General features: G+C 71.3%; 48 protein-coding genes (1 of these 48 cut by a window edge). 25 read left to right on the top strand and 23 right to left on the bottom strand.

All coding sequences use genetic code 11. The features are described 5' to 3' along the window. From AB0N16_RS27180 to AB0N16_RS27160, 5 genes are all read right to left on the bottom strand, one after another. A protein-coding gene (locus tag AB0N16_RS27180; protein ID WP_365801013.1) for a glycosyltransferase family 39 protein crosses the window boundary here: on the bottom strand, positions 1-373 show its start. Its footprint begins 1961 nt before the window's first position; 373 of the gene's 2334 nt are visible here — the first part of the coding sequence; the start codon lies at positions 371-373; the stop codon falls past the left edge of the window. Between the two features lie 122 nt (positions 374-495). Beyond that, positions 496-1533 carry an esterase-like activity of phytase family protein gene (locus AB0N16_RS27175; protein WP_365801011.1) on the bottom strand — a complete coding sequence of 346 codons (1038 nt, stop codon included), beginning with the start codon at positions 1531-1533 and terminating at the stop codon, positions 496-498. 155 nt (positions 1534-1688) lie between these two features. Further along, entirely contained in the window at positions 1689-2534 is an 846-nt protein-coding gene (locus AB0N16_RS27170; RefSeq protein ID WP_365801009.1) for a serine hydrolase, read from the bottom strand. Between the two features lie 125 nt (positions 2535-2659). Continuing rightward, positions 2660-4375: an MOSC and FAD-binding oxidoreductase domain-containing protein gene (locus tag AB0N16_RS27165; protein WP_365801007.1), complete on the bottom strand. Its 1716-nt coding sequence runs from the start codon at positions 4373-4375 to the stop codon at positions 2660-2662. An 89-nt stretch (positions 4376-4464) separates the two neighbouring features. Beyond that, entirely contained in the window at positions 4465-4923 is a 459-nt protein-coding gene (locus AB0N16_RS27160) for a MarR family winged helix-turn-helix transcriptional regulator (RefSeq protein ID WP_365801005.1), read from the bottom strand. Positions 4924-5140: 217 nt separating this feature from the next. Here AB0N16_RS27160 and AB0N16_RS27155 point away from each other — a divergent pair, with 217 nt between their 5' ends. Next, complete coding sequence (locus tag AB0N16_RS27155; protein ID WP_365801003.1) at positions 5141-8878, top strand: ABC transporter ATP-binding protein; 3738 nt, start codon at positions 5141-5143, stop codon at positions 8876-8878. Positions 8879-9024: 146 nt separating this feature from the next. Next, positions 9025-9417, top strand: coding sequence for a hypothetical protein (locus tag AB0N16_RS27150; RefSeq protein WP_365801001.1), 393 nt, complete (start codon positions 9025-9027; stop codon positions 9415-9417). A gap of 213 nt (positions 9418-9630) precedes the next feature. On the opposite strand, the gene AB0N16_RS27145 is transcribed toward AB0N16_RS27150, so the two are convergent. From AB0N16_RS27145 to AB0N16_RS27130, 4 genes are all read right to left on the bottom strand, one after another. After that, positions 9631-10248 carry a hypothetical protein gene (locus tag AB0N16_RS27145; protein ID WP_365800999.1) on the bottom strand — a complete coding sequence of 206 codons (618 nt, stop codon included), beginning with the start codon at positions 10246-10248 and terminating at the stop codon, positions 9631-9633. A gap of 101 nt (positions 10249-10349) precedes the next feature. Continuing rightward, positions 10350-12173 carry a glycoside hydrolase family 3 protein gene (locus AB0N16_RS27140; protein WP_365800997.1) on the bottom strand — a complete coding sequence of 608 codons (1824 nt, stop codon included), beginning with the start codon at positions 12171-12173 and terminating at the stop codon, positions 10350-10352. 728 nt (positions 12174-12901) lie between these two features. After that, on the bottom strand, positions 12902-13702 hold the full coding sequence (locus AB0N16_RS27135) for a sugar phosphate isomerase/epimerase family protein (protein ID WP_365800995.1): 801 nt from the start codon (positions 13700-13702) through the stop codon (positions 12902-12904). A 17-nt stretch (positions 13703-13719) separates the two neighbouring features. After that, positions 13720-14655, bottom strand: a complete 936-nt coding sequence (locus AB0N16_RS27130; protein WP_365800993.1) for a bifunctional helix-turn-helix transcriptional regulator/GNAT family N-acetyltransferase — start codon at positions 14653-14655, stop codon at positions 13720-13722. 360 nt (positions 14656-15015) lie between these two features. On the opposite strand from AB0N16_RS27130, the gene AB0N16_RS27125 reads away from it, so the two are divergent. Together AB0N16_RS27125 and AB0N16_RS27120 are read left to right on the top strand one after the other, a co-directional pair. Then, on the top strand, positions 15016-15384 hold the full coding sequence (locus tag AB0N16_RS27125; protein WP_365800992.1) for a hypothetical protein: 369 nt from the start codon (positions 15016-15018) through the stop codon (positions 15382-15384). A 132-nt stretch (positions 15385-15516) separates the two neighbouring features. Continuing rightward, positions 15517-16761: an FAD-dependent monooxygenase gene (locus AB0N16_RS27120; protein WP_365800990.1), complete on the top strand. Its 1245-nt coding sequence runs from the start codon at positions 15517-15519 to the stop codon at positions 16759-16761. A 456-nt stretch (positions 16762-17217) separates the two neighbouring features. Here AB0N16_RS27120 and AB0N16_RS27115 read toward each other — a convergent pair whose 3' ends face one another. Further along, positions 17218-18264, bottom strand: a complete 1047-nt coding sequence (locus AB0N16_RS27115; RefSeq protein WP_365800988.1) for a LacI family DNA-binding transcriptional regulator — start codon at positions 18262-18264, stop codon at positions 17218-17220. Positions 18265-18490: 226 nt separating this feature from the next. Here AB0N16_RS27115 and AB0N16_RS27110 point away from each other — a divergent pair, with 226 nt between their 5' ends. From AB0N16_RS27110 to AB0N16_RS27090, 5 genes are all read left to right on the top strand, one after another. Next, a complete protein-coding gene (locus tag AB0N16_RS27110) occupies positions 18491-19648 on the top strand; it encodes a Gfo/Idh/MocA family oxidoreductase (protein WP_365800986.1) in 1158 nt (385 codons plus the stop codon). Continuing rightward, a complete protein-coding gene (locus tag AB0N16_RS27105) occupies positions 19645-20796 on the top strand; it encodes a dihydrodipicolinate synthase family protein (protein ID WP_365800984.1) in 1152 nt (383 codons plus the stop codon). The genes AB0N16_RS27110 and AB0N16_RS27105 overlap by 4 nt, the downstream gene beginning before the upstream one ends. A gap of 32 nt (positions 20797-20828) precedes the next feature. Continuing rightward, the gene (locus AB0N16_RS27100) at positions 20829-21626 is read left to right on the top strand and encodes a sugar phosphate isomerase/epimerase family protein (RefSeq protein ID WP_365801191.1); all 798 of its coding nucleotides are present in this window, start codon (positions 20829-20831) and stop codon (positions 21624-21626) included. Between the two features lie 79 nt (positions 21627-21705). Continuing rightward, positions 21706-21987, top strand: coding sequence for an Arc family DNA-binding protein (locus AB0N16_RS27095; protein WP_365800982.1), 282 nt, complete (start codon positions 21706-21708; stop codon positions 21985-21987). Then, the gene (locus tag AB0N16_RS27090; protein ID WP_365800980.1) at positions 21984-22376 is read left to right on the top strand and encodes a hypothetical protein; all 393 of its coding nucleotides are present in this window, start codon (positions 21984-21986) and stop codon (positions 22374-22376) included. The genes AB0N16_RS27095 and AB0N16_RS27090 overlap by 4 nt, the downstream gene beginning before the upstream one ends. Positions 22377-22664: 288 nt before the next feature. Here AB0N16_RS27090 and AB0N16_RS27085 read toward each other — a convergent pair whose 3' ends face one another. Then, positions 22665-23648 (bottom strand): DUF5937 family protein, encoded by a 984-nt coding sequence (locus AB0N16_RS27085; RefSeq protein ID WP_365800978.1) that lies wholly within the window; start codon positions 23646-23648, stop codon positions 22665-22667. Between the two features lie 141 nt (positions 23649-23789). Here AB0N16_RS27085 and AB0N16_RS27080 point away from each other — a divergent pair, with 141 nt between their 5' ends. Beyond that, entirely contained in the window at positions 23790-24236 is a 447-nt protein-coding gene (locus tag AB0N16_RS27080; RefSeq protein ID WP_365800976.1) for a peptidase inhibitor family I36 protein, read from the top strand. A gap of 98 nt (positions 24237-24334) precedes the next feature. Here the strand turns inward: AB0N16_RS27080 and rbsD are convergent, their stop codons facing one another. The 7 genes from rbsD to AB0N16_RS27045 form a co-directional block, all read right to left on the bottom strand. Continuing rightward, entirely contained in the window at positions 24335-24724 is a 390-nt protein-coding gene (rbsD, locus tag AB0N16_RS27075; protein WP_365800974.1) for a D-ribose pyranase, read from the bottom strand. Next, entirely contained in the window at positions 24721-25623 is a 903-nt protein-coding gene (locus AB0N16_RS27070) for a ribokinase (protein WP_365800972.1), read from the bottom strand. The genes rbsD and AB0N16_RS27070 overlap by 4 nt, the downstream gene beginning before the upstream one ends. Before the next feature lie 73 nt (positions 25624-25696). Next, on the bottom strand, positions 25697-27643 hold the full coding sequence (locus AB0N16_RS27065; RefSeq protein ID WP_365800970.1) for a substrate-binding domain-containing protein: 1947 nt from the start codon (positions 27641-27643) through the stop codon (positions 25697-25699). Continuing rightward, a complete protein-coding gene (locus AB0N16_RS27060) occupies positions 27633-29162 on the bottom strand; it encodes a sugar ABC transporter ATP-binding protein (protein WP_365800968.1) in 1530 nt (509 codons plus the stop codon). The genes AB0N16_RS27065 and AB0N16_RS27060 overlap by 11 nt, the downstream gene beginning before the upstream one ends. Further along, positions 29159-30238, bottom strand: a complete 1080-nt coding sequence (locus AB0N16_RS27055; RefSeq protein ID WP_365800966.1) for a LacI family DNA-binding transcriptional regulator — start codon at positions 30236-30238, stop codon at positions 29159-29161. Before AB0N16_RS27055 ends, AB0N16_RS27060 begins: the two co-directional genes overlap by 4 nt. A gap of 315 nt (positions 30239-30553) precedes the next feature. After that, complete coding sequence (locus AB0N16_RS27050; protein ID WP_365800964.1) at positions 30554-31429, bottom strand: PhzF family phenazine biosynthesis isomerase; 876 nt, start codon at positions 31427-31429, stop codon at positions 30554-30556. 221 nt (positions 31430-31650) lie between these two features. Further along, positions 31651-32433: a VOC family protein gene (locus tag AB0N16_RS27045; protein ID WP_365800962.1), complete on the bottom strand. Its 783-nt coding sequence runs from the start codon at positions 32431-32433 to the stop codon at positions 31651-31653. 59 nt (positions 32434-32492) lie between these two features. Here AB0N16_RS27045 and AB0N16_RS27040 point away from each other — a divergent pair, with 59 nt between their 5' ends. Further along, positions 32493-32684 (top strand): hypothetical protein, encoded by a 192-nt coding sequence (locus AB0N16_RS27040; protein WP_365800960.1) that lies wholly within the window; start codon positions 32493-32495, stop codon positions 32682-32684. Positions 32685-32925: 241 nt separating this feature from the next. Further along, the gene (locus AB0N16_RS27035) at positions 32926-34062 is read left to right on the top strand and encodes an alpha/beta hydrolase (RefSeq protein ID WP_365800958.1); all 1137 of its coding nucleotides are present in this window, start codon (positions 32926-32928) and stop codon (positions 34060-34062) included. A gap of 145 nt (positions 34063-34207) precedes the next feature. Here the strand turns inward: AB0N16_RS27035 and AB0N16_RS27030 are convergent, their stop codons facing one another. Next, positions 34208-34612: an ATP-binding protein gene (locus AB0N16_RS27030; RefSeq protein WP_365800956.1), complete on the bottom strand. Its 405-nt coding sequence runs from the start codon at positions 34610-34612 to the stop codon at positions 34208-34210. A 178-nt stretch (positions 34613-34790) separates the two neighbouring features. Between AB0N16_RS27030 and AB0N16_RS27025 the strand changes: the two genes are divergently transcribed. The 4 genes from AB0N16_RS27025 to AB0N16_RS27010 all read left to right on the top strand — a co-directional run bounded on the left by AB0N16_RS27025 (position 34791) and on the right by AB0N16_RS27010 (position 39740). Further along, positions 34791-35627, top strand: coding sequence for a helix-turn-helix transcriptional regulator (locus AB0N16_RS27025; RefSeq protein WP_365800954.1), 837 nt, complete (start codon positions 34791-34793; stop codon positions 35625-35627). A 5-nt stretch (positions 35628-35632) separates the two neighbouring features. Further along, on the top strand, positions 35633-35818 hold the full coding sequence (locus AB0N16_RS27020; protein ID WP_365800950.1) for a DUF397 domain-containing protein: 186 nt from the start codon (positions 35633-35635) through the stop codon (positions 35816-35818). A 122-nt stretch (positions 35819-35940) separates the two neighbouring features. After that, positions 35941-38199 (top strand): ATP-dependent RecD-like DNA helicase, encoded by a 2259-nt coding sequence (locus tag AB0N16_RS27015; RefSeq protein ID WP_365800948.1) that lies wholly within the window; start codon positions 35941-35943, stop codon positions 38197-38199. A gap of 251 nt (positions 38200-38450) precedes the next feature. Further along, positions 38451-39740 carry a citrate synthase gene (locus AB0N16_RS27010; RefSeq protein ID WP_365800946.1) on the top strand — a complete coding sequence of 430 codons (1290 nt, stop codon included), beginning with the start codon at positions 38451-38453 and terminating at the stop codon, positions 39738-39740. Positions 39741-40492: 752 nt separating this feature from the next. Here the strand turns inward: AB0N16_RS27010 and AB0N16_RS27005 are convergent. From AB0N16_RS27005 to AB0N16_RS26995, 3 genes are all read right to left on the bottom strand, one after another. After that, entirely contained in the window at positions 40493-42766 is a 2274-nt protein-coding gene (locus AB0N16_RS27005; protein WP_365800944.1) for a heavy metal translocating P-type ATPase, read from the bottom strand. Positions 42767-42896: 130 nt separating this feature from the next. After that, positions 42897-43136, bottom strand: coding sequence for a heavy-metal-associated domain-containing protein (locus AB0N16_RS27000; protein ID WP_365800941.1), 240 nt, complete (start codon positions 43134-43136; stop codon positions 42897-42899). Between the two features lie 73 nt (positions 43137-43209). Then, positions 43210-44160 carry a PrsW family intramembrane metalloprotease gene (locus AB0N16_RS26995; protein WP_365800939.1) on the bottom strand — a complete coding sequence of 317 codons (951 nt, stop codon included), beginning with the start codon at positions 44158-44160 and terminating at the stop codon, positions 43210-43212. Between the two features lie 194 nt (positions 44161-44354). Between AB0N16_RS26995 and AB0N16_RS26990 the strand changes: the two genes are divergently transcribed. Beyond that, positions 44355-45398 (top strand): zinc-dependent alcohol dehydrogenase family protein, encoded by a 1044-nt coding sequence (locus tag AB0N16_RS26990; RefSeq protein ID WP_365800937.1) that lies wholly within the window; start codon positions 44355-44357, stop codon positions 45396-45398. A 19-nt stretch (positions 45399-45417) separates the two neighbouring features. Here AB0N16_RS26990 and AB0N16_RS26985 read toward each other — a convergent pair whose 3' ends face one another. Beyond that, the gene (locus tag AB0N16_RS26985) at positions 45418-45618 is read right to left on the bottom strand and encodes a MerR family transcriptional regulator (protein ID WP_365800935.1); all 201 of its coding nucleotides are present in this window, start codon (positions 45616-45618) and stop codon (positions 45418-45420) included. Positions 45619-46003: 385 nt separating this feature from the next. Between AB0N16_RS26985 and iolC the strand changes: the two genes are divergently transcribed. The 8 genes from iolC to AB0N16_RS26945 all read left to right on the top strand — a co-directional run bounded on the left by iolC (position 46004) and on the right by AB0N16_RS26945 (position 57535). Beyond that, positions 46004-46954, top strand: coding sequence for a 5-dehydro-2-deoxygluconokinase (iolC, locus tag AB0N16_RS26980; protein ID WP_365800933.1), 951 nt, complete (start codon positions 46004-46006; stop codon positions 46952-46954). 59 nt (positions 46955-47013) lie between these two features. After that, positions 47014-47889 (top strand): deoxyribose-phosphate aldolase, encoded by an 876-nt coding sequence (locus tag AB0N16_RS26975; RefSeq protein WP_365801189.1) that lies wholly within the window; start codon positions 47014-47016, stop codon positions 47887-47889. Positions 47890-47896: 7 nt separating this feature from the next. After that, complete coding sequence (gene iolB, locus AB0N16_RS26970) at positions 47897-48721, top strand: 5-deoxy-glucuronate isomerase (protein WP_365800931.1); 825 nt, start codon at positions 47897-47899, stop codon at positions 48719-48721. Continuing rightward, on the top strand, positions 48718-50589 hold the full coding sequence (gene iolD, locus AB0N16_RS26965; RefSeq protein WP_365800929.1) for a 3D-(3,5/4)-trihydroxycyclohexane-1,2-dione acylhydrolase (decyclizing): 1872 nt from the start codon (positions 48718-48720) through the stop codon (positions 50587-50589). Before iolB ends, iolD begins: the two co-directional genes overlap by 4 nt. Before the next feature lie 14 nt (positions 50590-50603). Beyond that, entirely contained in the window at positions 50604-52106 is a 1503-nt protein-coding gene (gene mmsA / locus AB0N16_RS26960) for a CoA-acylating methylmalonate-semialdehyde dehydrogenase (protein ID WP_365800927.1), read from the top strand. A gap of 332 nt (positions 52107-52438) precedes the next feature. Continuing rightward, the gene (locus AB0N16_RS26955) at positions 52439-53836 is read left to right on the top strand and encodes an APC family permease (protein ID WP_365800925.1); all 1398 of its coding nucleotides are present in this window, start codon (positions 52439-52441) and stop codon (positions 53834-53836) included. Positions 53837-54038: 202 nt separating this feature from the next. Next, positions 54039-56684: a CocE/NonD family hydrolase gene (locus AB0N16_RS26950; protein ID WP_365800923.1), complete on the top strand. Its 2646-nt coding sequence runs from the start codon at positions 54039-54041 to the stop codon at positions 56682-56684. Then, positions 56681-57535 carry an ABC transporter permease gene (locus tag AB0N16_RS26945; RefSeq protein ID WP_365800921.1) on the top strand — a complete coding sequence of 285 codons (855 nt, stop codon included), beginning with the start codon at positions 56681-56683 and terminating at the stop codon, positions 57533-57535. The genes AB0N16_RS26950 and AB0N16_RS26945 overlap by 4 nt, the downstream gene beginning before the upstream one ends. Positions 57536-57671: the final 136 nt, after the last annotated feature.

The following is a 57671-nucleotide window of genomic DNA, read 5'->3' as shown; positions in this document are numbered from 1 at the left end:
CCAGGCCGGCCGCGACCTGCGGCACCATCATCTGCCAGGTCCCGAAGCCGAAGATCCGGCACGACAGGCTCATGACCATGGTCGCGAACGGCGGTTTGTCGACGGTGAGGAAGTTGCCCGGGTCCAGCGAACCGAAGAACCAGGCCTTCCAGCTCTTCGTACCGGCCCAGATGGCGCCGCTGTAGAAGGTGTTCATGTTGGAACCGGAGAGGTTCCAGGAGTAGAGCACCGCCGCCAGGATCAGGATCGCGATCAGCGCGGGCAGCGACCAGCGCGGCGCCTTGTCCGGCAGGGGAGCCGCGGGGGTCGCCGTGGGCGGCGCCCAGTCGGGGGACACGGTCGTGGGGGGAATGGGATCGGTGGCAGATGTCACCAGCCCACCATGCAGACGGCCGATGGGTGAGGGCTGTGCCGATCCTGGGCGCAAGCTGTGGGTGGGTGAGATCCGGGTAAGAGGGCGGCCGGTGCGACCGCCCTCCGTAGTCGGCCGGTGTCTCAGTGCGTACGGACGGACAGCCGGTAGAACCGGGTCGTCTGGGCCGCGTTCTGGTTGTCGTCGCTGACCAGGAGGACCTTGTACGCGCCCTTGGAGCGGCCCGTGACCACCATGCCCTCGATGTTGTCGAGGAGCGGGCTGGGCTGCGGCTGCTTGGCCGTGGCGCCCAGGGTCGGGCAGGTCGCGATGTCCGTCAGCAGGGTCTTCGCGATCAGCCGTACGCCGGCCTGCCCGGTGAGGTTCCCGATGCCGCTGGTGTCGGTGGCGTGCCGCGGGTCGGCCAGGAAGAGGCGGACGGTGTTGCCGACGCCGGCGGTGAAGCCGCGTTCCAGGACGAGCAGGCGGCCGTCGGGCAGCGCCTGGACCTCGGGGACGCCGAGGATCGGGTCGTCGGTGCGGTACGCGTACTGGGCCGACAGCCTGAAGTGGTCGCCCTCGGTGCGCTGCCAGGTCTGGAAGCGGACGATCCCGGCGGTGTCGCCGGAGAGGGCGTACTCCATGGAGGCCAGCAGGGTGCGGCCGCCGTTCAGGAGGGTCAGGCCCTCGAAGGTCTGGTTGGTGGTGGCCCGCCCGGCGGGGGACACCAGCAGCGACGACGGCACGGGGAGGCGGTCCAGGATCCTGCCGTCCACCGAGTAGCGGCGGATCGACGGCTCGGTCTCGGAGGTGACCAGCCGGGTGCCGTCGCGGTCCACGACCAGACCCTCGGAGTCCAGCGCGGCGCCGTTCTCGTCGGCGAGCTGGACGACCATCTCCGGTGCGAGCGTCTTCGCGTCCAGGTCGAAGAGCGAGGAGCGGTCGGAGAGAGCGGCCAGGGAGCCGTGCCGGTCCAGGGCGAGCGCGGAGAAGTTGCCGACGAAGGTGCCGTCGAAGGTCGTCTTGTCGAGGGCGTCGGAGAAGCCGTCGATGGAGACCGTGGACGAACAGGCGTTGGCCGGGCTGGAGTTGGCGGACGCGGCGGCGGGTCCGGCGGCGGACAGACAGGTGGCCGTCGCCAGGCCGGCGGTGACGGTGGCGAGTACGGTTCGCAGGCGCATGGCCGTCACCGTAAGCCGGATCGGTGAAGGGCGGGAGACCCGCTCATGAAAGGTCGGTCAGGTCAGTTCAGGTCAGGGCGGGACCAGGGCGGGACCGGGGCGGGACCGGGCCGGGTCATGGCCGGAGAAGCGTGCCCCGGCCATGACTCGAGCGCTCAACTCGCCGCCAGGTCCTTGTGGATGGCCTTCGCGATGCCCTGGATCGTGGTGATCCCGTAGTTCATGGTGCTGTTGTCGTGGGTCAGCACGGTCATCATGTAGTCGTGGCCGCCGCCCTTGAAGGTGCCGAGGCTGTGCACCCGCCAGCCGTGCGTGGACCGCGACAGCCAGCCGTTCTTGACGTGCACGGAGACCCCGGACGGGACGCCGTACGGGGTGCCCCAGCGCTGGGACGAGATGACCTCTCCCATCAGCTTCTGGATGTACGCCCGTGAGTTGTCGCTCAGGACGGTGTTCTTGGCGGTGATCATGGTGAGCAGCCGCTGCTCGTCGTGGACGTCGATCTGGGTGAGGCCCCAGTAGCCGTTGGCGCCCGGCGTGGTCTGGGTCATCCCGGCGGCCGTCAGGAACCCCTTGATCTTCGTCAGGCCGAGCTGCTTCCACAGTTTCGTGGTCGCGTCGTTGTCCGACTTGGTGATCATTGCCTTGGCCAGCGACTGCTCGGTTGCCGTCAGGTAGCGGTTGTGCTTCTTGGCGTCCCACAGCAGCGTGGCCAGCACGGTCACCTTCACGGTGCTCGCCGAGTCGTAGTGGGTGGTGGCACGGAGCGTGCACGTGGTCTTCGTGGACCGGTCGTAGAGCCCGACGGCGATGGTCCCCCTGCGGTTCGCCATCGCCGCGGTGATGTCCTTCTTCAGCTTCGCGGCGAGGCCCGCCTTCGCGGACGTGCAGCTGACGGTGGGAGCGGCTGCCGAGGCGGGTGCGGCCACCCCCGCGGTGAACGCGGCCCCGCCTGCGATCGCCACCAGTACCTTGGCGCGTCTCGATATCCGGTGTGTCATACCCGGATTGACTCGCGAGTTCGCACGAATGGTTGTACGGGCGGGGCAGGGTTTGACGAGTCGTTACCGGCACGGCGACGGCGGAGGTGCCGGTCGCCGCGGCTGTCGCGGCCGTGCCGCCCGGGTCAGAGGTCGAGGACGGCCTCGGTGGCCGGGGTGCTGCAGCAGACGAGGACGGTGCCGGGCTCGGGGAGTTCGAGCGGCGGGGTGGTGTAGACGACGTCGCCTGTCACCAGCGGGGTGACGCAGGTGTGGCAGACGCCGGTGCGGCACGACCAGCGGGTGGGGATGTCGCAGGCCTCGGCGAGTTCGAGGAGCGAGGCGTGGGCGGGTGACCACGGGGTGGAGACGCCGCTGCGGGCGAAGGTGACGAGCGGGCCGGGGCCCGGCGGACCGGAGGGCTGGTGCGGCCGGACCGCGGCGGTGGGGGTGACGCCGGGGTTGATGGCGGTGAGCGCGCTGAACCGTTCCGTGTGGATCCGCTCGGGGCGCAGACCGTGGTCGCGCAGGATGTCGCCGAGGTCGTCCATGAAGGCGGTCGGTCCGCACAGGTAGGCGTCGGCGTCGGGCGGGATCCCGAGGGCGGCGAGTGACGCGGCGGTGGGGCGGCCCCGGGTGACCCGGTCCTCGCCGGGGCGTGGGCCGTCGGCCGTGTAGTAGAGGTGCTCGCGGGCGTCGGGGAGCCGGGCGAGGAGGGCCCGGGCCTCGGCCGCGAAGGCGTGGTGGGCGCGGTCGTGGGCGGTGTGGAGCCACCAGAGGGGACGCGGGTCCCGGGCCGCGGCGAGCCGGTGGAGCATGGCGAGCACGGGAGTGACACCGATGCCGGCGGAGGCGAGGACGACCGGGCCGGTGCCGTCTTCGAGGACGAACGTGCCGCGTGGGGCGGCGACGTCCACGAGGTCCCCGGGGCGGAGCCCGGCGTGGATGTAGCCGCTGACCTTCCCGTGGGGTTCGTGCTTGACGCTGATCCGGTAGCCGTCGGCCACGGGCGGCGCCGAGGACAGGGAGTAGCTGCGCACCTCGTGGACGGCCGCCCCGGCGGCGGGACGGAGGGAGAGGTACTGGCCCGGGCGGGCCGCCGGCAGCGGGGTGCCGTCGACGGTGTCCAGGTAGACGGAGGAGATGTCGGCGGTCTCGCGGACGATACGGGTGACGCGCAGGGGCCGGAAGCCCGGCCACCCCGGCTCCTCCCCGGGCCGCCCGGCGGCGGCGAGCTCACGGAAGGACTGCTGCCAGCCGGGGCTGAGGGCGGGGATGTCCAGCGCGGTGCGCAGCTTCGCGGGGTCGCGGCCGGGGAGGTAGAGCAGCGCGTCGGTGTCGGCGACGCTGAGTTCGCCCGGCCCCTTGCGGGTGAGGGTGATTCCGTCGCCGGCCTGGACGTGACCCTCGGTGAGTACCCGCAGGTAGAAGCCGGGGCGGTGGTGGGCGACCAGGAGGGCGGCCATGCCGGGCTCGCCCAGGCGCATGCCGACGCGGTAGCAGGTGACGCGGGGCTGGGTGACCTCGAACTCCGCCTCGCCGATCCGGTACCGGTCGCCGATGCACACCTCGTCGTCGGGCAGGCCGTCGACGGTGAAGTTCTCCCCGAAGATCCCGAAGGTCAGGTCGTCGCGGCCGAGCTTCTTCCGCCAGTACCGGTAGGAGTCCAGCTGGTAGACGAGCACGGCCCGGATCTCGCCGCCGTGCCCGGCCAGGTCGCCCTGGCCGTCTCCCTCGACGTTCAGCCGCCGCACCATGCGGCGGCCGGGCACGGGGGACTTCCACGCCCCGGTGCGGACGGTCCTTCCCTGCCAGGGGACGTCCTCGGGCATTCCCACGTTGACGGACAGCAGCGTCGCCATGGCGACCTCCTGCGGGTGACCGGCCGGCGGCCCCAGTCTGCTGCCTTCGCCGGACCGCCGCGAACGGAGGAGACGTCCGGACGGAACACCTAGTGGTGCCAGGCGCTCCCGCCCGTGTTGTGGATGAAGCGCTGCAGCACCTTGAGGGTGGTCAGGTACTCCTCGTCGGAGATGCCCGCGTGGCGCTCCGCCTGCAGCTCGGCCTGGACGGCCGCGGCCTTGCCGTAGAAGGCCCGGCCCTCTTCCGTGAGGCTCAGGAGGCCGCCCGGGGCCTGGGTGATCCACCCGTGGGCGATGGTGCTGTCGATCTCCTCCTCCATGGCCTCCGGGCCGGTGTCGAGGTAGCCCCGGAGGATGCGGGACACCTCGTCCCGGGTCCCGTCGCCGTCGGCCCGGGCGACCTGGCCCAGGACCCACCACTGCGGCTGGGTGGTGCCGATCTCCGCGAGGGCGGCCCGGGCGCGGGTGACGACGGCCTTGTGGGCGGCCCAGCTCCAGTAGCCGATGGGCTGGTGGATCAGTTCGGCGTCGCTGTGCGAGTACTCCACGGCCGGTACCTCCGTCTGTGCCTGAGTGGTTCGACACCGCCGACCGTAGAAACTCGACCGCACTTGAGGTCAAGCCCTGCCCGCCGGAGCGAGGGGGCCCAGGTCCGTGGACCGAGCCCTCCTGCGACCATCGCCCGAGAATTGTTGCGGAGGGATGAAATCCGGTTCCGTCCGTGTTGTGGTCATGCGGAAGAAGAGGGCGAACGGGAGGCACCGCGTGGCAGCGCAACAGGGGGAGCGGCGGCAGGGCTGGGCGCGCAGGCTGGCGGAGTATGCCTGGCGGCATCCCAGGTACGTCGTACTCGCGCTCGGGTCCTCGCTGGCCGGTATGGCCGTACTGGCCGTCGTACCCCTGATCACCAAGGTGATCATCGACGACGTGATCGGTGACCACAGCCGGGCCATGGGCCCCTGGGCCGGTGCCCTGGTCGGCGCCGCCGTCCTCGTCTACGTGGCCACCTTCGTCCGTCGCTACTACGGCGGCCGGCTCGCCCTCGACGTCCAGCACGACCTGCGGACCGAGATGTACGACACCATCACCCGGCTCGACGGACGGCGGCAGGACGAGCTGTCCACCGGTCAGGTGGTCGGCCGGGCGACGAGCGACCTCCAGCTGATCCAGGGCCTGCTCTTCATGCTGCCCATGACCATCGGCAACGTCCTCCTCTTCCTGATCTCCCTCGGCATCATGGCCTGGCTGTCGCTGCCGCTCACCCTGGTGGCCCTCGCCGTCGCCCCGGCCCTGTACTGGATCGCCAAGCGCAGCCGCAACAAGCTCCACCCCGCCACCTGGTACGCCCAGGCCCAGGCCGCCGCCGTCGCCGGCGTGGTCGACGGTGCCGTGAGTGGCGTCCGCGTGGTGAAGGGCTTCGGGCAGGAGGAGCAGGAGACCGGCAAGCTCAGGGAGGTCGGCCGCAGGCTCTTCGCGGGACGCCTGCGCACCATCCGGCTGAACAGCAGGTTCACCCCGGCCCTGCAGTCCGTCCCGGCCCTCGGCCAGGTCGCCATGCTGGCGCTCGGCGGCTGGCTGGCGGTCCGCGGTCACATCACCCTCGGCACCTTCGTCGCCTTCTCCTCCTACCTCGCCCAGCTGGTCGGCCCGGTCCGGATGCTCGCCGTGGTCCTCACGGTCGGCCAGCAGGCCCGCGCCGGCACCGAGCGCGTCCTGGAGCTGATCGACACCGAGCCGACCCTGAAGGAGGGCACGAAGACCCTTCCCGCCGACGCGCCCGCGACCGTCGAGTTCGACGACGTGTCCTTCGGGTACGACCATGAACGCCCGGTGCTGAACGGGCTCAGCTTCGAGATCCGGCCGGGCGAGACCCTCGCCGTCGTCGGCTCCTCCGGCTCCGGCAAGTCCACGGTCTCCCTGCTCCTGCCGCGCTTCTACGACGTCACCCACGGCGCCGTCCTGGTCGGCGGCCACGACGTCCGCGAGCTGACCTTCGACTCGCTGCGGGCGGCCATCGGCCTGGTCCCGGAGGACTCCTTCCTCTTCTCCGACACGGTCCGCAACAACATCGCCTACGGCCGCCCCGACGCGACCGACGAGGAGATCCGGGAAGCCGCCCGCGCCGCCCAGGCGGACCGTTTCATCGACGAGCTGCCCGAGGGCTACGGCACCAAGGTCGGCGAGCAGGGCCTCACCCTCTCCGGCGGCCAGCGCCAGCGCGTCGCCCTCGCCCGCGCCCTGCTGACCGACCCCCGCCTGCTCGTCCTCGACGACGCCACCTCGGCCGTCGACGCCCGCGTGGAGCACGAGATCCATGAGGCGCTCAAACACGTGATGCGCGGCCGCACCACCCTCCTCATCGCGCACCGCCGCTCCACCCTCAACCTCGCCGACCGCATCGCCGTCCTCGACGGCGGCCGGCTCGCCGACATCGGCACCCACGAGGAGCTCCAGGAGCGGTCCGCCCTCTACCGCCGGCTGCTCACCGACCCCGACGAGCTGGGCGGGGTCTCCCCGGGCCACGCCCTCCCCGTGATCCCGCAAGAGGACACGACGGTCCGGGACGAACTGGACGCGGAGTTCGACGCCGAGCGAGGCGTGACCCCGCGCCTGTGGACCGGCGACCGTACGCCCAGGGACCTCGCCCTCGCCGGCACCCCGGCCACCCCCGAACTCCTCGCCCAGGTCGACGCGCTGCCCCCGGCCACCGACACCCCCGACATCGACGAGGCCCGGGCCGTACTCCCCGAGGACTCCTACGGTCTGCGCCGGCTGCTGCGCGGCTTCGGGCGTCCCCTGCTCGTCAGCCTCGCGCTGGTCGCCGTGGACGCCGGCATGGGCCTGCTGCTGCCGGTGCTGATCCGGCACGGCATCGACCAGGGCGTCACCAAGATGGCGCTCGGCGCGGTCTGGGCGGCCTCGCTGCTCGGGCTGTTCGCGGTACTGGCCCAGTGGGCGGCCCAGATCGGCGAGACCCGGATGACCGGACGTACCGGCGAACGCGTCCTCTACTCGCTCCGGCTGAAGATCTTCGCCCAGCTCCAGCGGCTCGGACTCGACTACTACGAGCGGGAGCTGACCGGCCGGATCATGACCCGGATGACGACCGACGTCGACGCGCTCTCGACCTTCCTGCAGACCGGGCTGGTCACCGCCTTCGTCTCCGTCGTCACCTTCTTCGGCATCATGGTCGTCCTGCTGGTGATCGACGTACAGCTCGCGCTGGTCGTGTTCACCACCCTGGTCCCGCTGATCGTCGCGACCTTCTTCTTCCGCCGGGCCAGCGTGAAGGCGTACGAACTCGCCCGTGAGCGGGTGTCGGTGGTGAACGCCGACCTCCAGGAGTCGGTGTCGGGCCTCAGGATCGTGCAGGCCTTCCGGCGCGAGGGGGACAGCGGGCGCCGTTTCACCGAGCGCAGCGAGAGCTACCGCAGGGCCCGTATCCGGGGCCAGTGGCTGATTTCGGTGTACTTCCCGTTCGTCCAGCTGCTGTCGTCGGTGGCCGCGGCCGGCGTGCTGATGGCGGGCGCGCACCGGGTGGAGGCGGCCACCCTCACCACCGGTGCCCTGGTCGCCTACCTCCTCTACATCGACCTGTTCTTCGCACCCGTCCAGCAGCTCTCCCAGGTCTTCGACGGCTACCAGCAGGCCACCGTCTCCCTCGGCCGCATCCAGGAACTGCTCCGCGAGCAGACGTCGACGCGGGCCGCGGACCAGCCGCGGGAGGCGACCGAACTCCGGGGCGAGATCGCCTTCGAGGACGTGCACTTCGCGTACGGGAACGACGAAGAAGCCCTCGGCGGGATCGACCTGACGATCCCCGCCGGGCAGACGGTCGCCTTCGTCGGCGAGACCGGCGCCGGCAAGTCGACCCTCGTCAAGCTGGTCGCGCGGTTCTACGACCCGACGGGCGGCCGGGTGACGGTCGACGGCACGGATCTGCGCACCCTGGACCTCACCTCCTACCGGCACCGGCTCGGAGTGGTCCCGCAGGAGGCGTACCTCTTCCAGGGGACCGTCCGGGACGCCATCGCCTACGGCCGTCCGGACGCCACCGACGCCGAGGTGGAGGCGGCGGCCCGCGCGGTCGGCGCCCACGAGATGATCGCCACCCTCGACGGCGGCTACCTCCACGAGGTGGCCGAGCGCGGCCGCAACCTCTCGGCGGGCCAGCGCCAGCTGATCGCCCTGGCCCGCGCGGAACTCGTCGACCCCGACGTCCTGCTCCTCGACGAGGCGACGGCGGCCCTCGACCTGGCGACGGAGGCCCAGGTCAACATCGCCACCGACCGTCTCACGGGCCGTCGTACCACCCTGGTCGTCGCCCACCGGCTGACCACCGCGGCCCGTGCCGACCGGGTGGTGGTCATGGACCACGGCCGGGTCGCCGAGGACGGCACCCACGACGAACTCCTCGCCCGCGACGGCCACTACGCCCGACTGTGGCGCACCTTCATCGGCCAGTCCGAGGAACCGGAGGAGCCCGTCGGCGCGACCCGCTGAGCCGCCGGCGTCCTGACCTGGCGTGGTCCAGGGCGGGTGATCGGGTCGCTGACGGTCGTGCAACCATCCGACATATGTCGTGCGTCCGTACATCAGTACGGTCATGGCTGGGGCACAGCTGCGGGGCGGTGCGGGAGGGGACGACTGTGAACAGTGGTGCGATACGGCGGCGGCTGGCGCTCGGTGCGGCCGCGCTGGCCGCCTCCGGGGCGCTCGCCCTCGTGGTACCGGCCGAGGCCCAGGCCGTGACGGCGGGCAACTGCGCCGGGCGCCAGGTGCGGACCCTGCCCTTCGCCACCGGCATCGTGCACATCTACCGGCAGGGCGGCTACGTCTGCGCGGTCACGCTCCCCAGGAACTCCGGCGGCAAGCGCATGATGTCCGTCAGCGTCCAGGCCCGCGGCAACCGCCCGGTCGTCGACAAGGGCAAGTACCAGTACCACGCGGGCCCGGTGACCGTGCACGCCGGGCACCGGTGCGTCTGGGTCAAGGGCGCGGTGGGCCGCAGCTCGGTGAGTTCCGGCTGGATTCTGTGCTGAACGCCCTTACGCCCCTCTGATTCCCCCTGGTGTGACGGCAGGTGCTCCGATGCCTTCCGCCATGGCCGGCCGCCTCCCGCAGCAGATGCCCGGCGAGTTCGGCGAAGGACGGCATGGAGAGCTCGGGCACGGCGAGCAGGAGCCCGATCTCCGCACGCATCGGCCCACCTTAGGGGGAGAAACCCGGCCGCGGCCGAGGCCGACATGGAGCGTTCACACGCGGCGGGCGCAGCCCACCGGCCGTTCGCCGCCGAGCTGGACGTACAGGGCCGTCGACGCCGGGCACCGGTCCCGCGAGGTCACCGCACGCACCACCGTGTACTGCGGTGTCCGCTTCCCCGAGCCGTCACAGGCGGTCTCCCGGACCTGGCCGTGGCCCGAGCCGTAGACGCAGTCGCCGACGATCGTGCGCGGTCCGCCGCCCCCGCCGGGATCGCCGGGGTGCGGCGGCTCCAGGTTGCGCATGCAGGCATAGCCCTGCGGGATCGTTCCGTCACCGTCCACGTCGCCGCCGGTGCGCTGGGCGCCGATGTGCAGCACGAAGTCGGTGGTGGCCGGGCACGCGGGTCCGGCGGCGATCGTGCCGTCGTACCGGGCGACGACCCGGGCCGCCGCCCGTTCGCTGGTGCAGGGCACCTCGGTGAAACTGGCGGTCCCGAACGAGCTGCACTCGGTGACCGCGAGGAACCGCGCGCCGTACCCGGACACCGTCGGACTCGCCGTCGACCGCGCGCTGCCCGCCGGCTCCCCGGACGGGGACGGCCGGCACCCGGCCGACGACAGGGCGACGGCGAGCGTCACCAGCACCCCCGCGCAACGTCTGCTCCACATACCGACCCCCCTGCCAGCGTGGCCCGCGGGCACGGCCCACGCCAGCTGTGCGGGAGGCTTTCCGCCCGTTGGGGGCGTTACGCCCGATCTATTACGTACGTCTAGTACGTCAGCCCGTGGCCGATCGGGTACAGCACCTGCGTCGGATCGTCCGCCCGCTGCACCGGCACCGGCAGCCTGCCGCGCGGCGCGACCCGCCCGGCGATCACCCGGGCCGCGGCCCGCAGTTCGACGTCCGTCCAGGAGTAGGACGCCAGACAGGCCCGCACGGTGGGCAGTTGGGCGATGTCGTACGGGTTGCGCACGGCCACCGCCACCACCGGCCGGCCGGTCGCGACCAACTTCTCCACCAGCCGCTGCTGTCCGCCGCCCGCCGTCACGTTGTACGTCCCGACGACCACCGCGTCCACCTCCTGCGCCGCCGCCACCGCCTTGTCGATCGTCGCCGCGGCCGGATCCGTACCGGTGGCCAGCACGGCCGTGGTGAAGCCGAGTTCGGTGAGGGCGGTGGCGAGTACGCCGGTGGGCGGGCCCGTCGTACCGGACGGGGAGGCCGGGTCGGCGCCCACCACCAGCACCCTGCCGTGCGTGCGGTGGGACAGCGGCAGCAGCCCGCCCTCGTTGACCAGCAGGGTGGTGGTGCGCTCGGCGATCCGGTCGGCGACGGCGAGGTGCCGGGCCGTGCCCACCACCCGGCCGACGTCCTTGGTGTTGACGTACGGCCGGTCGAGCAGCCCCAGCCGGGACTTCAGCCGCAGGACCCGCAGGATCGACTCGTCCAGCCGCGCCTCGGTCAGCTCCCCGTCCTGTACGGCCTTCAGGACGGCGTTCCAGGCCACGTCCAGCGTGGGCGGGTTGAGGAGCTGGTCGACCCCGGCCTTCAGGGCGAGCACGGGCACACGGTCGTCGCCGTACTTGGTGCGCACGCCTTCCATGCCCAGCGAGTCGGTCACCACGACCCCGTCGTAGCCGAGTTCGCCGCGCAGGATGCCGGTGAGGACCGGGTGGGAGAGGGTCGCGGGGTCGCCGGAGTCGTCCAGCGCCGGGAACTGGATGTGCGCCGTCATGATCGAGTCGATGCCCGCCTTCACCGCCGCCCGGAACGGGACCGCGTCCAGCTTCTCCCACAGCTCCCGGCTGTGCGTGATGACCGGGAAGCCGGTGTGGCTGTCGACGGCGGTGTCGCCGTGCCCCGGGAAGTGCTTGGCGGTGGCCGCGACCCCGGCGTCCTGGTACCCCTGCACCTCGGCGGCGACCAGCGCGCCGGCCGCGTCCGGGTCGGCACCGAAGGACCGTACGCCGATGATGGGGTTGGCCGGGTTCACGTTGACGTCGGCGTCGGGGGAGTAGTCCTGCCGGATTCCCATCGCCCGCAGCTCCGCGCCGGAGATCCGGCCGAGGGTACGGGCGTCGGCGCGCGAGCCGCCCGCTCCCATGGCCATCGCGCCCGGGAAGAGGGCGGCGGGCTCACCGATCCGGCAGACGGCGCCGTGCTCCTGGTCCGTGGCGATGAGCACGGGGAGGCCGCGCGGCTGGCCCAGGGAGGCTTGCTGGATCCCGTTCGACAGTTCGGCGATCTGCCGCGGGCTCCGGGTGTTGTGCGCCCAGGTGAAGTAGATGATCCCACCGACGCGGTACCTGGCGACCAGCTCGGCGGCCGTACGGACGCCGATCTCCTTGAGGTTGGCATCGATGTCGGCCTGGTCGGGGGCGGTGGCGGAGTGGCCGTAGACCCGCATCACGAACAGCTGGCCGACCTTCTCCTCAAGGGTCATACGGGAGATGAGGGAGCGGAGTTTCTTGTCGTCGGAGTTCTTGTTGTCGGAGTTCTTGTCGTCCGAGCCGAAGGCGTACGCGCTGTTGCCGACGGTCAGTCCCGCGGTGACGCCCGCGGTCGCGGCGAGGACGGTGCGTCTGGAGGGCACGTGCGCTCCTTCTGGTGGAGAACCGGCTGAAGGAAACTTCCGTAGGCACACCAATATTCGGGAAGTTTCTTTCCGTCAAGGGAATGCACAGGGCCTGCCCGGCGCGTCAGCCCGAAGGAGGGGAACGGCACCCGTTCGGCGGACGTGAGCGGGGTGTGGTGCGTGCGGCTGCACGGCGGAGGAGGGAGTCGACGCGGAGCGTCGGTGACCGACGACAACGCGGCAGATGGGCGTGCCACGCCCCAGGTCTCCGGGCCGGCGCGCCGGGCAGGACCCGACCAGAAAGGGGCCGCCATCGGCGCATCGGAGGGGGGCACGTCGATGGCGGCGGGCCGGCGGCCGTGGTGCGGCGGAGAGGGTGGGTCGACCGTCGCAGCCAGCAGCGAGGGCCGACACCACACCACGGAGACTCTTCCGACAGCCTGCGCATTGGACGGACGGGGGAGGGCCCGGGTTCCCGACTTCCGAAAGTCGGGGGCAGAGGGATTCGAGGTACGTCAAGAACTCGCTGTTCCGTCCGGCCGAGGACATCGGGGTGTCTCACTCGCAGGTGGACAAGGCGCGCTGGACCGTGTCGAAGGGGCCGAAGGACCGCCGGGTGTCGCAGGTGTCTTGCGAACTGTCGCCCAGCCAGGCGAGCGCGACCTACGGCGCGTGATCTCGGCGCCGTGACCCGGGCGGGTGGCCCCGGTGCGGGGCCTACCTCGCGCGGGGGCCGGTCGTTCCGCTCACGCCGACTCGTTGAGCAGGCGTGCCAGGTGGTCCCGGCCCGCCGTCAGCAGGCCGGGCAGCGGGGCCGCCGCCTCGTACCAGCGCTTCTCGTACTCCCAGCACAGCCAGCCGTCCCAGCCGTGCCGGGAGAGCACCTCGACGCACTCGGACAGGGGCAGGACCCCGGCGCCGAGCGGCAGCGGGGTGGTGTCCTCGGCCGAGGCGATGTCCTTGACCTGCACGTAGCCGAGGTGCGGGGCGAGGGCCGCGTAGGTCTCGGCGGGCTGCTCGCCGCCCAGCCAGGTGTGCATGACGTCCCAGAGGGATCCGACCATGCGGTGGCCGACCGGGCCGAGGACGCGGATCGCGGCGGCGCCGGTGCGGTGCGAGTCGTGCGTCTCCAGCAGGACCCGGACACCGAGCGCGGAGGCGTCCTCGGCGACCGTGCCGAGCCGCCGGGCGGCGATCGCGTCGGACTCGGCGGCGGGCAGCGCCGGGTCGGCGCCGGGGAAGACACGGACGAAGGAGGCGCCCAAGTCGTGCGCCAGCTGGAGGAGTTGGCGCATCTCGTCGAGGACCGGGGCGTCCTCGCCGGGGGCCGCGACGCGCGTGTACCCGGCGACGCCCAGGACCTCCACCCCGGCCGCCTTGAAGTCGGCGGCCACATCCGCCCGCGCGGCCGGGCCGAGGCCGGGATGCACGGGCTCTTCCGGATGGGCGCGCAGTTCCACGCCGTGGTAGCCGTGGGTGGTGGCGAGTGCCAGCACGTCCGGCACCGCGAGACCGGGAACCCCGAGGGTGGAGAAGGCGTACCTCATGTCCACCAACCTACTTCTCATCCATCGGTTCCGTGCAGGTCCAGCCGCCAGTCCTGCCCGACCAGATCCTTGCCGAAGGAGCGGTGCGGTTTCTCGGCGGCGAGGACGAAGCCGTGCCGCTGGTAGATGCGGCGGGCGGCGGACAGGACGTCGTTGGTCCACAGCACCAGGTCCCGGTAGCCGACCCCGCGCGCGAAGTCGATCACGGCGCTGACCAGCCGGTCCCCGATGCCGAGCCCCCGGGCCTCCGGCTCGACGAGCAGCAGCCGCAGCCGTGCGGTGCCTGGGGCGTCGTCCCGTACGCACATCACGCACCCCATGGGCCGCCCCGCCCACTCGGCGATCCAAACCCGCTCCAGATGCGGGTCGTGGTCCTCGGCGTAGTCGGCGACGATCCGGGCCACCAGGCCCTCGTAGTCGGTGTTCCAGCCGTACTCGGCGGCGTACAGGGCCGCGTTGCGCTGCACGATCCAGCCCAGGTCGCCCGGGTGCGGCTCGCGCAGTACGGCCTCGCCGGCGCCGTCGGGGGTGTGCGCGTCGCCGAGGATCATACGGATGGTGCGCATCGCCTCGGCGAGCCGTGGCCGCTGGCCGGGGTCGACGGCGCCCAGCAGCGAGCCGACCGTTTCCCGGGCCCGCTCGTCGAGCAGCCCGGCGGCGGACCGGCCGTCCGCGGTGAGCGACACGTGCCGCCGCCGCGGGTCCTTCCGCGAGGGTGAGCGCTCGATCAGCCCGGCCTCCTCGAACTTGTTGAGGATCCGGCTCAAGTACCCGGCGTCCAGCGCGAGATCGGCCCGCAGGTCGGCCGCGTCGGTGTCGGCGGAGTGCGCGAGCTCGTACAACACCCGGGCCTCGGTGAGGGTGTAGGGGGCGTAGAGGTGGCGGCCGTAGTCGAGGGCGCCGATGACGTTGGTGTAGAAGCGGTTGAAGGCACGGATGTCCTGGACGGTCATGGCTGGCCCCCGATGGTTGACTGAGTCAGAGATGCCGTGCCTCCGAGGCTATCCCGCCGCCCCGCCCGACCGGAAGGTGTCGGCCTGAACGGCCAAGCCGCAAGCTTTACTTGTCCTTGTTCCACTGGGGTCGGTCCTGCTTTTGACTTCGTCGCGCCCGCGCCGTAGGTTTATACACGAACGTCACTAATGTCCGTTTCTACCTGGGATGTGACGTGGTCCGCCGGAAGCCCGTGCGGTGCGGAGAACCGGCATCAAGGGCGGCGGACGCGCTCGGAGCTGCGCGCAGGCTCTGGAGCGCACGCAGGGCGGCCCTCAAGCGGCTGCCGTAAACAACCACACCCTCGGAGAGGGGAAATCATGCGCGCGCACACCACACGTATGAAGAGGGTCGCCATCGCTGCGATCTCGGCACCCATCCTGGCGCTGGCCGCCGGAGCCGGTGTCGCCAGCGCGGCCACCCACGCGGCGCCTGACCACGTTGTCTCCTACCAGGACAACGGTGGCGGCGGCGGTCACGGCGGCGGTGGCGGTGGCCACGGCGGCGGTGGCTGGGGCGGCGGCGGCCACGGTGGCGGCGGCTGGGGCGGCGGCGGCCACGGCGGCGGCGGCTGGGGCGGCGGCTGGGGAGGCGGCGGCTGGGGCGGTGGCCACGGCGGCTGGGGCGGCTGGGGCGACGACGACAACGGCTGGGGCGGCGGAGGATGGGGCGGCGGTGGCTGGGACTGAGCCAAGCCACAGTGATTGACGCTCCCTGACAACAAAGGATGGGTCCGGGTGTCCGGTCTTCGGACACCCGGACCCATGCGGCAAACCCCCCGCCGGGCCCCCGGGCCCGGCGGCCGTGGAGGCGGTGACCGGATGAGGATCGTCTGTGTGGGCGGAGGCCCGGCCGGGCTGTACTTCTCGATCTCGGCGAAGCTGCGGGACGCCGGGCACGAGATCATCGTTCTGGAGGCGGACCCGCCCGAGGCCACCTATGGCTGGGGCGTCGTCTACTGGAGCGATCTACTGGACATCCTGCACCGCAATGACCCCGAGAGCGCACGGGCGGTGAGCGCCGGCTCCGTGCTCTGGCAGCAGCAGGACATCCGCGTGCACGGCAACCGGTACGACGGCACCGCGCACTTCGGCGGCTACGGCTACAGCATGGGCCGCGCGGCCCTCCTCGACGTGCTGGCCCGGCGTGCGCGCTCCCTCGGCGTGGACGTACGGCACGAGCGCCTCGCCGACCCCGCCGACCTGCCCGACGCCGACCTGATCCTGGCCGTCGACGGCGCGGGCAGCCGGATCCGGCAGAGCCGCGCCGAGCAGTTCGGCCCGCGCATGGAGACCGGCCGCAACCCCTACATCTGGCTCGGCACCGATCGGCAGTTCGACAGTTTCGTGTTCGCCTTCGAGGAGACCGAGGCGGGCTGGATCTGGTTCCACGCCTATCCGTCGTTCAAGGGGGTCAGCACCTGCATCGTGGAGTGCTCCCCCGAGACCTGGCAGGGCCTCGGCCTGGACACGCTCGACGAGGACGACGCCGTCCCCCTGCTGGAGAAGATCTTCCACCGCGCCCTGGACGGCCACTCCCTGATCAGCAGGTCCCGCGGTGCGCCGGCGAAGTGGCAGCGGTTCACGCACATCACCAACGAGACCTGGGTCGACGGCAGCGACGGCCGGCCCGTCGTGCTGGCCGGCGACTCCGCGCACACCACCCACTTCACGCTGGGCTCCGGCACCCGGCTCGCCATGATCGACGCGATCGTGCTGGCCTACGCCCTGAAGGAGTTCCCGGATCCGCGGGTGGCGCTGCACGAGTACGACAAGCACCGCCGCGCGGAACTGCACGCCGTGCAGGCGGCGGCGCGCACCAGCATGGCCTGGTTCGAGCACTTGGACGAGTACCTGGACCGCGGCCCGGTCGACTTCGCCTACGCGATGGCGGTCCGGCAGGGCCGGCAGTCCCCCTGGCACTACCAGAAACACCTCGCCATGCAGCTGAAACCGGTACGCCAGGCCCGCCGGGCCTACGACACGGGAAAGCGCTGGTACCAGGACCGGAAGAGGGGCGAGGCGCCGCTGCCGCTGCTGGGGCGGTCCCTGCGGGACGACCACTGAGGCCGGCGGCGGGGCCCCCGGCCCGGGGCCCCGCCGCCGACCACACACGAGCATCCTGAGGAACCGTTTCTGCTGGGCCGGTGCCCCGTGATCCGCCTACTCGAGCCCACGGCCACCGGCCGCAGAGTGACCACCCCGTCATGCTCGCGGTCCACCTGCCCGGCCTTACGGCCACCGGGCCCCCTCAGGGCGACCACCCCGTCGGGCTGGCGGTCCACCTGCCCGGCCTTACGGCCACCGGGCCCCCTCAGGGCGACCACCTCGTCGGGCTGGCGGTCCACCCTGCCCAGGCTTATGGCCACCGGGCCCCCTCGGGGCGACCACCCCGTCGGCTCGCGGTCCACCTGCCCAGGGTCACAACCCACCTGCTCAGGCTCACGGCCACCCGCCCTCGGGGTCGTACTCACCCGCTGCCTCAGGCCGACGGCCTGCCTTGGGCTCGGGCTCGCGCCCCGCTCAGCCCCGCGGCCCCCCTGAGGACCCCCGCACCATCAACTCCCCCCGGACCGTCGCGATGCCCCCCGGCGGGGGCTCCTCGCGGCCCATGGCGATGCGGCCGGCCCGGGCGCCCGCCTCGGCCAGCGGCAGCCGTACCGTCGTCAGCGACGGCACCGCGTCGATGCTGAACGGCAGGTCGTCGAAGCCGGCCACCGACACGTCCGCCGGGATCCGCAGCCCCGACTCCCGCAGCGCCGCGCACGCGCCCAGCGCCACCGAGTCGTTCGCGGCCACCACCGCCGTCAGCGACGGGTCGCGGCGCAGCAGTTCGAGCGTCGCCTCGTACCCGGCCCGCCGGTCGTAGCGCCCGTGTACGGTCCAGCGCGGGTCCTCCTCGATGCCCGCGTCGGCCAGCGCGGCCCGGTGGCCCTCCAGGCGGTGCCGGGTGGTCGTGCGCTCCTCCGGGCCCGCGATGTAGCCCAGCCGCCGGTGGCCGAGCCCGATGAGGTGCTCGGTCAGCTGCCGGCCGCCCCCGCGGTTGTCGAAGGTCAGGGCCACCGCGTCGGTCTCCGGCGCCGGCGGCCGCCCGCACAGCACCACCCGGGTCCCAGCGTCCGCCAGCTTCCGCAGTTTCGACGCCACCGCCGCCGCGTGCGGCGCGTTCTCCATCGCACCGCCGGTCAGGATCACCGCCGCCGCCCGCTGCCGTTGCAGCAGGGTCAGATAGGTCAGTTCCCGCTCCGGTGACCCCCCGGTGTTGCAGACCACCGCCAGCCGCTCGCCGCCGGCGCGTCCGCCCGGGCCGCCGATCTCCGCCTGGATCGCGCTCGCCATGATCCCGAAGAACGGGTCGGCGATGTCGTTGACGAGGATGCCGACCAGGTCGGAGGTGGCCGCCGCGAGCGCGCTCGCGGGCCCGTTGAGGACGTAGTCCAGCTCGTCCACCGCCCGCAGCACCCGCTCCCGCGTGGACGCCGCCACGGGGTAGTTGCCGTTCAGTACGCGCGACACCGTCGCGGGCGAGACCTGGGCGCGGGCCGCCACGTCCGCCAGGGTCACCGTCATCTCGTCATCCTCCGGTCGCGCGTCTCTTCGTACGCCGTCGTACACAGCCTGATCAAAGGAAGCCCCCTTGCCGTGCAGACCATAAGGCCATTCACTCCTGTTGTTCGCCCCCTCGAACAACTCGACCCCATCACGGTCTTGTACAGACCGGTGGTCAAAGGCTAGCTTCAGACCATATAGAAAGCGCTTGCTGCGTTCCTGGGACGCATGCGACGAAGGGAATCACGTGACACGCAAGACGGTGCGTATCGCCATGAACGGCGTGACCGGGCGCATGGGCTACCGCCAGCACCTGGTCCGCTCGATCCTCGCGCTGCGCGAGCAGGGCGGTCTCGACCTCGGCGACGGCACCGTGCTGTGGCCGGAACCGATCCTCGTCGGGCGCCGGGAGCACGCGCTCCGCGACATCGCCGACCGGCACGGTCTGTCCGAGGAGCACATCTCCACCGACCTGGAGTCCGTGCTCGCCGACCCGACCGTGGACATCTACTTCGACTCCCAGGTCACCTCCGCCCGCGAGGAGGCCCTCCGGCAGGCCATCGCCGCCGGAAAGCACCTCTACACCGAGAAGCCGACCGCGACCGGCCTGGAGGGCGCCCTGGAGCTGGCCCGGCTGGCGAACGCGAAGGGCATCAAGCACGGCGTCGTCCAGGACAAGATCTTCCTGCCGGGCCTGCTGAAGCTGAAGCGGCTCATCGACGGCGGCTTCTTCGGCCGGATCCTGTCGGTCCGCGGCGAGTTCGGCTACTGGGTCTTCGAGGGCGACTGGCAGGCCGCGCAGCGCCCGTCCTGGAACTACCGCGCGGAGGACGGCGGCGGCATCGTCGTCGACATGTTCCCGCACTGGGAGTACGTGCTGCACGAGCTGTTCGGCCGGGTGAAGTCCGTCCAGGCCCTCACCGCCACCCACATCCCGCAGCGCTGGGACGAGAACGGCAAGCCCTACGACGCCACCGCCGACGACGCCGCCTACGGCATCTTCGAACTCGACGGCGGCGCCGTCGCCCAGATCAACTCCTCCTGGGCGGTCCGCGTCAACCGCGACGAACTGGTCGAGTTCCAGGTCGACGGCACCGAGGGCTCCGCGGTCGCCGGGCTGCGCAACTGCCGTGCCCAGCACCGCAGCGCGACCCCCAAGCCGGTGTGGAACCCGGACATCCCGGCCACCGAGGTCTTCCGCGACCAGTGGCAGGAGGTCCCGGACAACGGCGAGTTCGACAACGGCTTCAAGGCCCAGTGGGAGCTCTTCCTCAAGCACGTCTACGCCGACGCCCCCTACCACTGGGACCTGCTGGCCGGCGCCCGCGGCGTGCAGCTCGCCGAGCTGGGCCTCAAGTCCTCGGCGCAGGGCCGCCGTATCGACGTACCGGAGATCGCCCTGTGACCATCCAGCTCCCGGGCGCCGACGGGGCGCTGCGGACCTACGAGCCGCGCACCGAGCCGCTCGCCGTCACCCCCGGCACCCCCTTCACCTCCCGTACGGTCTTCTCCGCGGCCCACGTCGTCGCCGACCCGTTCGCCGACGTCTCCCCGGACTCGCCCGCCGCCGTCGACTGGGACGCCACCCTCGCCTTCCGCCGCCACCTGTGGGCGCACGGCCTGGGCGTCGCCGAGGCGATGGACACCGCCCAGCGCGGCATGGGCCTGGACTGGGCGGGCGCGGCCGAGCTGATCCGCCGCAGCGCCGCCGAGGCGAAGGCGGTCGGCGGCCGGATCGCCTGCGGGGTCGGCACCGACCAGATCACCGGCGGCACGCTCGCCGGGATCCGGGCCGCCTACGAGGAGCAGCTCGCGCTCGTCGAGGAGTCCGGCGCCCAGGCCATCCTGATGGCCTCCCGGGCGCTCGCCGCGACCGCCGCCGGCCCCGAGGACTACCTGGAGGTCTACGGCCATCTCCTGCGCCAGGCCACCGAGCCGGTGGTCCTGCACTGGCTCGGCCCGATGTTCGACCCGGCGCTGGCGGGTTACTGGGGGTCGGCCGACCTGGACGCGGCGACAGAGGTGTTTCTGGAGGTCATCGCCGCCCACCCCGACAAGGTCGACGGCATCAAGGTCTCCCTGCTGAACGCACAGCGGGAGATCGACCTCAGGCGGCGGCTGCCGCACGGCGTCCGCTGCTACACCGGCGACGACTTCAACTACCCCGAGCTGATCGCCGGCGACGAGCAGGGTTTCAGCCACGCCCTGCTCGGCATCTTCGACCCGCTGGGACCGCTGGCGGCCCAGGCGGTACGGATCCTGGACACGGGCGACACGGCGGGCTTCCGCGCGCTGCTCGACCCGACCGTGGAACTCTCCCGCCACCTCTTCCAGACCCCCACCCGCTTCTACAAGACGGGCGTGGTGTTCCTGGCCTGGCTCGCCGGCCACCAGGCCCACTTCACCATGGTCGGCGGCCTGCAGTCGGCCCGTTCCCTGCCGCACTTCGCCCGCGCCTACGAACTCGCCGACGGCCTGGGCCTGTTCCCCGACCCGAAGCTCGCCGAGGACCGGATGAAGACCCTCCTCGCCCTGTACGGAGTGACCCGGTGACCGGCGACCTGTCCCGCTTCTCGATCAACCAGATGACGGTGAAGCAGCTGTCGCTGCCCGAACTGGCCGACGCCTGCCTGGAGCTGGGCGTGCCGGCCGTCGGCCTGTGGCGGGAGCCGGTGCAGGCCTACGGCGTGGCGGCGACCGCCAAGCTGGTCCGCGAGGCGGGTCTGACCGTCACCACCCTGTGCCGGGGAGGCTTCCTCACCGCGATCGACCCCGAGGCGCGGGCGGCGGCGCTCGCCGACAACCGGCGGGCGGTCGAGGAGGCGGCGGCCCTCGGCACCGGCACCCTCGTCCTGGTCTCCGGCGGCCTGCCGGCGGGCTCCCGGGACCTGCACGGGGCCCGGGAGCGGATCGCGGACGCGCTCGCCGAACTCGGCCCGTACGCCGAACAGCACGGCGTCCGGCTGGCCATCGAGCCACTGCACCCGATGTACGCCTCCGACCGCTGCGTGGTCTCCACCCTCGCCCAGGCCCTGGACCTCGCGGAACGCTTCCCCGCCCACCAGGTCGGCGTCACCGTGGACACCTACCACATCTGGTGGGACGACCAGGCGCCCGCGGGGATCGCCCGGGCCGGTGCGGGCGGCCGTATCCACACCTTCCAACTCGCCGACTGGACCACCCCGTTGCCCGAGGGCGTCCTCAACGGCCGCGGCCAGATCGGGGACGGCGCGATCGACATGCGGGAGTGGAAGGGGTACGTGGAGGCGGCCGGTTACACCGGTGCCATCGAGGTCGAGCTGTTCAACGACGGGCTGTGGGCGCGGGACGGCCGCGAGGTGCTCGCGGAGACGGCGAACCGTTTCCTGACCCACACGGCGTAGTCCAGCGAGGCGGCCGAAGAAGCGAACCTGCTCTCCGGCCGCCGCCGCACGGCACGTATACGTGGCGTATACTCGACGCATGTCCGACGTCATGATCCGTGTGCCCGCCGAAGTCCGTGACCAGCTGGCCGCCGTGGCCGAGGCGCGAGGCACCAGCCTCCGTGCCCTCATGCAGGACATAGCTGCTCAGACGCTGACCCCCGAGCAGATCAGGGAACGGGCCGACCGCACGCGCGCGCTGCTCGCCGAGCGCTTCGGGCACTACGTTTCGGACGAGGAGTCCGCCGAGATGCGGCGCAAGATGCGGGAGGCCGCCGCCGCACACCGTGCCACCTCGGCGGGGACGGAGCCGCACCCTTGAGCTGGACCGAGCACTACGTCCTCGACACCCCCACCCTCCTGGCGATGGGAGGCGACAAACAGGTCTCCGGCCTGATCCATGCCGCTGCCGCCAGTGACGACCTGCGTCTGTGGGTGCCTGTCCTGTGTCTCCTGGAGGCCGAGCGCCAACGTGCCGGGATCGTCGACCACGTGGGCGTGCTGGTGGGCGTACTCCACCTCGTCGACGACGACTACTCCATGGCGGTCACCATCGCCGAACTGCGCCGCGCGGGCGTCGACTTCGGTGTCTCCGCCGCCGTGCACACCGCGCGCCCGAACCAGACGCTCCCCATGGGCGGCCTGATCGCCTCCGTGGCACCGGAGCCGTACGAAGGACTCGGCGTCGGGGTCATGGACCTGAACCGCTGAGGGCCGTCCGACGGGAGCCACGTTCCGGGGCCGTCAGCTACTGAGACGCCCGTCGCCCACGGCAGCCAGGGGCGCCGCCCGCGGCCCGGGTCGTCGCCGCCGACGGTCCGGGGAAGAAAATCTTGGAACGGCGTACAACCCTCCCCCCACCCTGCCGGTCTTCTTGCTGTCAGGACTTTCGGAGGGGGATCCGGGGGGATCGCGGGGGTTCTGATGCGGAGGGGGTAAGCCGAGGGGGTTCGATCGACGGATCGGGCCCCCTCGAAGCATGTCCGGCCCCGGCCGGGGTCAGCGGCCGCCGGGTCCGGTGCGCAGTAGGGCGGCGCCGAGCGGGGTCAGGGTGTGCAGGACCGTGTTGGCGTGGCGGTGGCTGGTGATCAGGCCCGCGTCGCGCAGTACGGCGGTGTGATGGCTTGCCGTCGTGGGTGTCACACCGGCCCGGCGGGCGGCCTCGGTGGTGGTGGAGCCGGTCGCGCTGGCTCTCAGGATGGCGGCGCGGCTGGGGCCGAGCAGCGCGTTCAGCGGTGGGGAGTCGGCCTGCGGGGTCGCCGCCGGCGGGTGGTGGAGGGGGTAGAGCAGCACGGGCGGGAGGCCGGGGTCGGCCAGGGCGATGGGGGTGTGCCAGCAGAAGTGCGAGGGGATCAGGAGCAGCCCCTGCCCGTCGAGGTGGACATCGCGGTGGTCCGGATACGGATCGATCTCCAGGACCGGTGGCCGCCAGCGGATCGTGGGGCCGAGTCCGGTGAGCATGCCCTCGGTCCCGGCGTGGAACAGGGTGTGGGCGTGCCGGGCCCGCTCGGCGTGCAGACGTTCCTGGATGGCCTCCTCGTGAGGGGCGATCACGGCACGGTGGTAGGCGCGCAGGGCGCCCACGAGTTGTTCGCGCATCTCCCGCTCGGTGAGCCGGCCTGCCCAGGCCGGGGCACCGACGGCCCGGGTGAGCAGGTCGACCTCGCTCGCGACCCGCTCGTAAGGCGTCGCCAGAACGGCCTCCAGTCCGGCGTCCAGCCCCTGGATGCCCTCCGGCGGCGTCAGGAAGTCGGGGAAGTAGCTGGCGCGCGGGAAGAGCGGCAACAGGAAGGTCTTCACCGTCCGTTCGAGCCCGGTCCGGCGTAACGAGGCACACGCCGTACGGAACCACGGCCCGTAGGCCCAGCGGCCGTCGCGGGTCTGGAGCCGGTGCAGACTGACCGCGATCTCCCAGAGCGCGTGCGGCTCGGTCGCCACTCTGACCTTGGTGAGGTCCTCGGACGTGAAATGAAAGCGGAGCATCCGTTTCTCCGGTGGGCCCCCGTCGGCTGCCTGCGATGTGTCAGTGCACTCGCAGGAGCATGACAGCGACATAACCGACCGGGAACATGAGTTCCCGCCAGTCGTAGGCGAGTTGGCACCATTCACGAGAAAGGGCACGGGATGTCCTCGTACGAGCAGGAGCACGACCGTAAGTCCAGCCGCACACCTGGTCGGGGCCGGAGGGCCTTCGTCGCCGCGTCGCTCACCATCGCCACGGCCGCCCTGGGCCTGATCGCACCGAGTGCCGCGAGTGCCTCGACGCAAGCGGCGTGGGACTGTCCGAGCGGCGATCTGTGCGTCTGGACCGGTACCGCCGGCACGGGCAGCCGGTGCACGTGGGCGAACGCCGACGCGGACTGGTACAACACCCCCACCGTGTGCTCGTGGGCCGACAACCAGGTCGTCGGGTCCGCCAAGAACAGCGGCACGTCGTCCTCGTACAACTGGGTCATCCTCTACACCGGTGCGAACTACACCGGTACCGGCTACTGCATCGCGCAGCACGGCGACACCTGGGCGAACCTCAACGTCAAGTTCCGTTCGCACCGCTGGGAGGCTTCCTGCTGATCGGCGGATGACGGACCGGCGGGCCCCGGAAAGTGCCGGGACCCGCCGATCCGTGCTGTTCCCTGCCGATCCGTGCCGTCTCCCGCGGGCCCGGCCTTCTAGAAGAACACCCCGCACCGCAGCAGCACGTTCGCGTACGGCCGGGCCTCGCCCGTGCGGACCACCAGGTGGGCGCCCTCCGACAGCTCCTTCAGCCGCTCGTGCGGGACCAGCGCCAGGTCGGGAAAGTGCCCGTCCAGCAGCTTGGCCGCGGCGGGATTGGCCCCGTGTATCTCGGTCGCCGCCGTCGCGCCCTCCACGACCAGCTCGGCCAGCAGCCCCTCCAGCACCTCGGCGAAGGACGGCACCCCGGCCCGGAAGGCGAGGTCCACGACCCGCGGCCCCCGCGGGATCGGCATCCCGGCATCGCAGACCAGCACCCCGTGCCCGTGCCCCAACTCGGCGAGCGCACCGGAGAGATGACGGTTGAGGATCCCCGCCTTCTTCACAGCGCCTCGACCTCCGCCGCCGTCGGGTACGAGTCCTGCGCGCCCCGCTTCGTCACCGCCGCCGCCCCGACCCGGGCCGCGTACGCCGCCGCCTCCGCCAGCGAGGCGCCCGCTCCCAGCCGTACCGCCAGGGCCGCCGCGAACGCGTCCCCGGCACCCGTGGTGTCCACCGCGTCCACCTTCACGGACGGGACGGACCCGACCCCGTGCGCGTCGGCGACCAGCGCGCCCTCCGCGCCCAGTGTCACCACCACCGACTTCGGGCCCTTCGCGAGCAGGAGCCGTGCCCAGTCCGCCGGTTCCTCGCTCACGCACGCCTCGCCGAGCAGCACCTTCGCCTCGTGCTCGTTCACGATCAGCGGGTCGCAGGCCGCGAGGACCTCACCCGGAAGGGGCCGCGGCGGGGACGGGTTGAGCACGAACCGGCTGCCGGGAGCCAGGTTCCGTACCACCTCCACCACCGTCTCCAGCGGGATCTCGAGCTGCGTGGAGACCACCCGGGAGGTGTGGAAGAGGCTGACCGCGGCCCGTACGTCCGCCGGTGCGAGCCGGCCGTTCGCACCCGGCGAGACCACGATGCTGTTGTCGCCGGAGGGGTCCACGGTGATCAGCGCGACGCCCGTGGGCGCCCCGCCCGCCAGCACGCCCACCGTGTCCACCCCGGCGGCCCGCTGGGAGTCGAGCAGCAGCCTGCCGTGCGCGTCGTCGCCGACCCGGGCCAGCAGGGCGGTGCGGGCGCCGAGCCGGGCTGCCGCGACCGCCTGGTTGGCGCCCTTGCCGCCGGGGTGCGTGACGAGGTCGCCGCCGAGCACGGTCTCCCCGGCGGCCGGCCGCCGCTCGACCCCGATCACCAGGTCGGCGTTGGCCGATCCCACGACCAGGAGGTCGTAGTCGTACATGAAGTGACTCCCTAAGAGAACGAGTTGAGGCGGCCGGGCTCGGCAGGTGCCGCCCGGCCGCCTCCTTGGTACCTCAGCCCGTGAACCCGGCCACGTTCTCCTTCGTGACCACCTTCACCGGCACCTTGATCGTCGACTCCACCTTCTTGTCCTGGATCGCCTTGAGCGCGTTGTCCACGGCGATCTTCCCGAGCTGGCTCGGCTGCTGGGCGACCGACGCGTACAGCGTGCCGTTCCTGACCGCGGTCAGGCCGTCCGGGGTGCCGTCGAAGCCGACCACGGACACCGACGTACCGGCCTTGGAGCCGAGCGCCTTGATCGCGCCGAGGGCCATCTCGTCGTTGGCGGCGATGACGCCCTGGACGTCGGGGTGGGCCTGGAGCAGGTTCGACATCACGTCGAGGCCCTTGGTGCGGTCGAAGTCGGCCGGCTGCTGGGCCACCACCTGGATCCCGGGGTAGGCCTTGAGGCCGTTCGCGAAGCCCTGCGCCCGCTCCCGGGCGGCGGAGGTGCCGGCCTGGCCCTGGAGGATCACGATCTTGCCGTTGCCGCCGAGCTTCTCGGCGATCGTCTTGGCGGCCAGCTCACCGCCGGTGACGTTGTCGGAGGCGACCAGCGCGTCGGTCTTGGCGTTGTTGACGCCCCGGTCGACGGCGATGACCGGGATGTCGGCCTTGTCGGCGGCCTTCACGGAGTTGCTCGCCGCGTCCGAGTCCACCGGGTTGACGATGATGGCGCCCAGTCCCGAACTGGTGAAGTTCTGGAGCTGGTTGGCCTGCTGCGAGGCGTCGTTCTGGGCGTCGGTGACGGTCAGGTCGACGCCCAGCTTCTTCGCCTCGGCCTGGGCACCGGACCGGATCTGCACGAAGAACGGGTTGTTCAGGGTGGACAGGGACAGGCCCATCTTCGGGTTGCTGGACGAGGAGCCGGTGTGCAGCAGGGAGGTCGCGGCGACGAGTCCGACGGTGACGACGGCCGCCAGCGCGTACGTCCCCGCCTGCTTGCCCTTGTTGCCCCCGGTACCGGCGGCCACCGGGGTCGCCCCGGCCTTGCGGCGCACGGTGTCGAGGAGCACGGCGAGCGCGATGACGACACCGATCACGACCTGCTGCCAGAACGCCGACACGTTCAGCAGGTTGAGGCCGTTGCGCAGCACCGCCAGGATCAGCGCGCCGATGAGCGTCCCGGACGCCTTGCCGGTACCGCCGGCCAGCGACGCGCCGCCGATCACCACCGCCGCGATGGCGTCCAGTTCGTAGCCGTTGGCGGCCTGCGGCTGCGCCGAGGAGAGCCGGGCGGCCAGCACGATGCCGGCGACGGCCGCGAACAGCCCGGACAGCGCGTAGATGGCGAGCTTCTGCTTGTTCACCCGCAGCCCGGAGAGCCGGGCGGCCTCCTCGTTGCCGCCGATCGCGTACATCGAGCGCCCGATGTACGTCCGGCCGAGGACGAAGGCCGCGATCAGTCCCATGAGGACCATGACGAGGACCGGCACCGGCAGCCAGCCGCCGAGCGTGTCACCGAGGTGCGAGACCGAGTCGGGGAAGGCGATGGGGGAGCCGTCGGAGATCACCAGCGAGAGGCCGCGGGCCACCGACAGCATGGCGAGCGTCGCGATGAACGGCGGCAGCTTGCCATAGGCGATGAGGAAGCCGTTGACGAGTCCGGCGGCGATGCCGGTGGCGACGGCCAGCAGGACGGCCAGGAAGACCGGCACCCCGTGCGAGGTGGCGCTCCACGCCAGCATGGTGGCGGACAGGGCCGCCACCGAGCCGACCGACAGGTCGATGCCCGCCGCGACGATCACGAAGGTCGCGCCGAAGGCGAGGATGGCCGTCACGGCCGCCTGGACGCCGACGTTCAGCAGGTTGTCGGTGGTGAGGAAGTCCCCCGACAGCGCCGACATGGCGATGACGAGGACGATCAGCGCGGTGAGCGCGCCGTTGTCGAGGAGCAGCCGGCGCACGCCGGAGACGCCACTGGCGCCCGCGTTCCCGCTCTTGAGCGTGTCAGTGGCCACGTCCGGCCTCCTTGTCGGTTGCGGTGGTGGTGGGGGTGCTGACGGCGAGTGCCATCACGGAGTCCTGGGTGGCCTGGTCGGCGGAGAGTTCGCCCGCGATCCGGCCCTGGGCCATCACCAGCACCCGGTCGCTCATCCCGAGGACCTCGGGCAGATCGCTGGAGATCATCAGTACGGCGGCTCCGGCGGCCGTCAGCTCGTTGATCAGCTGGTAGATCTCGACCTTGGCGCCGACGTCGATGCCGCGCGTCGGCTCGTCGAGGATCAGCACCTTGGTCTCGGCGAGGAGCCACTTGCCGATGACGACCTTCTGCTGGTTGCCGCCGGAGAGCGTGCGCACGTGCTGACCGAGCCCGGCCATCCGCACGCCCAGCTGCCCGGCGATCCGCTCGGCGGCGACATGCTGCGCCTTGAGGTCGACGATCCCGGCCCGGGTCGCCCGGCGCAGGGTCACCAGGCCGAGGTTCTCCTCGACGGAGGCGTCGAGGACCAGCCCCTGCCCCTTGCGGTCTTCGGGGACGAGCCCGATCCCGGCGGCCATCGCCGCGTTCACGTCGGACCGCCTGAGTGCCGTACCGGAGACCTTGACGGCCCCCTTGTCGTACGGATCGGCCCCGAACACGGCCCGCACGACCTCCGTGCGGCCGGCACCCACGAGCCCCGCGACGCCGACCACCTCACCGGCGTGCACCTCGAAGCTCACGTCGTGGAAGACGCCGTCCCGGGTCAGCCCGTCCACGGACAGCAGCGCGGCACCGGTCTCGGCCCGCTCGCGCGGGTACTGCTGCTCGATGGACCGCCCGACCATGAGCCGAACCAGCTCGTCCTGCGGGGTGTCGGCGGCCACCTGCCCGACCGACTTCCCGTCCCGGATGACGGTCACCCGGTCCCCGACCGCGGCGATCTCCTCCAGGTGATGGGTGATGAAGACGATCCCGACCCCGTCCTCGCGCAGCTGCCGCACGATCGCGAAGAGCTTGTCCACCTCCTCCGAGGTGAGCACGGCGGTCGGCTCGTCCATGATGAGCACGCGCGCGTCCAGGCTGAGCGCCTTGGCGATCTCGACCATCTGGAGGCGGGCGATACCGAGATCACGCACCCGCGCGCGGGGCGGCACATTCACCCCGACCCGCTTGAGCAGGACCTCGGCGTCGGCCTCCATCCGCTTCCGGTCGATCATCCCGAGGCGGCGCGGCTGCCGGCCCAGGAAGATGTTCTCGGCGACCGTGAGATCGGGTACGAGGTTGAACTCCTGGTAGATGGTGGCGATCCCGAGGCGCTCGGAGTCCTGCGCACCATGGATGCGCACCTCCTCGCCACCGGCCAGGATCCGCCCTTCGTCGGGCGTGTAGGCACCGGAGAGCATCTTGATGAGAGTGCTCTTGCCGGCGCCGTTCTCACCGAGGAGTACGTGCACCTCGCCCCGGCGCAGATCGAAGTCGACGCCGTCGAGCGCGACCACTCCGGGGAAGGACTTCCGTATGCCCTCGATGCGCAGCAACTCGTCCGGGTTGCTCACGATGTGCTCCTTTGCACAGGGGTCTGGTTCTCGCCACGGTTCGCGTCGCGATTCCCGTCGGGGTTCGGGCCGCGATTCCCGTCCGGGTCCGCGCCGCACGAGCGGCGCACGACGAGCCGGGCGGGGAGGGTGACGGACTGCGGAGGCCGCCCCTCGATACGGTCGATCAGCGCGCGCACGGCGGCACGTCCCAGCTCACCGGTCGGCTGGGCGATCGCCGTGACCGGCGGATCGGTGTGCACGAACCACCGGATGTCGTCGAACGCGGCGAGCGCGATGTCGTCCGGCACCCGCAGGCCACGCGCGCGTACGGCGTCGAGTGCGCCGAGCGCCATCAGGTTGTCGGCGGCGAAGACGACCTCGGGCGGCTCGGGCAGGTCGAGGAAGCCCTCGGTGACCCGCCGTCCGCTCTCGGCCTGGAAGTCGCCCTGGCCTATGTAGGCGTCGGGGAGGGGGATGCCGTACTCGGCGAGCGCCTCCCGGAAGGCCTGCACACGCTCACTGCCGGTGGTGGTGGCCGCGGGGCCCGCGATGATCGCGAGCCGCCGGTGCCCGAGCCCGTGCAGATGGGCGACGAGATCCCGTATGGCGGCGTGTCCGTCGGCCCGTACGACGGGCACGTCGACGCCCGGGATCCACCGGTCCACGAACACCATCGGCGTCCCGCCGCGCGCCGCCTCCAGCATCAGCGGCGAGCCGCCGTCGGTGGGGGAGACGAGCAGCCCGTCGATACGGCGGTCGAGCAGCGTCCGCACGTGGTGATCCTGCAGCTCCGGCCGCTCGTCGGCGTTGCCGATGATCACGCTGTAGCCGTGCGCGCGGGCTTCTTCCTCGACCGAGCGGGCCAGTTCCGTGAAGTACGGGTTGAGTACGTCGCTGATGACCAGGCCGAGGGTGCGGGTCTGGTCGGTGCGCAGGGAACGGGCGACGGCGTTCGGGCGGTAGCCCAGCGTCTCGACGGCGGCCAGCACACGGGTACGGGCGTCGGCGCTGACCGACGGATGGTCGTTCAGGACACGGGACACCGTGGCGACGGAAACACCCGCCGCGGCGGCCACGTCCTTGATGCTCGCCATCGCCGCTCCACCTCCTCGTGGAACTCATGGAATCGATTACACGCACTGCGTACCGAGGATTGGAATCGATTACACGGCGGCTGGGCAAGAGGTGTGGGATGGCCGAAACCGAATCGTGACCCTGCGGGAGGCGGTGCGGGAGGCGGTGCGGGAGGGCGCGGGTCCGTCGTCGGTCGCGGGTGCGTCGGGGCCGGTCGCGCAGTTCCCCGCGCACCTTCGGGACGCTGCGGTGAAGCGCCCTGCAAGGGGCGCGGGGGACTGCGCGACCAGCCCCCACCGGCCCGCACCCGACCACGGCGGGCCCGGCGGTGCCCGTCAGCCGATGCGGGTTCCCGTGCCGCTGACGCGGACGCGCGGATCGCCCGCGTGCAGGGTCACCGTCAGTTCGCCGGGGCGGCCCAGGTCCTCGCCCTGGTGCAGGGTGAGGACGGCGTCCTCGGCGACCAGGCCCAGCTCACGGGCGTACGCGCCGAACGCGGCGGCCGCGGCACCGGTCACCGGGTCCTCGACGACGCCTCCGACGGGGAACGGGTCGCGGACGTGGAACACGGTGGCCGACTCCCGCCACACCAACTGCACCGTGGTCAGGTCCAGGCGGTGCATCAGCGCTTCCAGGCGCGCGAAGTCGTACGCGAGATCCGCGAGGCGCGCCCGGGTCGCCGCCGCGAGCACGAGATGACGGGCACCGGCGAACGCGATCCGGGGCGGGAACGCCGGGTCGAGATCGGCGGCCGGCCAGCCGAGCGCGGCGAGCGCCTCCGCGAGGTCGGCCTCGGCGACCTCCTCGATGTGCGGCTCGACGCTGGTGAGGGTGGCCGTGACCGTCCCGCCCTCCTCGCTCACCGCGACCGGCACGGTGCCGGCGGGCGTCGCGAACACCAGCTCCCCGGGGCCGATCCGTTCGGCGAGTGCGATCGCGGTCGCGATGGTGGCGTGCCCGCAGAACGGCACCTCGGCCTTCGGGCTGAAGTAACGGATGGTGTACGCCCGTTGTCCGTCGCCGCCGAGGCCCTCCGGGGGCGCGGTCAGAAACGCGGACTCCGAGTAGCCGAGGTCGGCGGCGATCGCCAGCATGGCATCGTCGTCCAGGCCGCTGGCGTCCAGTACGACACCGGCGGGGTTCCCGCCCTCGGGACGGTCGGAGAAGGCGGTGTATCGCAGTACCTCGGGGTGCGGCGCATTCGTCGTCATGGTCGCGCAACACGGCCTGGTCGCACGGCTATTCCGGCCGGTGCGGCCCTCGCCGGACGCGGCGGCCGGAGCCGCGGCCCGCGTGCTCGGTTCCCGCGCCCGTCCCCCTCCCCTTCCACCGTCCGTGCGGCGGTCACCTCAGGGGCGTCCAGAGCCGTACGGAAGGCGGAAGGGGGCCGAACCCGGCGCTGCCGGCGCGCAGTTGAGCCACCGACCGCGTCCTACATCGGCTTCGGCTTGAAGACCGCGAAGGTCGCGCCCTGCGGGTCGGCGACCACCGACATCCGGCCGGCCATCATCTCGAACGGCGGTGCCAGTACTGATCCGTTGCGCTTGACCAGCGCGTCCACCGTGGAGTCGACGTCGTCCACCGCGAAGTACGTCAGCCAGTGCGGCGGGACGCCGGGCCGGTCGTCGCCGAGCTGTGCGGCACCGCCGACGGCCTTGCCACCGACGTTCAGCGACCAGTAGTCCCCGTCGGCGCCCTCCATCGGCTGGATCTCGATGCCGAAGGACTCGCCGTAGAAGCCGGTGGCGCCGAGTACGTCGCTGGTGTTCAGCTCGTTCCAGATCAGCGTGCCCGGCTCGTTGACCAGCCCGGCGCCGTGGAACTCGCCCGGCTGCCACACCCCGAACACCGCGCCCTGCGGGTCGGCGGCGATCAGCATCCGGCCGAGTCCGCCGACGTCCATCACCGGGGCCAGCAGGGTGCCGCCCGCCGAGACGATCGCGTCCTGGGTGGCCGGCGCGTCGGTGCTGGCGAGGTAGGTGGTCCAGACGGTCGGCGGCTCCGGCTGCCCCTCGGGCGCCATGGCGGGACCGATGCCGGCCACCGGCTTGCCCCGCAGCGTGCAGACCGCGTACCCGCCGAACTCGCCCGGGCCGACCTCGCCCTGCCAGCCGAACAGGTCACGGTAGAAGTCCAGCGCGGCCTGCTGGTCCTGCGCCATCAGGTCGACCCAGCACGGGGTGCCGGTCGGGTACGGAGTAGTGATCTCGGGCATGTCCAGCTCTCCCTGCGTGCGCGCGAAAACGTCCCCCGCCGCAACCATCACCGGCCGCCGTGGATCCCGCCACCCGAGCCGCCGGGGTTGTTACGGTCACCACCGGGCGGACACCGGCCCGCGAGGCAGGTGCCCCCGCGAGGCAGGTGCCGTACGCGGAGGAGTCCTCGGCGGTGTGGCACTGGATCACCGAAGAGCAGCCGCAGGCGACGACCGACCTGGTCGTTGACTTCCTGCGCCGGGCGCGTTGAAAGTCGGTCCCTGACCGGGTCAGCCAGCCGACCGGTCCACTAGGTACACTCGTGTGCCGGACGCCGTTCCCCAGGCGCGGACCGCCGACCTGTGATGGAGGGTAGGGGCTATCAGAAGAGAGGAAGCTGGTCGGTGATCTCGCCCTGTCCGCCCGGCCGTCGAGGCGCCGCCCGGCCGGAAACAAGCAATCATTGATCACCTGCCTGACCGGTGATGGCGACTGCCGGGGAGGGGTATCCCATGATCAACAGGCGTACGTTCAACAAGACCGTCGGCACGGGCGCGGCCACGCTGGCCGGACTCCAGGCAAGCGCGAAGGCCGCGTCCGCCCACCAGGCGGAGGGTGACCCTCCGACCCCGGCGGTGTCCCCGACGCCTACGGTGCCCATGGTCACACCGGGCACTCATACGTCCTTCGGCAAGGTGAAGCACGTCAAGGCGGGCGTGCTGGACATCGGCTACGCCGAGGTGGGCCCGGCGCACGGCCCCGTCGTCATCTGCCTGCACGGCTGGCCCTACGACATCCACAGCTTCGTGGACGTCGCCCCGTTGCTCGCGGCGCAGGGCTACCGGGTCATCGTCCCTTACCTGCGCGGACACGGGACCACGCGCTTCCTGTCCGCCAAAACCGTCCGCAACGCCCAGCAGTCGGCGGTCGCCCTCGACATCATCGCCCTGATGGCTGCTCTGAAGATCCAGCAGGCCCTTCTCGCCGGCTTCGACTGGGGATCACGTACCGCCGACATCATCGCGGCCCTGTGGCCCGAACGCGTCAAAGGCCTGGTGTCCGTAAGCGGGTACCTCATCACCAACGTCGAGGCACAGAAGAAGCCTCTGCCCCCCAAGGCCGAACACACCTGGTGGTATCAGTACTACTTCAGCACCGAGCGGGGTCGCCTAGCCATGGAGGACAAGACATACCGGCACGATCTGTGCCGTCTCGTCTGGGACGAAGTCTCTCCCACCTGGCACTTCGACAACGCCACGTTCGAGCGGACGGCCACCGCGTTCGACAATCCCGACTACGCGGCGATCGTCATCCACAACTACCGCTGGCGGCTGGGGCTCGCCGACGGCGAACGCCGGTACGACCGGTACGAGAAGGTACTCGCCACGCGCCCCGTCATCGGAGTGCCGACGATCACGATCGATCCCGAGCTCGACCCGTTCACCGCGCCCGGCAACGGGGCGTCGTACCGCGATCGGTTCACGGGCAAGTACGCGCACCGCGCACTCAAGGGCGTCGGCCATGACATGCCGCAGGAGGCACCCACCGCCTTCGCCCAGGCGGTGGTCGACGTGGACCACTTCGACGGCCGTCCCGGGGCCGAACCACACCGTTCCCAGGGCCCGGCGAGATCATCATCACCGTCCTGAACGGCGAGCCCGATCGCGCTGGACAACGGCGGCGACCCTGGGCGCACTCCCTGAAACCCGACGGCGGCCGCCGCATCTTCGACCAGCTCCTGGTCTGGGGCCCGGCGTAGGCCCTGACGCCGCGCCACCTCGTGCGCCCGCGCTATTACGCGGCCGCCAGCTCGCACCACACGTACTTGCCCCGGTTGCCGAACCTGGACAGCGGCTGCCATCCCCACAGATCCGAACAGGCCCGTACGAGCGCCAGCCCCCGCCCCTCCTCCGCCTCCCCGAGTCCCTCCAACGGCACGGGCGGCTCCGGCGGTTCCGGGTCCGCGTCCCACGCGCCGATCCGCAGCGTCCCGGGCGGCGACCACCGGACCCGCAGGGCCGCGGGTCCCTTCGTATGCCGTACGGCGTTGGAGACCAACTCGGTCGCGAGCAACTCGGCGACCTCGAGGAACCGCGTCATCCCGTGCGCGGTGAGGATCAGTCTGAGCGTGTGTCGGCTGACGGTGACGGCACGGAGGTCGTTGGGGATGGTGAGCGTGTACTCCCAGGCTTCGGGCATGCGTCATCAACTCCGGTGGTGGTGGGGGAGTTTCACGCGCGGTGGCGTTGCCGCAGCCGTCGTGGCAGGACGGGGCGGTGCACTTCCGCTGCGTGAGCGGTACGTCACTGACGGTAGGGCTAACATGTGTACCCGAGCAAGCCGATCGCGTGATCCGCACCCGAACGAGGAGCAATTGATGCCCCTGAGGCGCGAAGCAACCGCACGTCAGATGCGTTTGGGAGTCGAACTGCGCCGACTCCGTGAATACGCGGGACTCACAGCCATCGAGGCAGCAGCGCTGCTCGGGGCAAATCGCTCCCAGATGAGCCATCTCGAATCCGGACTCGCGGGTGTGAGCGAGGAGCGGCTGCGGCGCCTTGCGTCCCACTACGCCTGCACGGACGAGACGTTCATCGATGCCCTGGTCGCCATGGCTACCGACCGGACGCGCGGCTGGTGGGAGGACTTTCGGGGTTTGCTACCCACGTCGTTCCTGGACCTCGCGGAGCTGGATCACCACTGCTCGTTCCGGCATGAGGTAGCCATCCTGTATGTGCCGGGTCTGTTGCAGACGGAGGACTACGCGCGGGCAGTCTTCTCTGCCAGGTTGCCTGAACTCACGTCTGATGAACTTGAGTTGCGAGTCTGTCACCGCATGCGACGGCAGCAGATCATCATGCCGTACAAGTTGGTGATCCACGAGTCGGCCTTGCGTATCAGGGTCAGTGACCGTGCTGCTTCCCGAGCCCAACTCGTGAGACTCGTTGAACTCTCGGAAGCCGACCACATCACCTTGCGTATCATCCCTTTCGACCTGGATGGGTTCGCCACAGCCTCAAGCACGATGACCTACGTAGGTGGCCCGGTGCCCAAACTGGACACGGTGGTGCGCGACGCCCCCCACGGCTCACTCCTTATCGATTCCGAGGCTCAGCTCAGCGTCTATCGAACTCGCTTCCGTAGGGTTGAGGATGTATCACTTGAGCCCGACCGATCGCGTGACTTCATCCACAAGCTGGCGAAAGAGCTGTGAGGCCCATGGATATCTGGCGGAAGTCGTCGTACTCAGGCGAGGGTGACGGCAACGACTGCGTGGAAATAGCCACCACCTCCACTCGTACAGCCGTCCGAGACTCCAAGGCCCCGACCCGCGCCGTCTTGGTCTTCCCAGTCGGAGCCTTCACCACCTTCCTCGACGCCCTGAAGATGCACCCCCACCCGTAAACTTCCGGCGTGGCATTCATGAGCGCCCACGCCCGCTGGACCGTGTCGGCGGGGTGATCAGCGCCCACGCGTAGCCGCCGACCGCCGCCGCCCCTGTCAGTCCCCACCGGTACCGTCGGTTTATGGCTCAGCAGACGGGGACCCCCACCGGCGAACGACGGCTCGCCACTGTCGAAGGCGTGCTGGAACGGATCACCTACGCCAACGAGGAGAACGGGTACACGGTCGCCCGTGTCGACACCGGCAGAGGCGCCGGTGACCTCCTCACCGTCGTCGGTGCGCTGCTCGGCGCGCAGGTGGGGGAGTCGCTGCGGATGGAGGGGCGCTGGGGGTCGCACCCCCAGTACGGCAAGCAGTTCACCGTCGAGAACTACACGACCGTGCTGCCGGCCACCGTCCAGGGCATACGGCGCTACCTCGGCTCGGGCCTCGTCAAGGGCATCGGGCCGGTCTTCGCCGACCGGATCACCCAGCACTTCGGCATGGACACCCTCCGGATCATCGAGGAGGAGCCGAAGCGGCTGATCGAGGTCCCCGGTCTCGGCCCGAAGCGGACGAAGAAGATCGCCGACGCGTGGGAGGAGCAGAAGGCGATCAAGGAGGTGATGCTGTTCCTCCAGACCGTCGAGGTGTCCACGTCCATCGCCGTGCGCATCTACAAGAAGTACGGCGACGCCTCGATCTCCGTCGTGAAGAACCAGCCCTACCGGCTCGCCGCCGACGTCTGGGGCATCGGGTTCCTCACCGCCGACAAGATCGCCCAGTCCGTCGGGATTCCCCATGACAGTCCGGAGCGGGTGAAGGCGGGGTTGCAGTACGCCCTGTCGCAGTCCGCCGACCAGGGGCACTGCTATCTCCCCGAGGAGCGGCTGATCGCCGACGCGGTCAAGCTGCTCCAGGTCGACACCGGGCTCGTCATCGACTGCCTGGCCGAGCTGGCCGCGCCGCCCGAGGACGGGGAGGACCCCGGTGTCGTACGGGAGAAGCTGCCCGGGCCCGCCCCCGACGCCGAACCCGTCACCGCCGTCTACCTCGTTCCCTTCCACCGCGCCGAAGTGGCGCTCGCCTCCCAGCTGTTGCGGCTGCTGCGCACCGGCGACGACCGGATGCCGTCGTTCAAGGACGTCGCCTGGGACAAGGCGCTCGCCTGGCTGAAGGACCGGACCGGTGCCGACCTGGCCCCCGAGCAGGAGGCCGCCGTCCGGCTCGCCCTCACCGAGAAGGTCGCCGTGCTGACCGGCGGGCCGGGCTGCGGCAAGTCGTTCACCGTCAGGTCGATCGTGGAGCTGGCGCGGGCCAGGCGGGCCAAGGTGGTCCTCGCCGCCCCCACCGGCCGTGCCGCCAAGCGGCTCGCCGAACTGACCGGCGCCGAGGCCTCCACCGTGCACCGCCTGCTGGAGCTGAAGCCCGGCGGTGACGCCGCCTACGACCGGGACCGCCCGCTGGACGCCGACCTGGTGGTGGTCGACGAGGCGTCGATGCTGGATCTGCTCCTCGCCAACAAACTGGTGAAGGCCGTACCGCCCGGTGCGCACCTGCTGTTCGTCGGGGACGTCGACCAGCTGCCGAGCGTCGGGGCGGGCGAAGTGCTGCGCGATCTGCTCGCCGAGGACAGTCCCCTCCCCGCCGTCCGTCTCACCCGCGTCTTCCGGCAGGCCCAGCAGTCGGGGGTGGTGACCAACGCACACCGGATCAACGCGGGGCAGCAGCCGGTCACCGACGGTATGAACGACTTCTTCCTGTTCGTGGAGGACGAGACGGAGGAGGCGGGCAGGCTCACCGTCGACGTCGCCGCCCGCCGGATTCCCGCCAGGTTCGGGCTCGATCCACGGCGGGACGTGCAGGTGCTCGCGCCCATGCACCGGGGGCCGGCGGGCGCGGGCGTGCTCAACGGTCTGTTGCAACAGGCCATCACGCCCGGCCGGCCCGACCTCGCCGAGAAGCGGTTCGGCGGCCGGGTCTTCCGGGTCGGCGACAAGGTCACCCAGATTCGCAACAATTACGAGAAGGGCAAGAACGGTGTCTTCAACGGCACCGTGGGCGTGGTCACCTCGCTCGACCCGGTCGACCAGCGCCTCACGGTGCTGACCGACGAGGACGAGGAGGTTCCCTACGAGTTCGACGAACTGGACGAACTGGCCCACGCCTACGCCGTGACCATTCACCGTTCACAGGGAAGTGAATATCCCGCCGTGGTGATCCCGGTCACCACCGGTGCCTGGATGATGCTCCAACGGAACCTCCTCTACACGGCGGTCACCCGGGCCAAACAGCTGGTCGTCCTCGTCGGTTCACGCAAGGCCATCGGTCAGGCGGTGCGCACCGTGTCGGCAGGCCGGCGCTGTACGGCGCTGGACTTCCGGCTCCGCGGCGGCTCCTAGACGGGCCCGTGGGCGGCTCGTGGCGGGGTACTTCGGGCTCATCACAAAAAATGATCGATCAAATGAGTCGTGAAGGTCACAGAGCACTTCCAGATGGGGAGACAAGGGGGCAGGATGAGCAGGTTGGCGGCACTGAGTGCCGTTGATAGGCCTGTTGGTCGACCCCGAGTGCACTCTCCTGAGCCAAATGGGGGATGGTAGAGACAGTCAGGGCACCTCGAAGATGAGGCACTACGTCGGTGAGGGAAGACGTGAGCGACAACTCTGTAGTACTGCGGTACGGCGACGGCGAGTACACCTACCCGGTGGTCGACAGCACCGTCGGCGACAAGGGCTTCGACATCGGGAAGCTCCGCGCCCAGACCGGTCTGGTGACCCTGGACAGCGGATACGGCAACACTGCCGCCTACAAATCTGCCATTACTTACCTCGACGGCGAGGCGGGCATCCTTCGGTACCGCGGCTACCCGATCGAGCAGCTGGCGGAGCGCTCCACCTTCCTGGAGGTGGCGTATCTGCTGATCAACGGTGAGCTGCCGACCGTCGACGAGCTCACGACGTTCAAGAACGAGATCACGCGGCACACCCTGCTGCACGAGGACGTCAAGAACTTCTACCGGGGCTTCCCGCGCGACGCCCACCCGATGGCCATGCTGTCGTCGGTGGTCTCGGCGCTGTCCACCTTCTACCAGGACAGCCACAACCCGTTCGACGCGAAGCAGCGCGACCTCTCCACCATCCGCCTGCTCGCCAAGCTTCCGACGATCGCCGCGTACGCGTACAAGAAGTCGGTCGGCCACCCGTTCGTCTACCCGCGCAACGACCTCTCCTACGTGGAGAACTTCCTGCGCATGACGTTCTCGGTGCCGGCGCAGGACTACGAGCTGGACCCGGTCGTCGTCTCGGCGCTCGACAAGCTGCTGATCCTGCACGCCGACCACGAGCAGAACTGTTCGACGTCGACGGTCCGTCTGGTCGGCTCGTCGCAGGCGAACATGTTCGCCTCGATCTCCGCCGGTATCTCCGCCCTGTGGGGTCCCCTGCACGGCGGCGCCAACCAGTCCGTGCTGGAGATGCTGGAGGGCATCCAGACCTCCGGCGGCGATGTCGACTCCTTCATCCGCAAGGTGAAGAACAAGGAGGACGGCGTCCGCCTGATGGGCTTCGGCCACCGGGTCTACAAGAACTTCGACCCGCGCGCCAAGATCATCAAGGCTGCCGCGCACGACGTCCTCTCCGCCCTGGGCAAGTCCGACGAGCTGCTGGACATCGCCCTGAAGCTGGAGGAGCACGCGCTCTCCGACGACTACTTCGTCTCGCGCAGCCTCTACCCGAACGTCGACTTCTACACCGGCCTGATCTACCGCGCGATGGGCTTCCCGACCGAGATGTTCACGGTCCTGTTCGCCCTCGGCCGGCTGCCGGGCTGGATCGCCCAGTGGCAGGAAATGATCAAGGAGCCGGGTTCCCGCATCGGCCGCCCGCGCCAGATCTACACGGGTGTCGTCGAGCGCGACTTCGTGCCGGTCGAGGAGCGCTGACACCGGCCGGTCAGGGGGCGCCGTCTCCATCGGTGCCCCCCGCCGCTCGGGCACAGCCGCTCGGGCACAGCCGCGCGGGCACAGCCGCGCGGGCACGGATGCGGTGGAGAACCGCAGACAGCGGAAAACCGCAGACGGCGGAAAACTGCAGACAGCGGAAAACTGCAGACGGCGGAAAACCGCAGACGGCGGAAACCGCAGGCATACGCATAGCAGAAGGCGCCCTGGAGCGCCGGTCCCCCCACGGGCCGGCGACCAGGGCGCCTTCCCGTGTCCCGGTGCGGATTCCCCCCACGGGATCCGGCCGGGCGCTCGGTATGGCAGCGCCTGAATTCGCTGCTTTGAGTACGACGAGCAGAACTCGCCGTACTACATGTCGTACTCCAGTGATGCGGTGCGATCTGCCGGGACCCGTACCGCACGGGAGGGCCGCTCAAAGCTTCCCGTCGTACGTGTCCCGGCAACGCATCTCTGAGGAAGTCCCCCAAGACATCCCCAGATGCCAGGTCAGCGCCCCCCAAGACGCTGGTCTGACATCGCCAACTTAGACCTTCGAACCCCTTCGATGGTTACGTTCGCATCACTGTGATCTGCGTCTCTTGCATATGTCCGTTAGATGCGCAAGAGCCCCGATACGGCGATCGGAGCTCAAGCGTAAGGATGATGCACGAGCCTTGTGAAGAGCTTATGTGAGGTGCGCGTTGGACTCCAGGGGGACTTCCGCATCCGCTGCCGCGAACCGGCGGTAACTTTCAGCGGAAGGTGCGCAGCCGCAGACTGTTGGTCACCACGAACACGGACGAGAAGGCCATCGCGGCCCCCGCGATCATCGGATTGAGCAGCCCGGCGGCGGCCAGTGGGAGCGCGGCCACGTTGTAGCCGAAGGCCCACACGAGGTTGCCCTTGATGGTGGCGAGGGTCCGCCGGGAGAGCCGGATCGCGTCCGCCGCCGCCCGCAGATCGCCGCGCACCAGGGTCAGATCGCCGGCCTCGATCGCCGCGTCCGTCCCGGTGCCCATCGCGAGCCCCAGGTCGGCGGTGGCCAGCGCCGCCGCGTCGTTGACGCCGTCGCCGACCATGGCCACCGTGCGCCCCTCGCGCTGCAGCCGTCGTACGGCGTCGACCTTCTCCTCGGGCAGCACCTCGGCGATCACGTCGCGGGAGTCGATCCCGACCGCCCGGGCGACCGACTCGGCCACCGCCCGGTTGTCCCCGGTCAGCAGCACCGGCGTCAGCCCGAGGCCACGCAGCGCGCGCACCGCCTCGGCGCTGGTCTCCCGGACCGTGTCCGCGACGGCGAGGACACCCCGGGCCCGGCCGTCCCAGCCGACCAGGACGGCCGTACGGCCCTCCTCCTCGGCCCGGGAGCGGGCGGCGGTCAACTCCTCCGGTACGGCGTCGAAAAGGCGCCCCACGGCCACCTCGCGGCCGTCCACGCGTCCGCGCACGCCCCGTCCGGGAACGTTCTCGAAGTGCTCGGCGGCGGGCAGGGCCCCCACCCGCTCCTCGGCCCCCGCGGCGATCGCCCGCGCCACCGGATGCTCTGAGGCGTGTTCGAGGGCGCCCGCGAGCCGCAGCACCTCGTCCTTGTCGGCGCCGTCGGCGACGTACACCTCCTGGAGGCTCATCCGCCCGGTGGTCACCGTCCCGGTCTTGTCGAGGACGACGGTGTCGACCCGGCGCGTGGACTCCAGCACCTCCGGGCCCTTGATGAGGATGCCGAGCTGCGCGCCCCGCCCGGTGCCGACCATCAGCGCGGTCGGCGTGGCCAGGCCCAGGGCGCACGGGCAGGCGATGATCAGCACGGCGACGGCGGCGGTGAACGCGGCGGCCGTGTCACCGGTGACACCCAGCCAGACCCCGAAGGTCGCGAGCGCGATCAGGATGACGGCGGGCACGAAGACGGCGGAGATCCGGTCGGCGAGCCGCTGCACCTCGGCCTTGCCGTTCTGCGCGTCCTCCACCAGCCTCGCCATCCGGGCGAGCCGCGTGTCGGCCCCGACCCGGCCGGCCTCGACGACCAGCCGCCCGCCCGCGTTCACGGTGGCCCCGGTGACGGCGTCGCCCACGGTCACGTCCACCGGTACGGACTCGCCGGTCAGCATCGACGCGTCGACCGCCGAGGCGCCCTCGACCACGGTCCCGTCGGTCGCGATCTTCTCGCCGGGCCGTACGACGAACCGGTCGCCGACCACCAGCGACGTCACCGGAACCCGCACCTCGCGCCCGTCCCGCAGCACCGCCACGTCCTTGGCGCCCAGCTCCATCAGCGCCCGCAGGGCCGCCCCCGCCCGCCGCTTGGAGCGGGCCTCCAGATAGCGGCCGAGCAGGATCAGCGCGACGACCCCGGAGGCGACTTCGAGGTAGATCGAGGACGCGCCCCCCATACCGCCGTCCGCCCGGGAGACGGTGAACCGGAACTCGTCGTGCAGGCCCGGCATGCCCGCGTCACCGAAGAACAGTGCCCACAGCGACCAGCCGAACGCCGCCAGCGTGCCGACGGAGACCAGGGTGTCCATGGTGGCCGCGCCGTGCCGGGCGTTGGTCCAGGCGGCCCGGTGGAACGGCAGGCCGCCCCAGACGACGACCGGAGCCGCGAGCGTCAGGGAGAGCCACTGCCAGTTGTCGAACTGCCACGCCGGAACCATGGCGAGCAGCACCACCGGCGCGGCCAGCAGGGCGGAGACGAGCAGGCGGTGGCGGAGGGCGGCGAGTTCGGGATCCCGCTCGGGCTCGGCCGCCGGCTCGGGTCGCGGCTCCGGGGGCGCGGGCTCCTCGGCGGTGTACCCGGTCCTCTCGACCGTGGCGATCAGGTCGGCGACCTGAACCCCCCCGGGGTATGTGACCTTGGCTTTCTCGGTCGCGTAGTTCACGGTGGCGGTGACGCCGTCCATCCGGTTGAGTTTCTTCTCGATCCGGGCGGCGCAGGAGGCGCAGGTCATACCGCCGATGAGGAGTTCGACCTCGGCCGTCGGGCCGACGGCCGGCCCGGCTATCCGTGTCTCTGCGGTGGTGGTGCTGGTCATGTCCGGACTCCAGACAACGGACCGGACCGCGCGGATCCAGTATCAGCTGGTCGGCGCGGCCCGGCGGAGAGATACGTTTCCGTCGTACGTACTGCTCGTGCGGCTCGTACCGGCCGCCGGGGCTCTGACGTCAGACGCGGCCGACGAGCTCGAAGCCCGCCTCGTCGACGGCGGCGCGGACCGCCTCCTCGTCGAGCGGGGCCGCGGAGACGACCGTGACCTCACCGCTGGCCGCGACGGCCGTCACCGAGCTGACGCCGGGCAGCCCGGAGATCTCGGCGGAGACGGAACCCTCGCAGTGTCCGCAGCTCATGCCGGTCACCTTGTAGACGGCGGTCACGGAACCCGGGGTATCGGTCTGGGCGGTCATGTCGTTCTCCTCGTGGAGGCGTGTGGGGCCGGTGGGGCCCGCGAGGGAACCCCACTGTTCTCACAGTATACCCCTAGGGGGTATTTCTCCAAGAGGGGTCCCGGCGCGCCAGCGAGCGCACCCAGGCGATGCCGAGCAGCGAGACGAGCACCAGCAGACCGACCGAGAAGAGGGTGAAGAGGTGCTCCTGTGCCGTGGTGGGGCGCGGGATGTACCCCTCGGCGAACAGCCGCCGGTCCAGTCCGGTACCCGCCAGATGCGCCACCAGCCAGATGGCGATGCCGTGCGTGGAGTCCCACAGGGCGTGCAGCAGGGCGACGCCGAGGTAGGTGCCCATGACCGGGGTGGTGAGGCGGAAGCGGCCGTTCGGGCGGCGGCAGGAGAGCAGGACACCGCCCGCGATCGCCGTCCACAGGCCGTGCCCGAAGGGGGCCGGCACCCCGCGCAGCATCTCCGTCTCGATCAGCGCCCGCAGGTCGATGCCCTCGGTGGAGACCGCCGCGTTGAAGGCGTAGCCGGCGCTCTCCAGGGCCGCGAAGCCGAAGCCCACGGCGGCGCCGAGCACCAGCCCGGCGCGCAGGCCCCGGATGCCGGGCAGCCGGCGCAGCACGAACATCAGGGCGCCGAGCTTCACCGCCTCCTCGATCAGGCCGACGGCGACGAACATCCCCCAGGAGGGGCGGACGAGGTAGGACTCCATCACCGAGGCACCCAGCACTCCGAGCGTGCCGCCGGTCAGGAAGCAGCCGAGGATCGCGCTGACCCCGAGGTCGCGGCCGTGCCGCTCGTACGCCCACAGCACGAAGGCGACCGGGACGAGAAAGCTGCCGAGCAGGATGAGCGTCGGCAGCAGCGTGGCGTTCTTCGTCGCGTACGTCACCACCACCGTCAGCGCCCACAGGGCGAGCCCGCCGCCGAGGCAGCGCTTCCACAGGCCGGTGCGGATACGGGGGTACGGCGGTGGCGGCTGCTGCGGACCGGGGATGCGGGCCTGCGGCCGGCGGGGCGGCGGAGAGTGGGTCACGGCGGGGTCCCCCTGGGTGCTCCTGCGGGTGCGGGCGCGGGTGACGGATCGGGCTGGGGCGGTTACCCGCACTTTAGGCATATGCGTTGAATGTCGCAGTCCGAAGAGGGCGGGCGCGGCGGGCCGGAACCGGTGGTGTGCCGCGGTGCCCGGGACGTTTAGCCTTCGCGCAGTCCCCGAAAGGAGCACCCCGCATGCGAGCAGTCGTCTACGACCGCTACGGCAGCCCTGCCGAGGTACGGGACGTGCCGGACCCCCGGCCGGCGCCGCACGGAGTGGTGGTCCGGGTCGAGGCCACCGGCCTGTGCCGGAGCGACTGGCACGGCTGGGCGGGCCACGACCCGGACATCACGCTTCCGCACGTGCCCGGCCATGAACTGGCCGGTGTGGTCGAGGAGGTGGGCGCCGCGGTGACCGCCTGGCGCCCCGGCGACCGGGTCACCGTCCCCTTCGTCTGCGCCTGTGGCCGCTGCCCGTCCTGCGCGGCCGGTGACCAGCAGGTCTGTGAACGCCAGACCCAGCCCGGCTTCACGCACTGGGGCTCCTTCGCCCAGTACGTGGCCCTGGACCACGCCGACGTGAACCTGGTGGCGATCCCGGAGGACATGGCGTACGCGACGGCCGCCTCCCTCGGCTGCCGCTTCGCGACGGCGTTCCGCGCGGTGGTGCAGCGGGGCAGGGTCGCGGCGGGGGAGTGGGTGTCGGTGTACGGCTGCGGAGGCGTGGGCCTGTCGGCGGTGATGATCGCGGCGGCGGCCGGAGCGCGGGTGGTCGCGGTCGACGTGTCGCCCCAAGCCCTGGACCTGGCAAGGAAGTTCGGCGCGGCGCACGGCGTGGACGCGGCGGCCGGCGACGACCCGGCGGCGGCGGTCCGCGAGCTGACCGCCGGCGGCAGCCACCTCTCCCTGGACGCCCTCGGCTCACCGCCCACCGCCGCCGCCTCGGTCAACTCCCTGCGCCGCCGCGGCCGTCACGTCCAGGTGGGCCTGCTGCCGTCCCCGGACGGGACCACCCCCGTGCCCCTGGCCCGTGCGCTCGCCCTCGAACTGGAACTCCTCGGCAGCCACGGCATGGCGGCGCATGCCTACCCCGGCATGCTCGAACTGGTCCGCGCGGGCACCCTCCGTCCCGGCCTCCTGGTGACCTCGACGATCACCCTGGACGCGGCTCCGCAGGCGCTCGCGGCGATGGGCGGCGCGCCGGTGGCGGGGGTGACGGTCATCGAGCCGTGGGCCTGAGTGTCCCGCCGGGCGCGGTTCAGGCGTCTCTGCGGTTTCTGTTGCCCGGCCGGGAGGCGACCCAGGCGCGGACCGTGTCGGCGTACCAGTAGGGCTTGCCGCCCTCGACGTGGTCGGGTGGCGGGAGCAGCCCGTGTTTGCGGTAGGAGCGGACGGTGTCGGGCTGCACCCGGATGTGTGCCGCGATCTCCTTGTAGGACCAGAGCCGTCGGTCGGTCATGAGATGCACCTCCCTGCGCGCACCGCGGGGGCGACCGGAGTCGGTCGTCGGGGGAGCCGGGCGCTGCGCTGGCGATCACAAAGCCTGTGCCCGGTGAACGACGGAGAGTGACTGTGGGCAAGCGGCTGTGGGCGGGGTGTGACCGACAACCCGCGTAGGCGCGACATGTGTGACACAAGAGGGGTGTTTGTGACACAGCTGGGGCACAGGCGCGGGCGAGTGTGCCAGCGGGGCGCGTTGACATGCGTGGGGGCGGGGGTCGCGGAAACCGCCGCGCCGGGTCCGGCCCGCCCATGTGGTCTCGTCCGAATGTCTGGACAAACCATTGACACGACCTCCTGTCCGGGACTACAAACCGGGGGAGAGCCGTGACGAAGGGAAACCGATGGCGTACGACCTGATCACCATGGGGCGGATCGGGGTGGATCTCTATCCGCTCCAGACCGGTGTCCCGCTCGCCCAGGTGTCGTCCTTCGGCAAGTTCCTCGGCGGGTCGGCGACGAACGTGGCCGTGGCGGCCGCCCGCCTCGGCCGGAACACCGCCGTCATCACCCGCACCGGTCAGGACGCCTTCGGCGCCTACCTGCACGAGGCGCTGCGCGACTTCGGGGTGGACGACCGCTGGGTCACCGCCGTGCCCGGACTGAACACCCCGGTCACCTTCTGCGAGGTCTTCCCGCCGGACGACTTCCCGCTGTACTTCTACCGGCAGCCCAAGGCCCCGGACCTGGAGATCGACGCCCACGAGCTGGACCTCGACGCCGTCCGGGACGCCCGCACCTTCTGGGTCACCGGCACCGGCCTGAGCGAGGAGCCCAGCCGTACGGCGACCCTCGCGGCCCTCGCCCACCGCGCCAAGGCCGGGACCACCGTCTTCGACCTCGACTGGCGGCCGATGTTCTGGAGCGACCCGGAGTCGGCCCGCCCCTTCTACGCCGAGGCCCTCAAGCACACCACCGTCGCCGTCGGCAACCTCGACGAGGTCGAGGTGGCGACCGGCGTGCGCGAGCCGCAGGCCGCCGCGCAGGCCCTGCTCGACGCCGGGGTCGAGATCGCCGTCGTCAAGCAGGGGCCCAAGGGCGTCCTCGCCGTCAACCGGGACGGTGACTCCGCCGAGGTACCGCCACTGCCGGTGAACGTCCTCAACGGGCTCGGCGCCGGTGACGCCTTCGGCGGTTCCCTCTGCCACGGCCTCCTCGAAGGCTGGGACCTGGAGAAGATCATGCGGCACGCCAACGCGGCCGGCGCCATCGTGGCCTCCCGCCTGGAGTGCTCCTCCGCCATGCCGACCGGCGAAGAGATCACGGCCGCGCTCGCCGCCGGAGCGGTGCTGTGAGGGCCGGCCGCGTCGCGGGCGCCCACCACGACGGCGCGACCCCCGCCAGGCAGCCGGGCGTGGACATCTCGGCCCTGGTCCACACCCGCACCCACCACCCCGAGGCCATCGCCGAGGCGGCCGCGCGAAGAACCCGCCGTCCGCTCCTCGACGAGGACGGCAGGCTGATGATCGTCGCCGCCGACCACCCGGCCCGCGGTGCCCTCGGCGTGGGCGGCGACAAGCTCGCCATGGCCAACCGGGCGGAACTGCTGGAGCGGCTCTGCCTGGCGCTGTCCCGGCCCGGCGTCGACGGCGTCCTCGCCACCGCCGACATCCTCGACGACCTGCTGCTGCTCGGCGTCCTCGACGGCAAGGTCGTCATGGGCTCGATGAACCGCGGCGGACTGCAGGGCGCCCGCTTCGAACTCGACGACCGCTTCACCGGGCACCGCGCCGAGGACATACAGCGCCTCGGGTTCGACGCCGGCAAGCTGCTGCTGCGGATCGACTACGACGACCCGGGCTCGCTGACCACCCTGGAGTCCACCGCCCGCGCCATCGACGACATGGCCGCGCGCCGGCTCCCGGTCTTCGTCGAGCCGTTCATCAGCAGCCGTACCCGCGAGGGCAAGGTCAAGAACGACCTGTCCGCCGAGGCGGTCACCCGGTCCATCGCCATCGCCTCCGGCCTCGGCGGGAGTTCGGCCTACACCTGGCTGAAGCTCCCGGTCACCGAGAACCCCGACGACATGGCCCAGGTCATGGAGACGTCCACCCTCCCCGCCGTGCTGCTGGGCGGCGAAGTGGGCGATGACCAGGACGGCGCGTACGAGAAGTGGCGCAGCGCCCTCCAACTCCCCACCGTGCGCGGCCTGGTGGTCGGCCGCTCGCTGCTGTACCCGGCGGACGGCGACGTGGCCGCCGCCGTGGACACCGCCGTAGGACTGCTGTGAGGCCCTGATGACGACCAACGAGCTGCACCTGGGCAAGGGTTCGACCGCGAACGCGCAGTACGCGCTCGACATCGACCCGAAGCGGGCCGGCTGGGCGCACAGCAGCCTGCGGATCGTCGAACTGGCGCCTGGCGGTAGCCACTTGTTCACCACGGGGGACAGTGAGTGGATCGTGCTTCCGCTGGCAGGCGGTTGTACGGTGCGAACGGAGGGAACAGAGTTCCAGATCCTGGGCCGGGAGAGCGTGTTCGCCGGAGTCTCCGACTTCGTCTACGTACCCCGGGACGCCCAGGTCCAGATCGCCTCCGGCGCGGGAGGCCGCTTCGCCCTGGCAGGAGCGAAGTGCGAGCGACGACTCCCCGCCCGCTACGGCCCCGCGCCGGAGGTCCCCGTCGAAGACCGCGGCAGCGGCACCAGCGCCCGCCGGGTGCGCAACTTCGCCTCCGCGGACGCCTTCGACTGCGACAAGCTGATCGCCGTCGAGGTGATCACCCCCGGCGGCAACTGGTCCTCGTACCCGTCGCACAAGCACGACGAGCACCGGCCCGGCGAGGAGTCGGAGCTGGAGGAGATCTACTACTTCGAGATCGACGGACCGAACGGTTTCGGCTATCAGCGCGTATTCCCCTCCCGTGAGGGCGGTACGGACGTCCTCGCCGAGGTCCGCTCCGGCGACGTCGTGCTGGTCCCCGACGGATGGCACGGCCCGTCGATCGCGCAGCCCGGGCACGACATGTACTACCTGAACGTCATGGCGGGGCCGGGTGAGACACGGGAGTGGCGGATCTGCTTCCATCCGGCCCACGTAGAAAGCGCAGAGGGGTATCGATGACGATACGGCTCACCGTCGCGCAAGCGCTTGTCCGCTTCCTCACCGCCCAGTACACCGAACGGGACGGCGAGCGCCGCCGCCTGATCGGCGCCACCTGGGGCATCTTCGGCCACGGCAACGTGGCCGGCCTCGGCCAGGCACTCCTGGAGCACGCGGACGACATGCCGTACCACCAGGGCCGCAACGAACAGGCCATGGTGCACGCGGCGGTCGGCTACGCGCGTCAATCGAACCGGCTCGCCACGCACGCCGTCACCACCTCCATCGGCCCCGGCGCCACCAACCTGGTCACCGGCGCCGCCCTCGCCACGATCAACCACCTCCCGGTCCTGCTGCTGCCCGGCGACGTCTTCGCGACCCGCCCCGCCGACCCGGTCCTCCAGCAGCTCGAAGTCCCGCACGCCGCCGACGTGTCGGTCAACGACACCCTGCGCCCGGTGTCGAGGTTCTTCGACCGGATCACCCGCCCCGAGCAGCTGATCCCGTCGGCCCTCGCCGCCATGCGCGTGCTCACCGACCCCGTAGAGACCGGCGCGGTGACGCTCGCGCTCCCGCAGGACGTCCAGGCCGAGGCGTACGACTGGCCGGCGGAGTTCTTCACCGAGCGGGTGTGGACGGTACGACGGCCGGGCGCCGATCCGGTCGAACTCGCCGCCGCCGTACGGGCGATCAGGAGTGCCCAGCGGCCCCTGGTGATCGCGGGCGGCGGGGTCCACCACAGCCGCGCCGAAGCCGTCCTCGCCGAGTTCGCCGAGGCCACCCGCATCCCGGTGGCGTCCACGCAGGCCGGCAAGGGCTCGCTGCGCTGGGACCACCCGCAGGACGTCGGCGGCGTCGGCCACACCGGCACCGCCACCGCCGACGAACTCGCCCGCACCGCCGACCTGGTGATCGGCGTCGGCACCCGCTACACCGACTTCACCACGGCCTCCGGCACCCTCTTCGAGAACCCGGACGTCCGCTTCCTCAACCTCAACATCGCGCCCCACGACGGCCACAAGCTCGCCGGTCTGCCCCTGATCGCCGACGCCCGCGGCGGTCTCGCGGAACTGAAGAAGGCCCTGGAAGGCCACCGGACCGCCGACTCCTACGTCACCGAGTACACCGAGGACAAGGAGCGCTGGGAACAGCGCGTCGACGCCTGCTACGAGGCCGAGGAGCCGGACATCCGGCCGACCCAGCCGCAGGTCCTCGGCGCCCTGGACGCGCTCGTCGACGAGACCGACGTCGTGATCAACGCGGCCGGCTCGCTCCCCGGCGACCTGCACCGGATGTGGCGGACCCGCTCGTACGACCAGTACCACCTGGAGTACGGCTACTCGTGCATGGGCTACGAGATCCCGGCCGCCATCGGGGTGAAACTCGCGGCGCCGGAGCGCAACGTCTGGGCGCTGGTCGGCGACGGCACGTATCTGATGATGCCGACCGAGATCGTCACCGCCGTACAGGAGGGGACAGCCATCAAGGTGCTGCTGGTGCAGAACCACGGCTACGCCTCCATCGGCGGACTCTCCGAGTCGGTGGGCGGCGAGCGGTTCGGCACCGCGTACCGCTACCCCTCGGCGGACGGCACCTTCACCGGTGCCCCGCTCCCGGTCGACCTGGCCGCCAACGCGGCCAGCCTCGGCATGCGCGTCCTGCGCGCCAAGACCGTCCGTGACCTGCGCTCGGCGCTCGCCGAGGCGCGGGCCGCCGACACTCCCACATGTGTCTACGTGGAGACCGAAACGGCCGACACTGTGTCGGGCCCGCCTCCCGCGCAGGCCTGGTGGGATGTACCTGTGGCCGAGACCGCGACCCGAGCGTCCGCGGTCAAGGCACGTGAGCTGTACGAACGGCACGTCTCCACCCGACGCCGCCATCTGTGAAGGAGTAACCGGTCATGACGAAGATCGTCAACCACTGGATCGGCGGCAAGTCCGTCGACGGCACGTCGGGGAATTTCGGGCCGGTCACCGACCCGGCCACCGGCGCGGTCACCACGAAGGTCGCGTTCGCCTCCGTCGACGAGGTCGACGCCGCGGTCGCCGCCGCCAAGGACGCCTACGCGACCTGGGGCCAGTCCTCGCTGGCCAAGCGCACGGAGATCCTGTTCCGTTTCCGTGCCCTGCTGGACGCCAACCGGGACGCGATCGCGGAGCTGATCACCGCCGAGCACGGCAAGGTGCACTCGGACGCGCTCGGTGAGGTCGCGCGTGGCCTGGAGATCGTGGACCTGGCCTGTGGCATCAACGTGCAGCTGAAGGGCGAGCTGTCCACGCAGGTCGCGTCCCGCGTGGACGTCTCCTCGATCCGCCAGCCGCTGGGTGTGGTCGCGGGCATCACGCCGTTCAACTTCCCGGCGATGGTCCCGATGTGGATGTTCCCGATCGCCATCGCGACCGGCAACACCTTCGTCCTCAAGCCGTCCGAGAAGGACCCCTCCGCCTCCATCAAGCTCGCCGAGCTGCTGGCCGAGGCCGGGCTGCCGGACGGTGTCTTCAACGTCGTGCACGGTGACAAGGTGGCCGTGGACCGGCTCCTGGAGCACCCGGACGTCAAAGCCGTGTCCTTCGTCGGCTCGACCCCGATCGCCCGCTACATCCACACCACCGCCTCCGCGAACCACAAGCGGGTGCAGGCGCTGGGCGGTGCCAAGAACCACATGCTGGTCCTCCCGGACGCCGACCTGGACGCGGCGGCCGACGCGGCCGTCTCCGCGGCCTACGGCTCGGCGGGCGAGCGCTGCATGGCCATCTCGGCCGTGGTCGCGGTCGGCGCGATCGGCGACGAGCTGGTGGCGAAGATCCGCGAGCGCGCCGAGAAGATCAAGATCGGCCCCGGCAACGACCCGACCTCCGAGATGGGCCCGCTGATCACGGCCGTGCACCGCGACAAGGTGGCCTCCTACGTCTCCGGTGCCGCCGCCGAGGGTGCCGAGGTCGTCCTGGACGGCACCGGCTACACGGTCGAGGGCTTCGAGGACGGCCACTGGATCGGCATCTCGCTGCTCGACAAGGTGCCCACCACCGCCAAGGCCTACCAGGACGAGATCTTCGGCCCGGTGCTGTGCGTCCTGCGCGTGGAGACGTACGAGGAGGGTGTGGCGCTGATCAACTCCTCCCCCTTCGGCAACGGCACCGCGATCTTCACCCGGGACGGCGGCGCGGCCCGCCGCTTCCAGCTGGAGATCGAGGCCGGCATGGTCGGTGTGAACGTGCCGATCCCGGTCCCCGTCGGCTACCACTCCTTCGGTGGCTGGAAGGACTCGCTCTTCGGCGACCACCACATCTACGGCAACGACGGCACGCACTTCTACACCCGCGGCAAGGTCGTCACGACCCGCTGGCCGGACCCGTCCGAGGCCCCGGCCGGTGTCGACCTGGGCTTCCCGCGCAACCACTGAGAGTGACCGACTGACGCTGTCGGGGCCGTCCGGATACCGGACGGCCCCGACTTTTTTTTATCGGCGGTGCTGCGGTTCCCGTGTGGACGGGATGAATCGGATGACTTAGGCATTCTTGATGTGCGACCTTCAAAACCAAGGTCATGTGGTCGGAAGGTTTGATGATTGACCTATTGGCCCGTCCGCACCTGTGAAAGCGATGCGACCCCGGTCGCTTTACGAGTGCGGAATCCGAAGGTAAACAGCCATTGACGCAGCGGTTTTCGTCGGGGTTCCATGCAGCACGGCCCAACCGCCGGAGGCATCCGCAACGACGCGATCGGAACCGCCGCATGACCGACACGCTCCGCCCCGTCGAGACCGCCCTCCCCGAGGTGTCCGACAGTCCCAAGACGCTCAAGCGCTCCATCGGCGTGGTCGGCGGCACCCTCCTGACCCTCTCCTGCGTGACCCCCGCCTCGACGCTCTTCGTGGTCGTGCCCGACCTGTTCGGATCCCTCGGCACCGCCACCGCCCTGACGATCGCCATCGGCTCCCTCCTCTGTATCGCCGTGGCGTTCTGCTACTCGGAGCTGGGCACGCTCATCCCGAGCGCGGGCGGCGAGTACGCGATGGTCTCCACGATGGCGGGCCGCCTGGCCGGCTGGCTGGTCTTCGTCCTCTCCCTCCTCGTCGTGATGATCGTGCCCCCGGTGATCGCCATGGGCACGGCCGACTACCTGGCCCCGATCGTCCACCTGGACCCCGCCATGACCGGCGCCGGCGTGATGCTCCTCGCGACCCTCGCCGGCCTCCTGGACCTGCGCGCGAACGCCTGGATCACCGGCATCTTCCTGGTCCTGGAGGTCATCGCGGCCGGCGTGGTGGCCGTGCTGGGCTTCTCCCACAGCCACCGCGGAGCCGGCAGCCTCACCTCCATGCAGGTGGCGGACGCGGGCGGCCACACCACCACCGTCACCGCGATGCTGGTGGTCTCCGGCCTGGCCATCGCCCTCTTCGTCACCCAGGGCTTCTCCACGGCGGTCTACCTCTCCGAGGAACTGGAGAACCCGCGCCGCAACGTAGCCCGTACGGTGCTGGCCACCCTCGCCATCTCCACGGTGATCATCCTCGTCCCGGTGGCCGCGATCACCATGGGCGCGACCGACCTCAAGGCCCTCACCGGCGGCGACATCAGCTCCATGGTCACCGCCTGGTCCAACTCCGCGGTCGGCACGTTCGTAAGCCTCTGCGTGGCCCTCGCGATCATCAACGCGGGCATCGTCATGGTCATCCAGAACTCCCGCGTCCTGTTCGCCTCGGCCCGCGACAAGGCGTGGCCGGCGCCGGTCAACAGCGCCCTCTCCCGCCTGGGCCGCTTCGGCTCCCCCTGGGTGGCCACGCTCGCCGTCGGCGTCCCCGGCGCCCTGCTCTGCTTCGTCAACCTGGACACCCTGTACGGCGTGACGGGCGTGTCGGTGACCGGCATGTACCTCCTGGTCGCCGTCGCCGCGCTGCTGGCCCGCCGGGGCGCCCACAAGCACACCCCGGCCTGGCGCATGCCCCTCTGGCCGGCCATGCCGATCGTGCTCATCGCCGTCCTCGCCTACATCCTCACCCAGCAGGAAACGACCTACCTCCTCTGGACCGGCGGCATCACAGCAGCGGCAACCCTCTACTGGGCCTTCTACCTCCGCCCCCGCAAGGAAACCCACTGGGTGGTCTCGATCCCGGAGGACGCCCAGGTTTAAGGGAGGGGCGAGTGGAGCGCCCCGTCAGGGGCGCGGGGAACTGCGCGCTCAGCCCCCACCCACCCGCACCCGAAGTCGCCCCGGCGCCCCCGGCGTACCGCACCCGAAGTACGCGGCAACGCGTCCGTACTCCTCGGGGATGGCCAGGGGTTCACCCCACCGTCGGCATCGGATGTCGGTCCAGGCCCGTACCGTTGAGGGCATGGATCTTCGACCCCCCGGCCTACGAGCCCTGCTCCGGCGGCCGCGGCGACTTCTGTCCGCCGCGGCCGCCGTCGTCGTGCTCGTGGGCGCCGGCACCTGGACGGCCGTCGCGTCCGACGACCCGCCCCCGGTGCACCGGTCCGACAACGTCATGGCCGTCGACGGGGTACAGCTGGACACCTCGTTCTTCACCACCCCCGGCCCCGGCCGACGTCCCGCGGTCCTCCTCGCCCACGGCTTCGGCGGCTCCAAGGCCGACATGCGCCAGGAGGCCGAGGACCTCGCCCGCCAGGGCTACGCGGTCCTCACCTGGTCCGCCCGCGGCTTCGGCAGGTCCACCGGGAAGATCGGCCTCAACGACCCGAAGGGCGAGGTCGCCGACGTCTCCCGGCTCATCGACTGGCTGGCCGAGCAGCCGCAGGTCCAGCTCGACAAGCCCGGCGACCCCCGCGTCGGCATGGCCGGCGGCTCCTACGGCGGCGCGATCTCCCTCCTGGCCGCCGGCTACGACCAGCGCGTGGACGCGATCGCCCCGTCGATCACGTACTGGAACCTCGCGGACGCCCTGTTCCCGAACGGCGTGTTCAAGAAGCTGTGGGCCGGGATCTTCTTCAACACCGGCGGCGGCTGCGCCAGGTTCGAGCCGGCGCTGTGCGCGATGTACGACCGGGTCGCCGAGTCGGGCAGGCCGGACGCGGCCGCGGTCAGCCTCCTGGCGGAACGCTCGCCGTCGGCCGTCGGCACCCGCATCAAGGTGCCCACCCTCCTCTTCCAGGGCCAGACCGACTCCCTCTTCACGCTCGCCCAGTCCGACGCCGCCGCGAAGGCGATCCGGGCCAACGGCGCCCCCGTCGACGTCGACTGGATCGCCGGCGGGCACGACGGCGGCGACCTGGAGACGAGCCGCGTCGAGGGCCGGATCACCTCCTGGTTCGACCGCTACCTGAAGGACGACAAGGCCACCGGCACCGGCCCCGCCTTCCGGATCACCCGCACCGGAGGCGTCGACTCCACCGACGGCGCCGCCCAGCTGCGGGGCGCGACCTCGGACAGCTACCCCGGCCTGGAGAGCGACCGGAAGTCCATCGCCCTGACGGGCGGCACACAGCGCGTCCAGAACCCGGCGGGCGCCACCCCGCCCGCCGTCTCCGCGCTGCCCGGCCTCGGCGCCGGCGGCGGCCTCGCCCAGCTCTCCTCCCTCGGCGTCGGCGTCTCCCTGGACTTCCCGGGCCAGTACGCCCGCTTCGACTCGGCGCCCGTCGCCGACAACGTGCAGATCACCGGCTCGCCCACGGCCACCGTCCACATCACCTCGACGAGCGACGACGCCGTGCTCTTCGGCAAGGTGTACGACGTCGGCCCGGCCGGCACCCAGCAGGTACTGCCCTCCCAGCTGGTCGCCCCGATCCGCGTCGAGGGAACGAGGTCCGGCAAGGACGTCACGATCACCCTCCCGGCGATCGACCACGAGGTGCAGAAGGGCCACCGGCTGCGCCTGGTCCTCGCCTCCACCGACCTCGGCTACGCCTCCCCGACCGCCCCGGCGACCTATACGGTCTCCCTCAAGAGCGCCCTCGGTGTGCCGACGGCACCCCAGGTGGACACGGCCGCCGCGGCGCTGCCGGCCTGGGTGTGGTGGCTGCCGCCGGCCGGAGCGCTCGCCGCCCTGGCCCTGCTGCTCACCGGCCGCCGCCGTACCACCCCGGCACCCGACCCCGAACTGGCCGAAGTCCCGCTGCAGATCACGGACCTGACCAAGCGCTACGCCGGCTCCACGGACCGGTACGCGGTTCGCGAGCTGTCCTTCCGCGTCCAGAAGGGCCAGGTCCTCGGCCTGCTCGGCCCGAACGGCGCGGGCAAGACCACCACCCTCCGCATGCTGATGGGCCTGATCACGCCGGACGGCGGCGAGATCCGGGTCTTCGGCCACGCCATCCGGCCGGGCGCCCCCGTCCTCTCCCGGGTCGGCGCCTTCGTGGAGGGCCCAGGCTTCCTGCCGCACCTCTCCGGCCGGGAGAACCTGGAGCTGTACTGGCAGGCCACCGGCCGTCCGGCGGCCGACTCCCACATCGAGGAGGCCCTGGAGATCGCGGGCCTCGGCGACGCACTGGCCCGCGCGGTCCGCACCTACTCGCAGGGCATGCGCCAGCGCCTCGCCATCGCCCAGGCCATGCTCGGCCTGCCCGACCTGCTCATCCTCGACGAACCGACCAACGGCCTCGACCCGCCGCAGATCCGCGAGATGCGCGAGGTGATGATCCGGTACGCGGCCGCCGGCCGGACGGTGATCGTCTCCAGCCATCTCCTCGCCGAGGTCGAGCAGTCCTGCACCCACCTCGTGGTGATGGACCGCGGCCGGCTCATACAGGCCGGCCCGGTCGCGGAGATCGTCGGTTCCGGCGACACCCTGCTCGTCGGCACCGGCGTGCCCGTGGAGGAGCCCGTGGTGGAGAAGGTGGCCGCGCTGCCCGGTGTCGCCTCGGTGACCCGCGCGGACGACGGACTGCTGGTCCGCATGGAGCCCGGCGGCAGCGCACCGCGACTGGTCGCCGAACTCGTCCGGCTCGACGTACCCGTGGCCTCCGTGGGCCCCCACCGCCGTCTCGAAGACGCCTTCCTGACCCTGATCGGAGGTTCCGCATGAGCACGCTCACCGAGGTCGCCTCCGGCTATCAGGCGGGCCGCACCCTGCCGCTGCGCGTCGAGCTGGTCCGCCAGCTGAAGCGCCGCCGCACCCTGGTGATGGGCGGGATCCTCGCCGTACTGCCGTTCGTCCTGCTGATCGCGTTCGCCATCGGCGGCCAGCCGGGCGAGCGGAACGGCCAGGTCACCCTGCTGGACACGGCCACCGCGTCCGGCGCCAACTTCGCCGCGGTCAACCTGTTCGTGTCGGCGGGGTTCCTGCTGGTCATCCCGGTCGCCCTGTTCTGCGGGGACACGGTGGCCTCGGAGGCCAGCTGGTCCTCCCTGCGCTATCTGCTCGCCGCACCCGTGCCCCGGGTCCGACTGCTGTGGTCCAAGCTGGTCGTCGCCCTCGGCCTCAGCCTGGCCGCGATGGTCCTGCTGCCGCTGGTCGCCCTGGCCGTCGGCAGCGCCGCCTACGGCTGGGGGCCGCTCCAGATCCCGACCGGCGGCGAACTCGGCACCGGCACGGCGGCCCAGCGCCTCGCGGTCGTGGTGGCGTACGTCTTCCTGTCCCAACTGGTCACCGCGGGGCTGGCGTTCTGGCTCTCCACCAAGACGGACGCGCCCCTCGGCGCGGTCGGCGGCGCGGTCGGCCTGACCATCGTCGGCAACGTCCTGGACGCGGTCACCGCCCTCGGCCACTGGCGCGACTTCCTGCCCGCGCACTGGCAGTTCGCCTGGGCGGACGCCGTACAGCCGCATCCCGAGTGGTCCGGCATGATCCAGGGAACGGCGATTTCCATAACGTACGCCCTGGTGCTGTTCGCCCTGGCCTTCCGGGGTTTCGCCCGCAAGGACGTGGTCTCCTAGGTCACCGGACGATCTCCCTCCGGCATCGACGGCGCTGGTCCGTGCCCGGTTCGAGATCCATCCGCAACGCTTTGGGTCGCACGTTCCACCCCCTCGCGCCGTCAGAGTCGGCACAGAGCCAGAGGGCCAGCAGGCC

It is taken from the genome of Streptomyces sp. NPDC051105, assembly GCF_040682795.1.
GTDB lineage: Bacteria > Actinomycetota > Actinomycetes > Streptomycetales > Streptomycetaceae > Streptomyces.
Note: the sequence above shows the minus strand (reverse complement) of the source record. Positions and strands in the feature narration are given on the sequence as shown.

Excerpts from the sequence above, each read along its gene's own strand:
- AB0N16_RS27050 (WP_365800964.1), bottom strand. The coding sequence starts at position 31,429 with ATGACGACGAATGCGCCGCACCCCGAGGTACTGCGATACACCGCCTTC.
- AB0N16_RS26945 (WP_365800921.1), top strand. The coding sequence starts at position 56,681 with ATGAGCACGCTCACCGAGGTCGCCTCCGGCTATCAGGCGGGCCGCACC.
- AB0N16_RS27035 (WP_365800958.1), top strand. The coding sequence starts at position 32,926 with ATGATCAACAGGCGTACGTTCAACAAGACCGTCGGCACGGGCGCGGCC.
- AB0N16_RS27100 (WP_365801191.1), top strand. The coding sequence starts at position 20,829 with ATGACGGTGAAGCAGCTGTCGCTGCCCGAACTGGCCGACGCCTGCCTG.
- iolD (WP_365800929.1), top strand. The coding sequence starts at position 48,718 with ATGACGATACGGCTCACCGTCGCGCAAGCGCTTGTCCGCTTCCTCACC.
- AB0N16_RS27095 (WP_365800982.1), top strand. The coding sequence starts at position 21,706 with ATGTCCGACGTCATGATCCGTGTGCCCGCCGAAGTCCGTGACCAGCTG.
- AB0N16_RS27145 (WP_365800999.1), bottom strand. The coding sequence starts at position 10,248 with ATGTGGAGCAGACGTTGCGCGGGGGTGCTGGTGACGCTCGCCGTCGCC.
- AB0N16_RS27025 (WP_365800954.1), top strand. The coding sequence starts at position 34,791 with ATGCCCCTGAGGCGCGAAGCAACCGCACGTCAGATGCGTTTGGGAGTC.
- AB0N16_RS27070 (WP_365800972.1), bottom strand. The coding sequence starts at position 25,623 with ATGTACGACTACGACCTCCTGGTCGTGGGATCGGCCAACGCCGACCTG.
- AB0N16_RS27005 (WP_365800944.1), bottom strand. The coding sequence starts at position 42,766 with ATGACCAGCACCACCACCGCAGAGACACGGATAGCCGGGCCGGCCGTC.
- AB0N16_RS27015 (WP_365800948.1), top strand. The coding sequence starts at position 35,941 with ATGGCTCAGCAGACGGGGACCCCCACCGGCGAACGACGGCTCGCCACT.
- iolC (WP_365800933.1), top strand. The coding sequence starts at position 46,004 with ATGGCGTACGACCTGATCACCATGGGGCGGATCGGGGTGGATCTCTAT.
- AB0N16_RS27020 (WP_365800950.1), top strand. The coding sequence starts at position 35,633 with ATGGATATCTGGCGGAAGTCGTCGTACTCAGGCGAGGGTGACGGCAAC.
- AB0N16_RS27045 (WP_365800962.1), bottom strand. The coding sequence starts at position 32,433 with ATGCCCGAGATCACTACTCCGTACCCGACCGGCACCCCGTGCTGGGTC.
- AB0N16_RS27085 (WP_365800978.1), bottom strand. The coding sequence starts at position 23,648 with ATGCTCCGCTTTCATTTCACGTCCGAGGACCTCACCAAGGTCAGAGTG.
- iolB (WP_365800931.1), top strand. The coding sequence starts at position 47,897 with ATGACGACCAACGAGCTGCACCTGGGCAAGGGTTCGACCGCGAACGCG.
- AB0N16_RS27115 (WP_365800988.1), bottom strand. The coding sequence starts at position 18,264 with ATGACGGTGACCCTGGCGGACGTGGCGGCCCGCGCCCAGGTCTCGCCC.
- AB0N16_RS26990 (WP_365800937.1), top strand. The coding sequence starts at position 44,355 with ATGCGAGCAGTCGTCTACGACCGCTACGGCAGCCCTGCCGAGGTACGG.
- AB0N16_RS27120 (WP_365800990.1), top strand. The coding sequence starts at position 15,517 with ATGAGGATCGTCTGTGTGGGCGGAGGCCCGGCCGGGCTGTACTTCTCG.
- AB0N16_RS26985 (WP_365800935.1), bottom strand. The coding sequence starts at position 45,618 with ATGACCGACCGACGGCTCTGGTCCTACAAGGAGATCGCGGCACACATC.
- AB0N16_RS27165 (WP_365801007.1), bottom strand. The coding sequence starts at position 4,375 with ATGGCGACGCTGCTGTCCGTCAACGTGGGAATGCCCGAGGACGTCCCC.
- AB0N16_RS27125 (WP_365800992.1), top strand. The coding sequence starts at position 15,016 with ATGCGCGCGCACACCACACGTATGAAGAGGGTCGCCATCGCTGCGATC.
- AB0N16_RS26950 (WP_365800923.1), top strand. The coding sequence starts at position 54,039 with ATGGATCTTCGACCCCCCGGCCTACGAGCCCTGCTCCGGCGGCCGCGG.
- AB0N16_RS27170 (WP_365801009.1), bottom strand. The coding sequence starts at position 2,534 with ATGACACACCGGATATCGAGACGCGCCAAGGTACTGGTGGCGATCGCA.
- AB0N16_RS27055 (WP_365800966.1), bottom strand. The coding sequence starts at position 30,238 with ATGGCGAGCATCAAGGACGTGGCCGCCGCGGCGGGTGTTTCCGTCGCC.
- AB0N16_RS26955 (WP_365800925.1), top strand. The coding sequence starts at position 52,439 with ATGACCGACACGCTCCGCCCCGTCGAGACCGCCCTCCCCGAGGTGTCC.
- AB0N16_RS27030 (WP_365800956.1), bottom strand. The coding sequence starts at position 34,612 with ATGCCCGAAGCCTGGGAGTACACGCTCACCATCCCCAACGACCTCCGT.
- AB0N16_RS27130 (WP_365800993.1), bottom strand. The coding sequence starts at position 14,655 with ATGACCGTCCAGGACATCCGTGCCTTCAACCGCTTCTACACCAACGTC.
- AB0N16_RS27135 (WP_365800995.1), bottom strand. The coding sequence starts at position 13,702 with ATGAGGTACGCCTTCTCCACCCTCGGGGTTCCCGGTCTCGCGGTGCCG.
- AB0N16_RS27000 (WP_365800941.1), bottom strand. The coding sequence starts at position 43,136 with ATGACCGCCCAGACCGATACCCCGGGTTCCGTGACCGCCGTCTACAAG.
- AB0N16_RS27080 (WP_365800976.1), top strand. The coding sequence starts at position 23,790 with ATGTCCTCGTACGAGCAGGAGCACGACCGTAAGTCCAGCCGCACACCT.
- mmsA (WP_365800927.1), top strand. The coding sequence starts at position 50,604 with ATGACGAAGATCGTCAACCACTGGATCGGCGGCAAGTCCGTCGACGGC.
- AB0N16_RS27175 (WP_365801011.1), bottom strand. The coding sequence starts at position 1,533 with ATGCGCCTGCGAACCGTACTCGCCACCGTCACCGCCGGCCTGGCGACG.